The following is a 54592-nucleotide window of genomic DNA, read 5'->3' as shown; positions in this document are numbered from 1 at the left end:
CGCGATCGCGGCGAGCTGATCCTTGCTCAGGCCCGGACTGCCGCGGAACATCATGTGTTCCACCGCATGCGCGGTGCCGGGAAAGCCCGCGGGCACCTCGTCGGAACCGGCGAGGTAGTTCATCTCCGTGGTGATCACCGGCGCCAGCGTGTCGCGCACGATCACCACGCGCAGGCCGTTGTCCAGCGTGGCGCGGGTGACGTCGGCGTCGTTCGTCGCGGCCATCGCGCTGCCGGCAGTGAGGGCCAGGCCGATGGCGGCGGCCAGTTGCAGAGCTTGTTTCTTCATCTCTATTCCTTGGTGTTGTCGGATGAGACGGACGCCCCCCAGCGTCCGGGTTTTGCGGCGAAAACGTGTGCGCTCAATCGGCCTGTGCGGCGGCGCGGGCCGCGGCGCGGATGGGCGCCCGGGCACGGCGGCGGGCCAGCAGTTCCCCGATGCCGGTGCACAGGCACGCGCAGGGAAAGACGAAATCGAACGGAATATTTGAAAAGGGCCTGGCCACGACGAAGGCGCCGGCCAGCGCGACGGCGAGGCCGATGCCGCCGAGCGTGAACCACGGGCGGTAGTGCCTGCGCGCCAGTGCCGTCTGCTCGCGCAGGATGGCCTCGGCGGTAGCGAAGGACAGTCCGTAGTCGCGCTGCAAACCCTTGATGCCGACGAAGCTCATGGACGGGCCTGCGTCGCGGACGTTGTCATGTGCTTTCCATGGCGAACCATCGGACGATCTGTTCCATACGTTGTCTCCACTGCGGCGTTGATCCGGTTCAGTTGGCCAGGAATGGATGCGGCCGTGCCTGCAGGCCACGCCAGCCGCGCCGCCCCAGCCACAGCAGAACCACGGCGGCCGTAGCCCAGGCGATGGCGAGCACGGCGACGCTGCCTTCCCCCAGCAACTGCGCATGCCTGCCCAGCGTAGCGAACAGGGGCGCGAAAGTACTTGCGGATACCAGCAGGCCCATGCCGGTCAGCAGCAGGCCCACGCCCCAGCCTGGGAGTGCCTTGCCGCCGAACGTGTCCAGCGTGACCGCAACCACCACGGCGGCGCAGCCGAGCTGGCCCAGCGTGACGAGCAGCAACAGCGAGGGGCTGGCGCGCATGGCGAGCGCGGTTCCCAGCACCAGCGCCAGCAGCAGGGCCTGCAATGCCAGCGGCCGTCCAAGCGCGGCGCGCAGCAGGTCGCGGCGCAGCGCGCCAGCGTGGCCCAGGCCGGGCAGCAGTGCCAGCAACGGCAGCTCGGCATTGGTGCGCCGCCAGCGTGTCCACGGCAGCAGGCTGCCCATCGCCATCAGGGCGATGCCGCCCATCAGGCCCAGCCAGCCGACCACGTTGATGCCCACGCCGAGCATCACCTTGTGCAGCACGTCGCCATGCGCTTCGCCGGCCTGCATGGCCGCCATCGCGGGAATGAACAGCAGCAGCGGCAGTCCGATGCGCGCGAAGCGCCGCGCCTGGCCGCGCAGCGTCTGCGGCGCGAGGTGTTCGCCCAGCGCCACGCGCAGCGCTCGCACCGGCGTGTTCGGGCCGATGCCGTCGAGTCGGATCGCGGGTGCCGTGCGGGACAGGCGCGCGCCGCTTGCCGCCGTCGCGCGATCATGCAGCGCGGCACCCAGCAGTCCGCCGTTCATGCCGCCCATGCCGCCGTTGCGGCGGTACTGCAACACCATCGCGCTGCCCAGTCCGGTTTCCGCCGGCGCCTCGGCACGCAGCAGTCGCCACCAGCAGAAGGCGCAGGCCGCTATCAACGCGACGAGTATCGCCAGGCCCAGCGGCACGAAGCCCGGCTGGCCGGGAAAGGGAACATGCATGGGATGCCGCACGCCTATGGCCAGCGCCGGCAGAAAGCCGAGCAGCAGGGTGAAATAGCGCGGCAACAGCGGCGAAGCCAACCCGGCACTCGCCGCCAGCGCCGCCACCAGCGCGACGGTGGCCGCATCGCCGCCCAGCGGCACGAAGATCGCCAGCGGCACGGCCACCGAAACCAACCCATACAACAGCAGGCTGCCGGTGATGGATCGCCCGATGCCGGACAGCCGCAGCCGCCGCGCGTCGATGGCCACCAACATCAGGCAGGCCATCACGCACATCCAGAAGTAACCCACGCCGAAGGCGTACAGCATCATCCCGTAACGCCAGCCATGCGTGCCGCCCACATAAGCGGCCACGCCTACGCCCGCCACGCACAGCAGCGAGCCGAGCCCGCCGCCCAGCCAACGCAGCGAACGGTGCACGGTGTGCCAGGGCAACCACAGGGAGAAGGGCAGGCTCATCGTGATGACTCAGAGGGCGTTGGGCAGGAAGGGATGCGGGCGATGCTGGAAGGCATGCCAGCCGCGCCGGCCGATGGCCAGCAGGGTCACGAGCAGCGCGGCCCACAGCGCGAAGAAGGTCGGCGAGGCGACGAGGTACGGCGCAAAGGCGTTGTTGCCGAAGGCCAGCAGCGCCGCGCCGGCGGTCGTGAGCATGAGCACGGTGGCGGCGATGGTGAGCACGCTCTGCCAGAGGCGTCGCAGCATCGTGCCGCCCAGCGCGGCCACCGACAGCGCGACGGTGGCGAGCAGACCGGCGCCCTGGGCGAGCAGCAGCAAGCCCAGGTTGATGGCGGGCAGATGCGCCCACCAGGCCGAGCCCAGCGCGCCGGCGAGCAGCGCCGCCTGCACCAGCAGCGTCGGCAGCAGGCCGGCGGCAAGCAGGGCGCGCCTGGCGCCGGCGGCATCGACGAAACCGGGCAGCAGCGCCAGTACGGCCAGCTCGGCGTTGTCGCGGCTCCAGCGAGTGCGCAAGGCCTCCGCCTGCACCGGGCCAAGCACGATGCCGAACAGGGCGAGGGCGAAGGCGATGGCCGGCAAGCTGGTCAGCATGGACAGCACGGTCGCATAGGCGGCATCGCGCAGCGTGTCGTGGGATGTGTAGCGAAGCAGCGCGATGAGCGCCAGCATGAACAGCAGGCTGAGCGAAAGCCGGCCGGCCTGACGCAAGCGGCTGCGCGTCGTCTGCAGCATGCCCCAACCGCCCAGGGCGACACGCAGGCTGCCGACGAGCCGGCCCGGCCCGGTGCCGCGCAGGTCGATGCCGGGCTGCAACCAGCCGGCGCGACGGCGCAGCAGTTCGGCCTCCATCCTGGCGCCGCTCCTGCCCATGGCGGCGAACGTGCGCCAGCGCAGCACCGTCGACGTGCGCCAACGCGAGGCCTCGCCGGTGCTGCGCACGGCGTAGCGCCAGCACCACGCGACCGCCAGCCACAGCACGACCGCCGCCGGCGCGGCCCAGTGCACGAAGCCGCCCGGATCACTGCCCGGCATCGGCAGCCAGCCGCCGGCATGGTTGTCGAGCGTGGGCGTGAGGCAGGCCCAGAATCCCAGCCAGTAGGGCAGCGTCGCATAGCCCATGCCGATACCCGCGCCCAGCGCCAGCTCGGTCAAGGCCACCACGCCGTTGCCGCCCAGCAGCGCCAGCACGGCGGTCGGCAGGGCGACGGTGAGCATGGCGTACAGCACGGTGCTGGTTGCCGCCGCGCGTGCGAGCGTGGGCAGGCGCAGGCGGTGCGCGTCGTTCGCCAGCAGCAGGCTGCGCGGCAGCACAAAACCCCAGAGCACGCAGTCGATGATGGCAAGCGCGTGCGTCAACCCGAGGTGCCCCACATCGGGGCGATGGCTCAGAGCGTGGCCGATCACAGCGATGCCGACGATCACCAGCGTCGCCCATGCGATGAGGCCGCGCGTGCGCTTCGACCACGCCATCCAGGGCAGTAACAGCAATTGCCAGAGGTTCATTCGCATGTCCCGGTCGAATCGTGCCGTGCGGGCCGATGGGCAACGCATGGGGGCGTGAGCGGAGGGGCGTGGCATGGACATGGTTCAAGCCGCCGGGAGGAACGGATGCGGGCGATGCCGGAAGGCGCGCCATCCGCGCCAGGCCAGGTTCACGAGTGGAACCAGCAGTGCCGCCCAGACCACGACCATCGCCAGCAGGATGCTGCGTACGACGGTGGGCGAGTTGATGGCCGTGGCGGCCATGCCGCCGCTGGTGCTGACGACAAGGATGGCGCCAAGCAGGAAGCCCTTGCGGCCCCAGCCACCCATGGGCAGACCGCCCAGCGTGGCCAGGGCGAAGGCCAGCAGCATGCCCATGCCAAGCAGTTGATCGAGCGTCACCATGGCCCAGCCCAGGCCGCCAAGCCGCAACCATGCGGCCACCCCCAGGCTGGCGGCCAGCAACAGGCATTGCGTGCCGAAGCCTGGCAACAGGCAGGCCCGCAACAGGTTGCGCTTGACTTCGACACGGTTGCCCAGGCCCGGCAGCAAGGCCAGCAGCGGCAGCTCGGCGCGCTCGCTGGCCCAGCGACGTTGCAAGGCCATGGTCTGGATCTGGGCAAACAACGGGCCGGCGATGCCGACGTAGATCAACGCCATGCTGATGCCGTCGTCGGGCTTGCGGTTGCCGTGCGCGCTCAGCCACACGAATACGGCGACGAGAACGAGGGTGAACAGCAAGCCGGCGACATGGCGTGTCCGGCTGGCAGGGGTTTGCGGCATGGCCCAGCCGCCGAGCGCCACGCGCAGGCTGGCGACGGCATGACCGGGGCCGCTGCCGTGCAGGCTGGCCTCGGCCCGCAGCCAGCGCCAACGCCTGCGCAAGGCCTGGGTTTCCGCGTGTTGGCCGGCGGCATGGCCGTACCAGGCCTTGCTGCGCAAGGCCAACAGGATCGGCTTGCGGACGCCATCCAGTCCGTCGTCGCGTCGCGCGGCGCTGCGCCAGAATCCGGCGACGGCCAGCCACAGCAGCGCCGTGCATGGGCTTGCCCAGGCCAGGAAACCGTCAATGGACTGGGCCGGCATGGGCAGCCAGCTTGCCAGGACGCTTCCGGACATCGAGGGGATGAGGCAGACCAGAACCCCCGCGATGGCGGGCAGCGAGGCGTAAGCCAGGCCCAGGCCCGCACCCAGCGCGATTTCGACGAACGCGAACATGACGTGGTTGCCAGGTGCGCCCAGCGCCAGCGCGGGAAGCGCGACGGTGATGCCCGCATACAGCGCCAGGCTGGCGCAGACGTCGCGTTCCAGCGCGGGCATGCGCAGACGGTTGGCCGTGCGCAACAGCAGCAGCGACGACGACATGGCCATGGCCCAGAACAGGGTGTCCATCATGGCGACGAGATGGACGGCATGCGCGACCGCCAGCGTTCCGGCATTCCCGCCCATGTCAGCGAATGCGGCGCCGAGCACGGTCAGCCCCGCGAACACTGCGCAGAGGATGGCGATGGGCCGGCGGCTGTCCTTCGACAGCGCCATCCATGGCAATGCCAGCAGCAGCCGGGCGAGTCTCACTCCGCGATCTCCACGAACAGATCCTCCAGCCCCAGCGCATCCACGCGCGCGCCGGGCAGGTCGGCGGCTGCAGGCCACTGGCCTTGCGCGTCGCGTTCGACCACCAGGCTCAGGCTGCCGTCCTCGTGGCGGCGACGACTGAGCGTCTGCGTGGGCGCGGCGGCGCTCTTGGCCGCGGGCAGCCACAGGCGGGCGTAGCGTTCCTTGGTGTCGTCCACGCTGGAGCGCAGCAGCAGGCGGCCTTCGTGCAGGAAGGCGATCTCGGAGGCCACGCGTTCGAGGTCGGAGACGATATGCGTGGAGAACAGCACCGTGGTGCCGCTCTCGCCGGCGCGCAGCGCCACTTCGCGCAGCAGTTCGCGGCGGGCGACGGGATCGAGCGCGGCGGCCGGTTCGTCCAGCACCAGCAGCTCCGGCTGCGTGGCCAGCGCGCGGATCAGATCCACGCGCTGGCGCTCGCCGGGCGAGAGCTTGGCCAGCAGCTTGTTCGGCTGGATCTGCCAGCGCTCCAGCGTCTTCTTCGCGAAGCCGGCGTCCCAGCGCGGGTAGAAGCGGCCGACGAAATCCAGCATCTGCTGCGCCGTGAGCCAGGCCAGCGCCTCGGGTTGCTGCGGCACGTAGGCGAGGCGTTCCTTGACGCGGTCGGAGAGTTTCAGCGCCGGCTCGCCGAACACGGTCGCTGTGCCCGCGAGCGGTTCGAGCAGGCCCAGCATGGCGCGGATCAAGGTGGACTTGCCCGCGCCGTTGCGCCCGATCAGGCCCAGCACGCTGCCTGGTTCCAGCGTGAGGTCGACGCCGCACAGCACGTTGCTGCCTTCGTAGCTGTGGATCAGTCCGCGGGCGGCCAGCGGCGCGGCGGCAGGGTTTTCGCGAAGCATGGCGTTCATGGGTTTTCCCCCGTGTCGGTGGCATGAGTGGCTCCCTTCCCTGCGCGCAGGGAAGGGCGTGTTCTGTGCGGGGCCGGCGGCGCTCATCTCACTCTCCCAGCAGCCGGGTCAGGCGGCGCAGGATCGGGTCGGCGGGCAATTCCAGTTCGCGCGCGTGGCGCGCGAGTTCCAGCATCTGCGGTTCCAGAAGGGCGAGGCGCTGGTGCTCGCTCTGGCTGGCGCGCCGCGTGGCCGACACCGCCATGCCCTTGCCGCGCAGGCGCTCAAGCAGTCCTTCGGACTCGGCCAGGCCGTAGGCGCGCGATACCGTCATCGGGTTGATGGCGTGGAACCCGGCCACCTCGCGCACGGAGGGCAGCAGCTCACCCGCGTCGAGCTGGCCACCGGCGATCAGGCGGCGCAACTGCTCCACGATCTGCCGGTAGATCGGCTCGGGGGCGTTGGGTTGGATGGTGAGCAGGGAGGCATCCATGTGTATCAATACAACAATACACTTGGACAAGTGTCAAGCCTGACCTGCGGCAGGACGTGCCCAGCCGCACGCCCTGAGCTTGCGCTGACCGCCCGCCCCGGCCTTTATTGTGACCGCCGCCGCGCATTGGTTAAGCTCATCGGGTTAGGCCCGCGCCTGGAGCGGTGCCCACGGGGATTTTCTTGAGCGCCGATCCTTCCAACCCGCAACGCCGCCCTTCGCTGTTCGTCGCCATCCTGCTGGCCTTGCTGGTGGCCGCGCTCAACATCGGTCTGTGGTGGGCGGGCAACCGGCCGCATGGTCCGGAGGACTGGCACGGCTCCATCAGCGGTTTCGCCTTCGAGCCGTACCAGCGCTACCAGGATCCGTTGCACGACAAGTTTCCCAGCGACGAGCAGATCGAGAGCGATCTCAGGCTGGTGCACCGGTACAGTCCGAACATCCGCATCTACTCGATGTTGCAGGCGCCGCAGGTGCCGCGCCTGGCGGAGCGCGAGGGGCTGAAGGTGCTGGCCGGTGCGTGGATCGATACCCGGCTGGACAACAACGATGCCGAGATCGACGCGCTGATCGCGCAGGCGCGGCGTTACCCCGGCACCATCAACCGGGTGCTGGTGGGCAACGAGGTACTGTTCCGCAACAACCTCACGCCCGAGCAGTTGATGGCGTACCTGGATCGCGTGCGCGCCGCGCTGCACCAGCCGGTGTCCACCGCCGAACCGGACTACATCTGGGAGAAGTACCCCGAATTGGCGCAGCACGTGGATTTCATCACCGTGCAGCTGTTCTCGTACTGGAACGGCATTCCGCTGACCGGCAACGGCAAGGGGCTGGATCGGTTCCCGGCGCTCGCCGCGACGCTGGGCAGCTACGAAAAGCTGCGCAAGATGTTCCCCGACAAGCACATCGTGATCGGCGAGATCGGCTGGCCCTCCAACGGCGACCGCGTCAAATACGCTTATCCCTCGGTGTCCAACGAGGCGATCTTCCTGCGCCAGTGGTTCAACGTGGCCAAGCGCGACGGCATCGACTACTACGTGATGGAGGCGTTCGACCAGCCGTGGAAGGAAGGCCTGGGCGAGGGGCGCACCGGCGCCTACTGGGGCGTGTTCAACGCCGATCGCCAGTTGAAGTTCCCGTTCACCGGCCCGGTGACCGAGGACACCGCGTGGCCGTGGAAGGCGCTGGCGGCGAGCCTGCTGGCCTTGCTGCCGATGGTGTGGTTCGCGCGGCGCTACACGCGCTTCAAGCTCACCGGGCGGCTGTTCTTCTGCATGCTGATTCAGCTCGCCTGCGGGCTGATCGTGTGGTCGGCCACGCTGCCGTTCCAGTTCTACCTGAGCTGGGTGGACTGGACGATGCTGGTGCTGCTGTTCCCGGCGCAGATCGCCATCCTCGCCATCCTGCTGATCAACGGCTTCGAGTTCACCGAGGTGCTGTGGCGGCGCGCATGGGTGCGCCATGCCGGCATGCTGCGGCCGGACACGCCCGAGAAACAGCCCTTCGTGTCGATCCACCTGGCCTGCTACAACGAGCCGCCGGACATGGTGATCGTCACGCTGGACTCGCTGGCCGAGCTGGACTACGAGAACTACGAAGTCCTGGTGATCGACAACAACACCAAGGATCCGGCGGTGTGGGGCCCGGTGAAGGACTACTGCGAGAAGCTGGGCAGGCGCTTCCGCTTCTTCCACCTGGAGCCGTGGCCGGGCTTCAAGGCCGGCGCGCTGAACTTCGGCCTGAAGGAAACCTCGCCCGAGGCCGACGTGGTGGCGGTGATCGACGCCGACTACGTGGTGCGCCACGACTGGTTGTCCACGCTCACCGGCTATTTCCACGACCCCAAGGTGGCGGTGGTGCAGTGCCCGCAGGCGCACCGCGACTTCGAGCACAACCGCTTCCGCCGCATGACCGCGTGGGAGTTCGACGGCTTCTTCCGCATCGGCATGCACCACCGCAACGAGCGCAACGCCATCATCCAGCACGGCACCATGACCATGGTGCGGCGTACCGCGCTGGAAGGCACCGGCGGCTGGTCGGAGTGGACGATCTGCGAGGACGCCGAGCTCGGCCTGCGCCTGATGCACGCCGGCTACGAGCTGGTCTACGTGGACGAGCCGATGGGCAAGGGCCTCACGCCCGCGGACTTCAAGGCGTACAAGAGCCAGCGCTACCGCTGGGCGTTCGGCGCGATGCAGATCCTCAAGGGCCGCTGGGACTGGATGACGAAGAAGGGCCCGCTCTCCGGCGGCCAGCGCTTCCACTTCCTCACCGGCTGGTTCAGCTGGTTCGCCGACGCGCTGCATTTGATCTTCACCCTGATGGCGCTGTTCTGGACGGCGGGCATGGTGGCGTTCCCGCAGTATTTCAGCCTGCCGATGCAGCTGTTCCTGATCCCGGTGATCGGCTTCTTCTTCGCCAAGGCGATCTTCGGCATCGTGCTGTACCGCGCCCGCGTGCCCTGCAGCTGGTACGACACGCTGATGGCCTCGCTGGCCAGCATGAGCCTCTCGCACGCCATTGCGCGCGGCATCCTGCACGGACTCACGCGCGAGAAAACCTCGTTCGTGGTCACCGCCAAGAGCCGCCGCATGGGCGGCAGCAGCTTCGCCGCGTTCGCGCCGGTGCGCGAGGAACTGCTGATGGCGGTGGCGCTGACGCTGTGCGTGTTCGGCATGGCGCATGGCTACGGCACGCGCTACATCGAAGGCACCTTGTGGATGTTCATCCTCGCGGCGCAGTCGATTCCCTACGTCTCGGCGGTGATCGGCGCGTGGATCGCGCACAAGGCGGGGGACAAGGCGGGTTGATATCGCCGCAGGCGATATCAACAAATCAGGCACGGATGCTTTTGGCCTTTGCCCCGAATCCGCCCCACCGCGCGCCCGTTCCGTTCATTTCCGCGCCGGCTGACACGCCCTATCATCCAAGCCTCCTTCCTCTGGATTCCCCGCGTTGCTGACCCGAATCCGCTCGATCATGCGCGTCGTCTGGCCCTGGCTGCGCATTCCGTTCTGGGTCTGCCTCGGCCTGTTCGTCGGTTTCGTGCTGCCGTACACGCTGGTGCTGAACAAGCGCGTGCAGGAGCGCTTCGACGACCTGGTGTTCGCCGTTCCCACGCGCGTGTTCGCGCGGCCACTGCCGCTGGCGGCGGGCGAGCCGATGACGCCAGCGGCGCTGCAGCTCGAGCTCACCTTCGCCGGCTACGTCAACGATGGCATCGGGCAGGTGCCCGGCAGCTGGGCGATGAAGGGCTCGCGCTACACGATTTCCTCGCGCGGCTACGCCGGCCCGGAAGGCGGTGAACTGCCCAAGCGCATCGAGGTGGTGCTGGGCAGGGGCACCGTCGCGTCGGTGCGCGACCTCATCAACGGCAAGAGCATCCAGCTCACCCACCTCGATCCCGCGCGCATCGCCACGGTGTACGGCGCCGACCAGGTGGATCGGCGCATCGTGCACCTGAGCGACGTGCCGCCGCTGCTGGTGGGCGGCCTGCAGGCGGTGGAAGACCGCGACTTCAAGCACAACATTGGCATCGACTTCACCGCCATCGCGCGCGCGGCGTTCGCCAACCTGCGCGCCGGCCGCACTGTGCAGGGCGCGTCCACGCTCACCCAGCAGCTGGTGCGCAACCTGTTCCTGAGCCGCCAGCAGACCTTCAAGCGCAAGATCAACGAAGCGCTGATGTCGATGCTGCTCGAGATGCACTACAGCAAGGATCGCATCCTCGAGGCCTACGTCAACGAGGTCTTCCTCGGCCAGCAGGGCGGGCAGGCGGTGCACGGCTTCGCGGCGGCGGCGGAGTTCTACTTCGGCCGTCCGCTGCGCGACCTGCGTCCGCAGGAGATCGCGATGCTGGTGGGGCTGGTGAAGGGGCCGAGCTATTACGACCCGCGCCGTTACCCGGATCGCGCGCTGGCGCGGCGCAACCTGGTGCTGCAGGAGTTCGCCGACACCGGCCTGCTGCCGGCGGCCCAGGCCAAGGCCGCGCAGGCCACGCCGCTGGGCGTGATCCAGGACGGCCAGCTGCCGCACAACCGCTTCCCCGCCTTCATGCAGCTGGTGCGCCAGCAGATCACCAGCGACTTCGACGAGGACACGCTGCGCGCCGGCAACCTGTCGGTCTTCACCACGCTGGATCCCGCCGCCCAGCTCTACACCGAGCAGGCCGTGGACACCACGATGAAGGAGCTGGGCAAGCGCGCCGACCCGGTGCAGGCGGCCGGCGTGGTCACCGATGCCCACGACGGCAGCGTGCTGGCCGTCGTGGGCAGCAAGATCGCCGGCGACCAGGGCTTCAACCGCGCGCTGGACTCGCAGCGGCCGATCGGCTCCACCATCAAGCCCTTCGTCTACCTGGTTGCGCTCACCGATCCCGCCCGCTGGAACCTCGCCACCGCGCTGGACGACAGCCCGATCAGCATGCGCATGCAGAACGGCACGCTGTGGCAGCCGCACAACGACGACAACCAGAGCCACGGCATGGTGCCGATGGTGGACGCGCTGGCCAATTCGTGGAACCTCGCCAGCATCCGCCTCGGCCTTGCGGTGGGCCTGCCGCGCATCCGCGCGTTCCTGGAATCGTTCGGCCTGAAGAACGTCAGCACCGGCCCCTCGCTGCTGATCGGCGCGCAGGATCTCTCGCCGCTGCAGGTGGCGCAGATGTACGAGTACATCGCCTCCGACGGCCACGCGCTGCCGCTGCTCGCCGTGCGCGGCGTGGTGGACGGCAACGGCAACACCATCAAGCGCTACGAGGTGAAGACGGGGCCGGGCGAGTACCAGCCGGCGGTGCGCCTGGTCACCTGGGCGATGCAGCAGGTGGCGCTGTACGGCACCGCGCATTCGCTGGGCGATTCCAGCCTCGCCTCGCTGCATGCCGCCGGCAAGACCGGCACCAGCAACGACCTGCGCGACAGCTGGTTCGCCGGCTTCACCGGCGACCGCCTCGGCGTGTTCTGGCTGGGCCGCGACGACAACAAGCCCGCCCACCTGTTCGGCGCCACCGGCGCGTTGCGCGCGTGGCGCAACCTGTTCGCCAAGCTGCCCACGCAGCCGCTGCCCGCCGCGCCGGGCGACGGCCTGCAGATGGCGTGGATCAACCCCGCCGACGGCAAGCCCACCGAGCCGCAATGCACGGGCGCGAAGCAGGTGCCGGTGGTGGCCGGTTCGCTGCCCGCCGACGTCGAAGGCTGCGGCTTCTGGCAGACCCTGTTCGGCGGCGGCCCGGCATCGTCGTCGTCCGGCGCCGCGCCGGCCGTCCCTGCCGTCGTGCCTGCGGCGGTGCAACCTTCTCCCAGCGGAAACTGACATGCGTACCGTTCTTCGTCCCCTGCGCACCTGGGCCTGGCCGTTGGCGGCGACCCTGCTGGCGGCCTGCGCCACGCAGGCGCCGGTCGAGGCTCCCAGGCGACCCGCGCTGGCGCCAGCCACGATGGTCGCGGCGATCCGCGCTGCCGGCGAGCGCGAGCAGTCGGTGATCGCGGTGCAGCCGCTGGCCGATCCCGGCATCGCCGCGTGGCAGCAGGCCGCCGAGGCCAGCGTGCAGGCGGGCCGTTACGGCGCGGCCGCGGCCACGCTCGACCAGGCGCTCAAGCGCAGCCCGGACTCGCCCGACCTGCTGCAGGATCGCGCCGAAGTGGCGGTGTACCAGCACGACTACGCGCTGGCGCAGAAGCTCGCCCAGCAGTCGTGGTCGCTGGGCCCCAAGCTCGGCCCGTTGTGCGCCCGCAACTGGGAAACCATCGCGCAATTGCGCCTGGAAGCCGGCGACGCCGCCGGCGTGGATACCGCCCGCAAATGGCTGGCGAAGTGCCACATCCAGGGCGTCAACCGGTTCTGAAGAACCCCGCCGGCGGCGCCATTTCCATTTTCCGCCCCTCAAACGTCTAAGGACGTGACAAGCCGGTCGTGCGCCAGGATGGCGCGCGTTGCCGGGGTGTCCGATCCCGTGGCGAAAACAGGATCGTCGCTTTCTGGAGCGGTACGCATGCTTTTCCTGTAAGGCATGCGGGTTTGCGCGGGAGGGCGCTAAGTGCGTGCAGGATTGGCACTTTCCCGGTAACCTGGTGGCACCCCCATGCTGCCCGGTTGCCGGGAAACCTCGCATCCGCCGCCGCGAAACCGGTTTGCCCGACGCATGCGCCGGGCGATACTGCAACGATGATGGATACCGACGACACGACGCCCGCCGGCACTGCCGCGCTGCTGGGCGACGACGGCCCGTTCGCGCGCGAGCTGCCGAACTTCGCGCCGCGTGCCGCGCAGCAGGCGATGGCCGTGGCGGTGGCCGGGGCCATCGCCGGGCGCGAGACGCTGATCGCCGAGGCCGGCACCGGCACCGGCAAGACCTACGCCTACCTCGTGCCCGCGCTGCGCTCGGGCGAGCGCGTGATCGTCTCCACCGGCACCAAGGCCTTGCAGGATCAGCTCTACTTCCGCGACCTGCCCAGGGTGCGCGCGGTGCTGGATGCGCGCGGCAAGACCGCGCTGCTGAAGGGGCGCGCGAACTACCTCTGCCTGTACCGGCTCGACCAGACCGTGCGCGAAGGCGCGGACTTCGACAAGGCGCAGGCCGCGCAACTGGCGACGATACGCGCCTGGTCGGCGCGCACGCGCCGCGGCGACCGCATGGAGCTGGCCGAGGTGCCGGAGGAATCGCCGCTGTGGCCGCGCGTCACCTCCACGCCGGAGAACTGCCTGGGCGTGGAATGCCCGTTCTACGACGACTGCCACGTCGTGAAGGCACGGCGCGAGGCGCAGGAAGCCGACCTCGTGGTGGTGAACCACCATCTGCTGTTCGCCGACCTCGCGCTCAAGCAGGAGGGCTTTGGCGAAATCCTGCCCGGCGCGGCGGCCTTCATCCTCGACGAGGCGCACCAGGTGCCCGAGCTGGCCGGGCAGTTCTTCTCGCAGAGCGTGAGCGCGCGCCAGCTCACCGACCTCGCGCAGGACAGCCTGCGCGAATGCAGCGGCGTCACCGGTGCCATCGGCCTGCTGCTGGAGCCGATCGAAGCCTTGCAGGATGCCTTGCGCAAGCTTCGCCTGGCCATGGATGCGCTGCCGCCGCGCGGCACCTTCGCTGCGCTGGAAACCTCGGCCGAAGTGCGTGGCGGCCTGCGCGAAGCCGCCGAACTGCTGGCCACGCTCACCGATCTGCTCGCCTCGCAGGCCGAGCGCTCGCGCGGCTTCGCCAATGCGTACGAGCGCGCGGCGATGCTGACCGAACGGCTGGAGCGCATCCTCGAACAGGCGTCCGAACGCGACGTGCGCTGGTACGAACTGTTCCCGCGCGGCTTCGCGCTGCATGCCACGCCCCTGGATCTCGCCGCGCCGCTGCGCGCGATGCGCGAGCGCAGCGAGGCCGCGTGGATATTCACCTCGGCCACATTATCGGTGGCCGGCCGCTTCGACCATTTCGCGCGCCAGCTCGGCCTCGACGAGCCGCAGGCCCTGTTGCTGGAAAGCCCGTTCGACTACGCGAAACAGGCGCTGTGCTACCTGCCCGACGGCCTGCCCGATCCCGCCGCGCGCGACTACACCGAGCGCGTACTCGACGCCGTGCTGCCGGTGCTGCACGCCTCGAACGGCCGCGCCTTTTTGCTGTTCACCTCGCACCGCGCGTTGCGCCGCGCCGCCGAGCTGCTGGCCGAGCGCGTGCCGTGGCCGCTATTCGTGCAGGGCACGGCGCCGCGGCATCAATTGCTGGAGGAGTTCCGCCATTCCGGCCACGGCGTGCTGCTGGGCGCGGCCAGTTTCTGGGAGGGCGTGGACGTGGCCGGCGACGCGCTCAGCGTGGTGGTGATCGACAAGCTGCCGTTCGCCGCGCCCGACGATCCGGTGCTGGTGGCGCGGCTGGAGGCATTGGAGCAGCAGGGCATCAACCCGTTCATGGGCTGGCAGGTGCCGGCGGCGGCGATCGCGCTGAAGCAGGGCGCGGGCCGGCTGATCCGCAGCGTCACCGACCGCGGCGTGCTGGTGCTGTGCGATCCGCGTGTTACCACCAAGGGCTACGGCAAGCTGTTCCTCGCCAGCCTGCCGCCGATGCCGCGCACCCGCGAGCTGGGCGAGGTGCAGGCGTTCTTCGCCTGAAAGCCCCTCTCCCGCTTGCGGGAGAGGGGCTGGGGAGAGGGCGCTTTCGTTTGGGTCAGCACATTGGCTGGCGCGAACCCTCTCCCCCGGCCTCTCTCCCACAAGTGGGAGAGGGGAGCAAAGTAAACCCGAGGAGTCCCCCGCATGAGCCACGAACCCGACCTGCGCACCGATCCCGCACTGCTGCCCGTGCTGGAGGAGCTGCGCCGGCGCGAACCGATCTTCCATCGCCCGGAATTCGGCACCACGCGCGCCGACCATCTCGCGATGACGGCGGAGGATTTCTGGGAAGTGGGCGCTTCCGGCAGCCGCTACAGCCGCGACTACGTGCTCGACGTGCTCGACGAACGCCAGCGCGATCCGCAGCCCGATCCGTGGGAAACCGGCGAGTTCCACTGCCGCCAGCTCGCCGAGGCGGTCTACCTGCTCACCTACACCCTGCGCCAGGGCGAACGCGTGACGCGCCGCGCCACGATCTGGCGGCGCGATGCGGAGGGCTGGAAGATCGTGTTCCACCAGGGCACGGTGGTGGCCGGCGCCTGAAGGCCTCGCATGGCCATGCCGCTGCCCGCGCATGGCCTTCCGCTGCCCTCGGCAGGGCATCGCGCGCTGTTCCGATGCACGCTCCGAATCGAAGGAGCAGGGACATGGGCAAGTGGATGCAGACGGCCACGGCCAAGGTGCTGGGCATTGGCGTGCTGGCGTTGCTGATGACGATACCGCTGATGCAGGTGAGCGGCCTGGTGGCCGAGCGCCAGGCCTTGCGCACCGAGGCGATCCACCAGATCGCGCAGGGCTGGGGTGGCGACCAGGTGCTGGGCGGCCCGGTGCTGGTGGTGCCCACGCGCCGGCTGGTGACGCCCGACGGGCAGCAGCAGGCGCAGTGGCGCGCGGGCAGCGAAACGCTGCTGGCCGACACGCTGCACCTCGACGCGGCGCTGGCCACGTCCACGCGCCAGTACGGCATCTACGCCGCGCCGGTGTTCGTGGCCACGGCGAAGCTGCAGGCCACGTTCCGCGCCGAGGACATCGCGCAGTCCCGCGCGGCCAGCGATGCCATATGGCAGGGCGGCAAGGCCGAGCTGCGCCTGCCGCTGGCCGACCTGCGCGGCCTGCAGCAGGTGGACGAGCTGACCATCAACGGCAAGCCTGCGCGCTTCGAGTCTTCCGCCGAACGCTTCGGCCCATGGCCCGTGGTAGTGGTGCCGATCGACCTCGACGCGCTGGGCAACCAGCCCATAGCCGTGGCGATCACCCTGAAGCTGGCCGGCACCGAGGCCTTGCAGCTGCTGCCGCTGGCGCGCAGCACCGACGCGAGCATGCGCGCGCCCTGGCCCGATCCCAGCTTCACCGGTGCGGCCCTGCCGCAGGAGCGCCGCATCGACGCCGGCGGCTTCAGCGCGCACTGGCACCTGCTCGACCTCAACCGCAGCTATGGCCAGCACTGGAACGAGCGCGACGACGACGTGGCGAAAGCCTTGCCATCCTCCACCTTCGGCGTGCAGCTGTACCAGCCGGTGGACGTCTACCAGCGCAACGTGCGCGCGGGCAAATACGGCCTGCTGTTCGTCGCGATGACCTTCGTGGTGTTCTTCCTGTTCGAGGTGCTGCAGCGGCTGCGCGTGCATCCGGTGCAGTACCTGCTGGTCGGCATGGCGCTGGCCACGTTCTACGTGGTGCTGCTGGCTCTGTCCGAGCAGATCGGCTTCGGCGCGGCTTATGCGATCGCTGCCGCGGCGGTGGTGCTGATCGTGGGCGGCTACGCCACGGCGGTGCTGCGCGCACGGCGCGCCGGCTGGCTGCTGGGCGGCGTGGTGGCGCTCACCTACGCGATGCTCTACGGCCTGATCGCCGCCGAGCAATACGCCCTGCTGGTCGGCGCGCTGGTGCTGCTCGCCACCGTGGCGCTGCTGATGTACCTCACCCGCCGCATCGACTGGTATGCGTACACGCCAGCCTTGGGCGAAGCCTCTGCGGCTATCATGGAAAAGCCATGAACCTGCTCGCCATCGAAACCGCCACCGAAGCCTGCTCCGTCGCCCTGATCCACGGCGACGAAGTGATCGCCCGCAGCGAACTCGCGCCGCGCCGCCACGCCGAGCGCGTGCTGCCGATGGCCGACGAACTGCTGGCCGAGGCGGGCCTCGCTCGCCATGCGCTGGACGCCATCGCGGTGGGCCGCGGCCCTGGTGCGTTCACCGGCGTGCGCCTCGCCGTGTCGCTGGCGCAGGGCATGGCGCTGGCGCTGGATGTGCCCGTGGTCACCGTCTCCTCGCTCGCCGCGCTGGCGCTGGAGGCGCCGGACGACGGCGATGACGCCGCCATCCTCGCCGTGATCGACGCGCGCATGGGCGAGGTCTATGCCGCGTGCTATCGCCGCGACGGCGAAGGTGGCCTCGCCACGCTGGCCGACGAGCGTGTCTGCACCGCCGATGCGCTGCTGTTGCCGGAAGCGAAGGTGTGGCAGGTCGTCGGCAGCGGTTGGGCCACCTATGAATCCGTGTTGCGCGAGCGGTTGGGGCACGAGCCGTGCTTCGCCGACGGCGCCCGCTACCCGCAAGCCGTGCACGTCGCCGAACTCGCCGCCCGCGAGTTCAAGGCCGGCCGCGCGCAGGCGCCGGAGCTGGCCTTGCCGGTGTATCTGCGCGACAAGGTGGCGTTGACGCTGGTGGAGCAGGGGAAGGCTTGAGGGCTTAATGTCTGCTTCCAACCTGAAGCGGACGACGGCAGATGCATTCTTAGCGCGCGACAGCCGTGAGCGAGCATGATAAATGCGTGTAATTCGGACTCATTCACAAGCTACGGCATCGGAATAGCGATGAGGGCGGACGCCATGATGAAACAACTCTCCATGTTCGCCCTTGTCGTGGCCACCTGCCTTCTCGCAGCACCGGCTCGGGCGGGCATGGTCTGCTGGCTGGACAACGCTACACCGCAGACCGATTCGGCGAAATTGGTATTCGCCGACCCACCCTATTTCGTGGAAGTCACACACCGCGATGGCACCCGGACTCACATCAAAGCCTTGTCGTCCGGGCCCATGACCGTGGATCTTCGCGTCGGCGAAGACATTCTGGTCACCCAGGGACTCCATAGCAGCTGCCAAATCAAGGTCACGCGAGTCGATAAGCGACTGCAACTCACAGTCACCGAGGAGGTCGGTATGCCCGGAATGCCACTGGACAAGTCTGTCAAGCTGCTGGCAACAGGCGCGGACGGTCGCTTTCATGAAGTCCGTGCCGATTCCGCAGACGAGGGCCGGCTGCAGCATCGCTGAACCACACATCCATCGGGTACATCGTTCAGATGTTGCCGCCGCGATAGCAGGCAAGCAAGCTGCGAACGGCAGAGATCGACCCATAGCAGACATGTCAGGAAACCCTACCCCGCGGAGCGCGAGGGCCGAACATCAAAGCTGCCCGATCACCAACTGCACCGCCAGGCTGCTCACCGACACCGCCGCCCACACGCCCAGACCCAGCAGGATCGGCCGCGGCCCGCTGGCGATCATCTTGCGCAGATTGGCGGACAGGCCGATCGCGGTCAGCGCGACGATGATGAGGAACTCGGCGGCGGCGTGCAGCGCGGGCTGGATGGCGATGGGAACCAGGCCCGCGGTGCGCAGCGCCGAAGCCACCAGGAACCACAGGATGAACCACGGGAAGATGCGGCGCAGGCTGAAGTCGGTGGCGCCGTTCCTTTTCTCGCGTGCCGCGACCGCGAAGGCCAGGATCAGGCAGATCGGGATGATCAGCGTGGCGCGGATGAGCTTGACGATGGTGGCGTAGTCGCCCGCCGCGTGGCTGTAGCTGTAGCCGGCGGCCACCACCGAGGAGGTGTCGTTGATCGCGGTGCCGGCCCACAGGCCAAAGCCGAGGTCGCTCAAGTGCAGCAGGTGGCCGAGCAGCGGGAACAGCAGCACCGCCACCACGTTGAACAGGAAGATGGTGGAGATCGCGAACGCGGTGTCGTGTTCGTCGGGCTTGATGATCGGCGTCACCGCGGCGATGGCCGAGCCGCCGCAGATCGCGGTGCCCACGCCGATCAGGATCTTCAGCTTGTCGTGCACGCCCAGCCAGCGGCCCAGCGCCCACGCGCTGAGGAAGGCCACGGTCAGCGTCACCAGGGTCACCGACAGTGACTCCAGCCCGGTCTTCGCCACCTGGGTGAGGCTGAGGCCGAAGCCCAGCGCGATGATCGACCACTGCAGCACCTGCTTGCCGGCGAACGCGATGCCGGGCGTGAAGCGCGCATCCGGCGACACGGTGTTGCGCACCGCGATGCCGAGCAGGATGCCGATCACCGGGCCGCCGATCAGCGGCAGCAGCCGGCCCAGCCACCATGCGATCAGCGCGATGGCGATGGCGAGCAGCAGCCCGGGGGCGCGGCTGCGCAGGGTGGGGCGGGCGAGGGCGGGCGAGGCGTTCATGGGCGGCGGGCTCTGTGTGGCTGAGCGCATTGTCCGCGTCGCCTTCAATCAGCAAAACTTGGAATATCTGATCGTTGATATAAGCTTTTCTGATGAACAACGTCAGCCCGCGCCAGCTCGAGGTGTTCGTGCAGGTCGCCCTGCTGGGCAGCGTGCGTGCCGCCGCCGGGTGCCTCTACCTGACCCAGCCCGCCGCCAGCATGGCGCTGGCTGAGCTGGAACGTCAGCTCGACGCGCCGCTGTTCGCGCGCGAACGCGGCCGGCTGCGGCTCAACACGCGCGGCCGCGAGCTGCTGCCGCTGGCGCAGGAGCTGCTGGAGCGCCACGCCGAGTTCGGCCGGCGCGGCCGCGAGGAGGGCGACGCGCTTTCCGGCGAGCTGCGCATCGGCGCCAGCAACACGGTGGGCAACTATCGCGTGGGCGAGCTGCTGGGCGAGTTCGTGCGCACGCATCCGCAGGTGGCGATCCGCCTGCGTGTGGCGAACACCGACGCCATCGCCGCAGCGATGCTGGAGCACAGCCTCGACCTTGGCTGCGTGGAGGGGCCGGTGACGCATCCGCAACTGGAAGTGCGGCCGTGGCACGACGACCTGCTGGTGGTGTGCGCGCCACCCGACCACCCGCTGGCGCGCAAGCGCGGCCTGAAGCCCGCCGACTTCGCCGGCGCGCGCTGGGTGATGCGCGAGCCGGGCTCGGCCACGCGCGCCACCAGCGAGCGCGTGCTTTCGCAGTTGCCGCCCGGCGAGACGGTGCTGGAACTCGACCAGATCGAGGCGATCAAGCAGGCGGTGATCGCCGGCCTGGGCATTGCCTGCCTGCCGCAGGTGGCGGTGGTCGACGCGCTCGCCACCGGCCGCCTGAAGGCGCTGAAGACACCGTTCCTCGACCTGCGGCGCAAGTTGTCGATGCTGGTTCACCGGCAGAAATACCGCGGTGCGCTGCTGGACGCCTTCCTCGCGCAGGCGGGACTGGGACGCTGAGCTTGGCCGCGCCCGTGGGGCGAGCAAAGCAGAGCGCAGGATTCAGTCCGCGAGCTGCGCCAGCAGCTCGGCCACGTGCTCGTGGGTGGTTGCGCGCAGCAGGCGCGTCGCATGGTTGCGCAGCGTGCCGTGATCCAGCGTGGCGAGGCGGTCGCGCACCAGCAGCAACTGGCTGGGGTGCATGCTGAACTCGGTGAGGCCGAGCGCGAGCAGCATGGCGGTGAAGTTCACGTCGCCGCCGATCTCGCCACACAGGCTCACCGGTTTCTTGGCGCGGCGCCCTGCGCCGATCACGTGCGAGAGCAGGCGCAGCAGGGCCGGCTGCAGCGGGGTGTAGATGTTGTCCAGCGCGTCGTTGCCGCGGTCGGCGGCGAGCACGTACTGGGCGAGGTCGTTGGTGCCGATGGCGAGGAAGTCGGCGTGTTCCAGCAGGGCGCGCACGTTGATCGCGGCGGCGGGCACCTCGATCATCGCGCCCAGTGGCAGTTTCTCGGGCAGGTCGATGCTCTCGCGCTTCAGGTCCTGCCGCGCCAGCTTGAACAGCGTGCGCACCGCGATCAGCTCGTCGGGCTGGGTCACCATCGGCACCAGCACGCGCACCGGGCCGTAGCAGGCGGCGCGCAGGATGGCGCGGATCTGCGTGGTGAACACCGCGGGGTAGCGCAGCGACAGGCGCACGCCGCGCACGCCCAGCGCGGGGTTGTCCTCGCCGCGCAGCACCAGGCCGGCGGCATCCGCCTTGTCGGCGCCCAAATCCAGCGTGCGGATGGTGACCGGCAGTCCGCCCATGCCCAGCACCAGGTCGCGATAGGCGATGAACTGTTCGTCTTCCGAAGGCAGGCCCTTGTGGCGCAGGAACAGGAACTCGGTACGGTACAGGCCCACGCCGTCGGCGCCGCGCGCGCGCGCCAGCGCCACGTCGGCGGGGGTTTCCGCATTCGCCAGCAGGCGGACGGGCACGTCGTCGCGGGTGCGCGTGGCCGCGTTGGCCAGCGTGGCGAGGCGGCGGCCTTCGGCGGCGGCCTCGCGCTGCCAGGCGCGGTAGCGGGCGAGATCCTGCGCGGTGGGGTGCACGATGGCCTCGCCGCCCTCGGCGTCGAGCAGGATCAGGTCGTCGTCGTGCAGCAGCGACAGCGCATCGCGCGCGCCCACCAGCATCGGCAGGCCCAGGCTGCGCGCGAGGATGGCGCTGTGCGAGTACGCGCTGCCGGAGCTGGTGACCGCGCCGAGCAGGCCGTTGCCGGCGAGCTGGGCCATGTCGGCCGGCGCGATGGTGTCGGCGACCAGGATCTCGCCCACGCGCGCGGCGAGCTTGCGCTCCTCCGGCGTGGTGTGGCGCTGCAGTACGGAGACCACGCGGGCGATCACCTGGTCGATGTCCTCCTTGCGGCTGCGCAGGTAGGGGTCGTCCATCGCCTCGAACACCGCGACCAGCCGGTCGCGCTGCTTCTTCAGCGCGGCGCCGGCGCGGTAGTGGCCGATCTTCACCAGGTCGTCGAGGCCGCGCAGCAGTTCGGCGTCGTCCAGCAGCAGGCTGTGCGCGTCGATGAACTCGTTGACCTCGCGCGCCAGCGCGCCGTGCAGCTTGCCGCGCAGCTCGCGCAGTTCCTGCCGCGCGATGTCCAGCGCGCGATGCAGGTGTTCCAGCTCGGCTTCGACTTCGTCCTCGGCCAGCGGCCGGGTGTCCACCGCGTAGCGGCTGGGCTGCACCAGGCGCGCGCGCCCAAGCGCCATGCCGCGCGAGGCGAGGGTGCCGGGCAGGACGTGCCTCATCGCGATTACGCTCCTTCGTCGAACTTGCGGTCGAACAGCTCCACCACGGCATCCAGTGCGGCCTGCTCGTCCGGACCTTCGGCGCGGATGGTCAGCGGCGTGCCGATGCCGGCGGCCAGCATCATCACGCCCATGATGCTCTGCGCGTTGACCTCGCGGCCCTTGCTCAGCAGCAGCACGGTGGACTTGTAGCCCTGCACCAGTTGCACCAGCTTGGCCGAGGCGCGCGCGTGCAGGCCGAGCTTGTTGGAGACGGTGATTTCTTTTTCAAGCATGGTTCAAGCACACAGGATTCATGAGCAGGCCCGGTCGATGAAGATTCCGCCGCGGCCGCCGCTGGCCGCGATCTCGGCCAGTTCGTCCAGCGGTTTTTCGGCGTAGTTGAGCACGCGCAGCAGCATCGGCAGGTTGAGGCCGGAGACGCAGCGCAGGCGCACGCCCAGCGTGCTGAGCGAGAGCCCGATGTTGCAGGGCGTGGCGCCGTAGAGGTCGGCCAGCACCAGCACGCCTTCGCCCTGGTCGAGCGCGCGCGCGTGGCGGGCGGTGAGCGTGCGCATCACGTCGGGGTCGGCCTGCGGCGGCACTTCCACCGCTTCCACCTTGAGCGGCAGCTTGGGCATCACGTGGTGGGCGGCGGAGATCAGCGCCTGGCCGACCGCCTCGTGGGTCATCAGCAGCACGCCCACGCTCATGGTCGTGCTCCTGCCTTGTTCTTGCGTAGTGCCGGCATGACGGTCAGTCCAGCTCGCGGTGGAAGGTGAGCACGCCCTCGCGCGTTTCGCGGTAGTGCGCGGCGAGCTGCTCGACCAGGTACACCGAGCGGTGGCGCCCGCCGGTGCAGCCGATGGCGATGGTGACGTAGCTGCGGTCGTCCTGCTCGAAGCGCGGCAGCCAGGCGTCCAGCCAGCGCGTGGTGTCGGCGAGGTATTCGGTCACCAGCGGCTCGGCCTCGAGGAATTCGCGTACCGGCGCGTCCTTGCCGGAGAGCGGGCGCAGCTTCGGTTGCCAGTGCGGATTGGGCAGGCAGCGCGCGTCGAACACGAAATCCGAGTCCAGCGGCAGCCCGCGCTTGAATGCGAAGGACTGGAACATCAGGGTCATGCCCTCGGTGGCCTGCGCGTAGCCGGTGGCGACCAGCCGCCGCAGCTGGTGCACGTTGAGCTCGCTGGAATCGATCACCTTCTCGGCGATCGCCATCAGCGGGCGCAGCAGGCGGCGTTCCTCGGCGATCGCGCTGGCCAGCGACTTGCCGCGCGTGGCCAGCGGATGCCGGCGGCGGGTTTCCGAGTAGCGCTTGAGCAGCACCGCGTCGCTGCAGTCGAGGAAGATCAGGTGCAACTGCACGCCGGCGGCGGCCAGCGCGGACAAGGCTTCCGGCAGGTGTTCGAGGTCGGCGCCGCGGTTGCGCACGTCCACGCCCACCGCGATGCGCCGGTGGCGGCCGGCGCCGCGCCCCGCCGCTTCCACCAGCTGCGGCAGCAGCGAGGGCGGCAGGTTGTCGACGCAGTAGAAATCCAGATCCTCCAGCGCGCGCAGCGCCACCGTCTTGCCACCGCCGGACATGCCGGTGAGCACGACCAGGTGGGTTTCGTGCGGGTTGGCGAACAGGCTGCTTGGCGTTGACTGGTCGTTCATGGGGTCACCAGGGCGGCAGCCGGCGCAACTGGTGCGCCTGGCGGTCGATGAAGGTCTGCGCGGGGTCGATGCCCTTGCTCTTCAGCGCGTGGCTGCGCACGGCGGCCTCGACCAGCACCGCGATGTTGCGGCCGGGCGCCACCGGGATGGTGATCATCGGCACCTGCACGTCGAATACCTCGCGGTGGCCGATGTCGCCGGTGAGGCGGGTGAGCGCGTCGATGTCCTCGCCGTCGCGCAGCGGCTTGAGGTGGATCACCAGGCGCAGGTACTTGGACGGCTTCACCGACATGTGGCCGAACATCTCGCGCACGTTGAGCACGCCGAGGCCGCGCACTTCCAGCAGATCCTGCAGCAGCTCGGGGCAACTGCCGTCGATCACGTCCGGCGCGATCAGGGTGAACTCGGTGGCGTCGTCGGCCACCAGGCGGTGGCCGCGGCTGATCAGCTCCAGCGCCAGCTCGCTCTTGCCGGAGCCGGCCTCGCCGGTGATCAGCACGCCGATGGAAAACACCTCCAGGAACACGCCGTGCAGGGTGAGCTTGGCCGCCAGCTGGCGCGCGAGGTGGTACTGCAGGAAGGTCAGCAGCTCGTGGCCGCGCTTGGAGCTGACCCACAGCGGGGTGTCGGTCTCCTCGGCCACTTCGCGCAGATCCGGGGGGATCGCCTGATCCTTGGTGACGATCAGCGCCACCGGCCGGGTGGCGGCGATCTTGTGGATCGCCTCCCAGCGCTGGCGCGAGTCCATGGCGTCGAGGAAGTTCAGCTCCTCCGAGCCGATGATCTGGATCTTGTTCGGATAGATGACGTTGAGGTAGCCGATCAGCGAAGGCCGGCGCGCATGCGCGGCGCCCGGTTCGAGCATGCGCGACTCGCCGCGCATGCCGGCGACCCAACGCAGCGCCATGCGCTCGTTGACGCCGTCGAAGAGTTGCCGTGCGGTGAGCCGATCCAAGCTTCGATCCTTTGCATCGCGCGCCGCGCGTGGGTATGCGGCGGGGCAGGCCATTGTGCCAGCTTGGGCGGAGACTTTGCGTGGGGAAGAGGCAGGCCGCCCGCGCCGGGGCGGCCTGCGGAGGGGCGTCAGCCGTACTGGGGCTCCACGCGCGTGGCGCGGTGGTGCTTGTCCACGATCTTCTCGCGGTGGCGCCGCAACTGGTTGACCAGCTTGTCGAACAGCGCGTCGATGGAGGCGTACATGTCGGCTTCGGCGGCCTCGGCGTGCAGGGTGGCGCCGGTGACGCCCAACGTGGCGTCCGCGCGATGTCGCAGCTTGTCCACCGAGAGGATCACGGCGAGGCTGACCAGCTTGTCATCGAGGCGGTGGAGGCGGTCGAGCCTGGACTCGACGTGCTGGCGCAGCGCGGGGGTGACATCGATCTGCTGGCCGCTGAGTTGGAATTGCATGGTACGCCTCCTCTGGGTGGTGCAGGCCGCGTTTCGCGGCGGGATGGGCGCGCGTCGGGCTATCCTGGCGCGCCTTCAGACATCCTTCGCTACAAACATGGGAGCGTTTTTCCGGCAGGCAAGTTCCCCGTTCAGTTCTTGCGCTGGCGTTCGCTGGAACTGGGAATGCGCAGGCCTTCGCGGTACTTGGCCACGGTGCGACGGGCGACCTGGATGCCTTTGCTTTTCAGCTCGGCGGCCAGCGCCTGGTCGGACAGCGGCTTGCGCGGATCCTCCGCGTCGATGAGCTTGCGCAGCATCGCCTGGATGGCGGTGGCCGAGGCGCTGCCGCCGTCCTCGGTGGAGACGCCGCTGGAGAAGAAATACTTCAGCTCGAAGGTGCCGCGCGGCGTGTGCAGGTACTTGCGCGTGGTGACGCGCGAGATCGTGGATTCGTGCATGCCAACCTCCTCGGCCACTTCGCGCAGCACCAGCGGATGCATCGCCTCGGGACCGTAGTCGAGGAAGGCGCTCTGCCGCCGTACGATGGCGCCGGCCACCTTGAGCAGGGTTTCGGCACGCGACTCCAGACTCTTGAGCAGCCAGCGCGCTTCCTGCAGCTGGCCCTTCATCCAGCTGGCGTCGTCGCCGCGGGCGCGGGCGATCAGGTTGCAGTAGTGCTGGTTGAGGCCCAGCCGCGGCTGCGCGTCCGCGTTGAGGCGCACCTGCCAGCGGTTGCCTTCGCGTACCGCATAGACGTCGGGCGCCACGTATTCCACCGGCGTGGCGTCCAGCGCCGCGCCGGGGCGCGGGTCGAGGCTGCGGATCAGCGCGGCGGCGGCGGCCACGTCTTCTTCGTCGGCGCGCAGCTTGCGCGCGAGTTTCGCGATGTCGTTGCGCGCCAGCAGCTCCAGCTCGCTTTCCACGATGGCGAGCGCCAGTTCGCGTTGCGGCGTGCTGTCGTCGAACTGCTGCAGCTGGCTGCGCAGGCAGTCGCGCAGGTCGAGGCTGGCCACGCCCAGCGGATCGAAGCCCTGCAGGCGGTGGCGCACCGCTTCGATCTCGGCGAGGCTGGCGTCGAGGTCGGCCGGCAGCGCGGCGTGCACGGCTTCGATGCCGTCGGCGAGGTAGCCGTCGGCGTTCAGCGCATCGATCATCACCGTGGCGATGGCGGTCTGGCGCGGGTTGAAGCCGGCGAGGTTGAGCTGCCACAGCAGGTGCTGTTGCAGGCTTTCGGGCGCGGCGTTCTGCGGCTCGAATTCCTCGTCGCCGCGCGCGTTGCCGCTGCCGCTGGCGCTGGAGAAGTCGATGGGCGTTTCGACGCTGCCGCCGCCGTCATCGCTCCAGTCGGCGCTGTCGTCGCTGTCCACGCTGGGGTCGGCGGCGGTTTCGGCCGGGCTGGCGGGCGCCTGCACATACTCGGTTTCGGGCGCGGCCTCGTCTTCGGCGGGGGCATCCTCGCTCTCGTCCGCGAATTCCAGCAGCGGATTGCTTTCGGCGATCTGCCGCAACTCCGTCTCCAGCTCCAGCTGCGACAGTTGCAGCAGGCGGATCGCCAGCTGCAGTTGCGGCGTCAGGGTGAGCTGCTGGTGGAGACGGAATTGCAGTGCCGGTTTCATGCTGACCCGAACGATGAACTGATGCTCATCCTACCCCGCGCACGGCGGGTGCGGCCATAGTCATGCGCGACGCCGTGAACGCCGTGTCAAAGCTTGAATTCGCGCCCCAGGTAGACCTCGCGCACCTTCTCGTCGGCGAGGATGTGCGCGGGCGTGCCGCGCGAGAGCACCGCACCGTCGCTGAGGATGTAGGCGCGGTCGCAGATGCCCAGCGTCTCGCGCACGTTGTGGTCGGTGATCAGCACGCCGATGCCGCGTTCCTTGAGGTGGCGCACGATGCGCTGGATCTCGCCCACCGAGATCGGATCGACGCCGGCGAAGGGTTCGTCCAGCAGCATGTAGCGCGGATTGGCGGCCAGCGCGCGGGCGATCTCCACGCGTCGTCGTTCGCCGCCGGAGAGGCTGATGCCTTTCTGCGTGGCGATGTGGGCGATCTTCAGTTCGTCGAGCAGGCTTTCCAGCTCGGCTTCGCGCTGCTGCACGGACAGGCCGTCGCGCAGCTCCAGCACCGCCATGATGTTGTCGGCCACCGAGAGCCGGCGGAACACCGAGGCTTCCTGCGGCAGGTAGCCGATGCCCAGGCGCGCGCGCAGGTGCATCGGCAGGCCGGTGATGTCCTGCTGGTCGAGCTTGATCGTGCCGGCGTCGGCCTCGATCAGGCCCACCACCATGTAGAAGCAGGTGGTCTTGCCGGCGCCGTTGGGGCCGAGCAGGCCCACCACTTCGCCCTCGCGGATGGAGAAGGCGAAGTCGCGCACGACCTGGCGCGCCTTGAAGCTTTTCTGCAGACCCTCGGCGGACAGCATGCTTACTTGCCGCCTGCGGACGCGCTGTGTGCGGGGGTGGCGGCCGGCTGATCCTTTTTGGGCTTGGGCTGGAAGGTCATGTGCACGAAACCGTCGCCGCCGCTGCTGCCGGTCATCTCGCTGGTCTGGGTGTTGTAGGTGAGCCTGTTGCCGTGCGCCTCGCCGCGCCCCATCTGCTTGACCACCGCGTTGCCGGTGAGCACGGCGATGCCGTTGACGTTGTCGTAGTCGAGCTGCGCCGCGTCGCCGGTCATCAGGTTGTCGGCGTCATCCAACTCCTGGATATGTGCGGGCGTGCCGGTGACCTGCATGTGGTCGACGTTCTGGTCGGCGTCGAAATGCACCGTGGCCAGGTCGCCGGTGATCTTCATGGTGCCCTGGGTGATGACCACGTGCCCCCGCAGCTTGACCGTGCTGTTGGGCGCATAGGTGCCATCGAACGAGTCCGCATGCTCGACGTTCATCGGCTGCTGGCGGTCGGATTTCTTCGCCGCCGCCAGCGTGGGCAGCGCCGCCAGCGCAGCCGCAGCAAGCAATCCGGCGACGAACCTGCTACTTGCGCTTGCGCGGCGGGAATGTGGCATGGACATCGTCGAGCAACTCCAGGTGATTGTCGTTGAGGCTGGCACGCATGCCGATCCCGCTCATCTTACTGTCGCCCTGCGTCATCTGCGCCGGCGTGTCGGTCGCCATGCGGTTTTCCCTGGGCCAGACGGTGGCGTCCGACGTCACCAGGTCGGTCGCCGCGGTGTCGGCATAGGGTGGGCGGTGCATGGCCACCGGGCCTTGCAGCTTGATCAGGGTGCCGCTCTTGTCCACCCAGCCGTACAGCGACTGCCCATGCCAGTCCGGCACGCCGGGCTTCTTGGACGCGAGGTCGAACACCGGCGAGTTGATGTACAGCGATTCGTCGCCCTCGCGGCGCTCCAGTTGCGGCGCGTGCATGCGGAAGGCGAGCTGGCCCTGCGGGTTGTACGACCACATCCTGAAATCGAACAGCGTGTAGCCCGAGCGCGGCGGGCCCACGAAATCGTTCTGCTTCGGCGCCGGTCCCATCCACCACAGCAGCAACTGGGCGAGGCCGGCCGCCAGCGCGACCAGCACGATGGCGCTGGCCAGCTTGCGGTCGCGGAACCACAGCCGCAAAGTGGCGATCACTTCCAGCGCTCCCGCTCGGCGTCGCCCTTGCCTTGCGCGTGCAGGATCAGGTCGCAGGCCTCGCGCGCCGCGCCCATGCCGCCGGGCAGTCGGGTCTGCCAGTGTGCGGCCTCGGCCACCCACGGATGCGCGTTGGCCACCGCCACGGCGAGGCCGGCGATGCGCATGGGCGGCAGGTCGGGCAGGTCGTCGCCGACGAAGGAGGCCTGTTCGGGCGCGAGGTTCAGGGCTTCCAGCAGGGTTTCGAGGCAGGCGCGCTTGTCGCCCTGGCCCTGGTAGACGTGGGCGATGCCCAGCTCCTCGGCGCGCAGCGCCACCGGGTGGCTGATGCGCGCGGTGATGATCGCCACCTGCACGCCGTTCGCCTGCAGCCGCTTCAGGCCCAGGCCGTCGTGCACGTGGAACACCTTGGTCTCGCGGCCGTCCTCGCCGTACCAGAGGCGGCCGTCGGTGAGCGTGCCGTCCACGTCGAACGCGGCGACGCGGATTTTTGCGGCGCGGGCGATTACGTCGGGAGGGAGGTTGGCGAGGTAGTCGGTGGTCACGGTGTGCACGGTTGGGCGTAGAGCGAAAGAGCCGGTTTGCCGATTTGTCTGATGTGGCAAGCCATATCAGACCACTCTCGCCCGGAGCAGGTCATGAATGTTGAGCGCGCCGACCACGTGCTGCGCGTCGTCCACCACCAGCAGCGCGTGGATCTGGTGCTTCTCCATCAGCTGCGCCGCCTCGGCCGCCAGCTTGTCGGGGCCGATGGTCTTGGGGCCGCGGGTCATCAGCGCGGCCACGGTGGCGCCGCGCAGGTTCACGTCCTCGTCGTCCAGCGCGCGGCGCAGGTCGCCGTCGGTGAACACGCCGAGCAGGCGTTGTTCCTCGTCCACCACGGCGGTCATGCCGAGGTGCTTGCGGGTCATTTCCACCAGCGCGGCGGTGAGGCTGGCCTCGGGCGGCACGCGCGGCACGTCGTCGCCGGAGTGCATCACGTCGCTGATCCGCAGCAGCAGGCGGCGGCCCAGGCTGCCGGCGGGGTGCGAGCGGGCGAAGTCGTCGGAGGTGAAGCCGCGCGCCTCCAGCAGCGCGATCGCCAGCGCGTCGCCCAGCACCAGCGCGGCAGTGGTGCTGGTGGTGGGCGCCAGGCCCAGCGGGCAGGCCTCGTTGCTGATGCTGCCGTCGATGTGCACGCTGGCCTGGCTGGCCAGCGAGGAAGCCGGCTTGCCGGTGATCGCGATCAGCGGGATGCCCTGGCGCTTGATCATCGGCAGGATGAACAGCAGCTCGTCGGTTTCGCCGGAGTAGGACAGCGCGAGCACCACGTCGTCGGGCTGGATCATGCCGAGGTCGCCGTGGCTGGCCTCGCCGGGGTGCACGAAGAACGCCGGAGTGCCGGTGGAGGCCAGCGTGGCGGCGATCTTGCGCGCCACGTGGCCGGACTTGCCCATGCCGGTGACCACCACGCGGCCGCGGCAGGCCAGGATCAGCCGGCAGGCTTCCACGAACGCGCCGTCGATGCGGGGCTCCAGCTCGGTGATCGCCGCCGCCTCGGTGGCGATCACCGCACGGGCGCTGCACACGATGGCGTCGGGCTGCGGTTCGATGGCGGCGTGCGGGGTGGGGCGTGGGTTCATGTCGGCTCGATGCGGGGCTTGGGCTGCCGGGGCAGGGGCCGCTGTCGTTTCTGCGACAGGGGATTTCCATTACCATGGCATATTCGCATTTTAACGTCACAAGCCAGCGCGATGCCGCGTTGCGCCCCTCTTTTCGTGGAAGCCCGATGGATCCAGCCCGCATCCAGACCCTGATCGAAACCGGCCTGCCCGGCGCGCAGGCCGAGGTCAGCGGCGACGATGGCGTGCACTTCGAGGCCACCGTGGTCGCCAGCCAGTTCGCCGGCAAGCTGCCGCTGGCGCGGCACCGGCTGGTCTACGCCACGCTGGGCGATCTGATGGGCGGCGCGATCCACGCGCTGGCATTGAAGACGCTGACCCCCGAGGAAGCCGCGGCGCGCCGCGGATGATCCCCGCTCTTATTGAAAGTCCGGCAAGGATGCCGGTTCTTCATTTGCGCTCATGGAGGAGCGCACAAGTTTAGGACTGCTCCATGGCCAAGATCCTCATCAACGGCGGCGTGCCGCTCCAGGGCGAGGTGGGCATTTCCGGCGCGAAGAACGCCGTGCTGCCCATCCTCGCCGCCTGCCTGCTGGCCGATGCGCCGGTGAGCATCGGCAACGTGCCGCACCTGCACGACGTCACCACCTTCATCGAGCTGCTCGGCCAGATGGGCGTGCAACTGGTGCTGGACGACCGCATGAAGATCCACGTCGATCCGCGCACCACCAGCACCTGCATCGCGCCCTACGACCTGGTGCGCACCATGCGCGCCTCGATCCTGGTGCTGGGCCCGCTGGTGGCGCGCTTCGGCCAGGCCGAGGTGTCGCTGCCCGGCGGCTGCGCGATCGGCTCGCGCCCGGTCGACCAGCACATCCGCGGCCTGCAGGCGCTGGGCGCCGAGATCAGCGTGGAGAACGGCTACATCAAGGCGCGCGCCAAGCGGCTCAAGGGCGCGCGCATCGTGATGGACATGGTCACCGTCACCGGCACCGAGAACATCCTGATGGCCGCCACGCTGGCCGAAGGCACCACGGTGATCGAGAACGCCGCACAGGAGCCCGAGGTGGTCGACCTCGCGCACTGCCTGATGTCGATGGGCGCGAAGATCGAGGGCGTGGGCACCTCCACCCTGGTGATCCATGGGGTGGAGCGCCTGCACGGCACCGACTACCAGGTGCTGCCCGACCGCATCGAGACCGGCACCTTCCTGGTCGGCGCGGCGATGACCGGCGGCAAGGTGCGCGCCCGCGGCGCCCGCGCCAACACCATGGACGCGGTGCTGGCCAAGCTGGAGGACGCCGGCGCGCACATCTCCAATGGCGAGGACTGGATCGAACTCGATATGGGCGGGCGCCGACCGAAGGCGGTCAACATCACCACCGCGCCGTACCCCGCGTTCCCCACCGACATGCAGGCCCAGTTCACCGCGCTCAACTGCGTGGCCGAGGGCACCGGCATCATCACCGAGACGGTGTTCGAGAACCGCTTCATGCACGCCCACGAGCTGCAGCGCCTCGGCGCCGACATCCAGCTCGAAGGCAACACCGCCGTCATCAAGGGTGTTGACCAGATGAGCGGCGCGCCGATCATGGCCACCGACCTGCGCGCCTCCGCCTGCCTGGTGCTGGCCGGCCTGGTGGCGCAGGGCGACACCGTGGTCGACCGCGTGTACCACATCGACCGCGGCTACGAGAACATCGAGGAAAAGCTCGGCGTGCTCGGCGCGCGGATCCGGCGGCTGCCGAACTGAGGCTACGCTGCGCAGCGTAGGACGAAGCGTGGCGTACCACTGGCGCCTGAAGGACATTCCGGAATTGCGCGGTTTGCCCGAATCGCGTCGGCGCCGGGCGTGGAGCGAGGCGGTATCGCGCAGCGCCACGCCCCGAGCCATGCTGCTGTCGATCATGGCGGTCTTCGTCGCGGCGCTGGCAAGCGGAGGCATGAGCCTGTGGTTGTTGCCGGCGTTGTCGCCGCTTTGGTCGGCCGTGCCTGCCGTTGGATTGGCGAGCCTCGCTTGCGACGCCCTGGTCAGGGCTCCTGCCGCGCGCCGCTGGCTGCGCGAGCACGCAGCCGAACTGGATCGCTGCGCGCCGGGCTGACGTTTACGGCTGCGAATAGCTCACCAGCTCCAGCGTGAGGTCGCCGCCGTCCTTCTGCGCGATCTTGACCGGCACGGGGTATTTCGCCGGCACGTACCACGCGTTGAAGGCGCGATCCTTGTCGGTGCGATCCACGCGCACGGCATCGAACGAGCCGGCGGGGACGCTGATCTTCTCGCTGGCGGCCACCTTGAAGGTTTGCATTTCCACGGCCTGCCTGCCGCCGACGGGGAATTTGGCGCTCTTCGCGCCGTCGCGCAGCGCGACGCCCAGTGCCAGCGGCAAGGTGTTGCGCTCCACCATGCCGGGCTGCATGGGGTAGCTGTGGCGCTTGCCGTTGTCGTTCACCTGCACGGTGGTGCCCTGCACGACGAGTTCGCGCTTCTTCGGCCTGAACGCGGAAGCGAAGGCGTAGGTGTACGACACCGCCTGCGGCGTGTGGCCGACCCAGAGGAAACGCGAGTCTTCCGACGTGCTGGCGCCCAATGCGGCGGCCAGGCCGGCATTGCCGACGACCTTGTCGGTGTATTCGAACAGCCCGCCGCCGACCGGCTTCAGCATGAGCGTGGCGTCGCCCATCGGCTGGCCGCCCTGCAGCACGTGGTAGGTGGCGGTGAAGGACTGCGGCACGTCCGCGGCGAAGGCCGTGGTGGCGGGCAGGGCGAGGGCCATGGCAAGGCCGGCGCGGAGGAAGGAGGTCGTCTTCATGCCGCCGACTATAGGGCGCATGCCTGAATGCCGCGCGACCCCGGGTTTCTACGACAGTTGTTCCAGCGAAAGGGGGGCCGCGACCGGCTGGCCGTCGAACACCGCCCGGCCGTGCCAGCGCAGGCGGCCCTTGGCGATGGCGCCGACCACGGCGGGCAGCAGCCGGTGCTCTTCCGCCAGCAGGCGCTCCGCCAGCGTTTCCTCGTTGTCGGCGGCGCCGACCGGGATGCGCGCCTGCGCCACCACCGGGCCGCCGTCCAGCTCGGCGGTGACGTAGTGGACGCTGGCACCATGTTCGGCGTCGCCGGCTTCGAGGCAGCGGCGATGGGTGTGCAGGCCGGGGTACTTCGGCAGCAACGAGGGATGGATGTTGATGGCGCGGCCTTCCCATTCGGCCACCACGGCGCCATCGATCACGCGCATGAAGCCGGCCAGCACCAGCAGTTCCGCGCCGCTGGCGGCGATCCGCGCGAACAGCTCGCGGTCGAAGCTGGCCCGATCCGGGTAGCTCTTCGGGTTCAGGGCCAGCGTGGGAATGCCCGTCGCCTCGGCCAGCCGCAGCGCGCCGGCGGAAGCCTTGTCGCTGGCCACCAGCACGAACTTCACCGGCAGCGTGCCGGCGTCGCGCGCGGCGATCAGCGCGGCGAGGTTGCTGCCGCGGCCGGAGGCGAGCACGGCGATGCGCAAGGGAGAGTTCATGGGCGAGGCAGTTGGCTCGTCATTCCGGCGAAAGCCGGAATCCAGTGAAATAGGTTGTGCAAAGCACGCGAAACAGGCGTTGTGTGCTTTGCACGAGTTCGTTGACTGGATTCCGGCTTTCGCCGGAATGACATTGTCGCAAGTGGTAGGTGGTGGTCGATCTGGCTGGCATCAGCCGATCTGCACGCGCTCGTCGCCCGTGGCCTTCACCACTTCGCCGATCACGCGGCTGGCGAGGCCGTGCTTCGCCAGCAGGGCCGAAGCCGCAGCCACCGCGTCGGGGGGCAGGATCACGGTGAAGCCCACGCCGCAGTTGAAGGTGCGCCACATTTCCTCGCGCGCCACCTTGCCTTCGCGCTGCAGCCAGTCGAACACCGGAGGCAGCTCGATGCTGGCGGCGTCCAGCGCGAGGCCGAGGCCGTCGGGCACCACGCGGATGATGTTTTCCTTGAGGCCGCCGCCGGTGATGTGGGCCATGCCGTGGATGGCCTGTGCCTGCGTGTGCAGCAGTTCCAGCATGGGCTTCACGTAGATCACGGTAGGCGCCATCAGCGCGTCGACCAGCTTCGCGCCGCCCAGGTCGAGGTCGAGCGGGCGGCCCGCGCGCTCCACGATCCTGCGGATCAGCGAGTAGCCGTTGGAGTGCGGGCCGCTGGAGGCCACGCCCAGCACCACGTTGCCGGCCACGATGGCGTCGCCGGAGAGCAGCTCGGCCTTCTCCACCGCGCCCACGGTGAAGCCGGCGAGGTCGTATTCGCCCGGCGGGTACATGTCGGGCATCTCGGCGGTTTCCCCGCCGATCAGCGCGCAGCCGGCCAGTTCGCAGCCCCTGGCGATGCCGCCGACTACGGCCGCGGCGGTATCCACGTCCAGCTTGCCGGTGGCGAAGTAGTCGAGGAAGAACAGCGGCTCGGCGCCCTGCACCAGCACGTCGTTGACGCACATGCCCACCAGGTCGATGCCGATGGTGTCGTGGCGGCCCAGTTCCTGCGCCAGCTTCAGCTTGGTGCCCACGCCGTCGGTGCCGGAGACCAGCACCGGCTCCCGGTACTTGCCGCCCAGGTTGAACAGGCCGCCGAAGCCGCCCAGCCCGCCCATCACCTCGGGGCGGCTGGTGCGCTTGACCAGCGGCTTGATGCGTTCGACCAGGGCATTGCCGGCGTCGATGTCGACGCCGGCGGCGCGGTAGGTGAGGGCGTCGGACATGGCGGCAACCGGCGTGGGAAACGGGCGATTCTACCGCATGCCGGCCATCCGCATGCTGTTCCGTGGCCTGCGCCATGGACGCCGCGGGGGCGATTGGGCAGACTTCCATCGTATTCCCGCCAAGTGTCCCGCCGATGCGCCTGTCCATCCTGCGTCTGCTGCGCCCGTTCTCCTTCGTCCTGCTGCTGGGGCTGGCCGTGTCGCACCCGCTGCATGCGCAGGCCGCCTCGCCGTATTCGGTGACGGTGCCGGTCACCGACACCAGCGATGCCCAGCGCGGCGACGCCTTCGCCAGCGCGCTCAGCCAGGTGCTGGCGCGGGTGGCCGGCGGGCAGGATCTGCGCGGCATGACGGGTTACGACGATGCGCTGAAGAATGCCGCCGCGCTGGTGCTGCATTTCCAGTACGCGCGCGCCGCCGGCGGCCTGAGCCTGGCGGTGGATTTCGAGCCGGGTGCGGTGCGCCACCTGGTGAACCAGCTCGGCGTGGCGGGCAGCGTGGGCGGCAAGCCGCCGGTGCTGCTGATGGTGCGCGGCAGCGACGGGCAACTGCTGGACAAGGATGCGCTGGCCAGCCTCGCCGGTGCCGCCGCCGCGCGCGGCTACGACGTGGCCTACGTCGATCCCGCGAACGCGCCCGACCCCGCCAAGGTGGATGCGGCCGATCCCGACACGTTGGCGGCGATCAACCAGCAATACCACACCGGCCTGGTGCTGCTGGGCACCCTGCACGGTGGCAGCGCCGACTGGACGCTGGTGTCCGGCGGCAAGGCGCAGCGCTGGAGCGACAAGGCGGCCACCGAGGATGCGCTGATGGCCAACGCAGGCAACGGCGTGGTCGACCGCATCGGGCAGCAGCTCAACGTGATCGGCTCCACCGTCAACGACGAGAAGCTGTGGGTGAGCGGCCTCGCCAGCGCGATGGACTACGCCAGCCTGCTCAACCTGCTGCGCAGCGACCCCTCGGTACGCAGCGTGGCCACGCTGGGCGCGGACGACGACGGCATGCTGTTCGAGGTGAAGTCGGCGATGCCGGCCGATGCGCTGGCCGCCAACCTCGCGGCCAGCGGGCGGGTGATCCGCGGCGCGGCGCATCCGGACACGGACGCCAGCCTGAATTGGCTGCACTGAGGCCTATGCGAGTCCCTCGCAAAACCCAGCGCAGCCATGTGCGGTCATCCGCGAATCCCTCGCAACCCCCCGCGCATCCGTGTGCGGACTCTTCAAGAGAGCTGGCTTTCCACAGGCAGTCGATATGCTGACCCACGAGAACCATCGCCGCTGGCAGATGCTGGCGATCGTCGCGGTCATCGCCTTCCTGCTGTGGCGGCTGGCGCCGATGCTGATGCCCTTCGTGGTGGCGGCGATGCTGGCCTACCTCGGCGACCCGCTGGCCGACCGGCTGGAACGCCTGCGCATGAGCCGCACGCTGGCGGTGAGCATCGTGTTCCTGGTGCTGACCCTGCTGCTGGGCGGCGCCCTGCTGCTGCTGATCCCGCTGATCTCGCACCAGGTCGAGAACCTGATCCAGAACGTGCCGCGCTACGTGGACTGGGCCGAACACACCGCGTGGCCGTGGCTGCAGGCGAAGCTGCACCTCGACCCGCGCACCTTCGACAGCGACCGGCTGATCGCCACGATCAAGGAGCATATCGGCTCGGTGGGCGGCATCGCCGGCCAGGTGCTGGGCAAGGTGTCGCGCTCCGGCCTGGGCTTCGTGCTGTGGCTCACCAACCTGGTGCTGATCCCGGTGGTGGCGTTCTACCTGCTGCGCGACTGGGATCGGCTGGTGGCGGCCATCGATCGCCTGCTGCCGCGCTCGATCCAGCCCACCGTCGCCCACCTCGCGCGTGAGTCGGACGTCGTGCTCGGCGCCTTCGTGCGCGGCCAGTTGCTGGTGATGCTGGCGCTGGGCGTGTACTACGGCGCGGCCCTGTCGCTGGTGGCGGGGCTGTCGGTGGGCGTGCTGATCGGCATGGTGGCGGGCCTGCTCAGCTTCGTGCCGTACCTGGGTTTCATCACCGGCTTCGGCGCCGCGTTGATCGCCGCGCTGGTGCAGTACGGCGACTGGAAGCATGTGCTGATCGTCTGCGGCGTGTTCGTGGTGGGCCAACTGCTGGAAGGCTACGTGCTGGTGCCCAAGCTGGTGGGCGAGAAGATCGGCCTGCACCCGGTGGCGGTGATCTTCGCGGTGCTGGCCGGCGGCGAGCTGTTCGGCTTCCTCGGCGTGCTGCTGGCGCTGCCGGCCGCCTCGGTGGTGATGGTGCTGCTGCGCTACCTGATGGAGCGCTACCGCCACAGCGAGCTGTACACCGAGGAGGGCGAGGCCGATCCCGCCATTCCCGAGGAGGTCGTCGAGGTGGATGTCGCGGTGACCACCCACGCCGGCACGGCGGAAACCGTAACGGTGGTCGAAGCGTCGCCCGTCGAGCCGCCCGCCCAGCCATGATCCCGCAGCTGCCGCTCGCCCTGCGCTGGCCGCGCCGCCAGCGTTTCGAACATTTCCACGCCGGCGCCAACGCCGCCGCGCTGGCCGCGGTCGAGGCGCTGGCGCGCGAACCCGGCGCGCCGTGGCTGTACCTGCACGGCCCCGCGGGCAGCGGCAAGAGCCACCTGCTGATGGCCGCCTGCCAAGCCGCCGGCGAAGCCGGCCGCGGCGTGCAATACCTGCCGCTGGCGCGGGTTGCCGACCGCGCCGCCGCGATCCGCGGCGTGGCTGGCGGTGCCCTGCTGGCGCTGGACGGCCTGGACGCCATCGCCGGTGAGCGCGAGTCCGAACATGCGTTGTTCGACCTCTACAACCGCGCAAAAGCGGAGGGCGCGGCGCTGCTGTTCGCTGCCGAGGCTGCGCCCGCGCAACTGGGCCTCGGCCTGCCCGACCTGCGCTCGCGCCTCGGCGCCTGCACCCAGTTCGCGCTGAGGCCGCTGGACGACGACGAGCGCCGCGAGGTGCTCAAGGCGCAGGCCGGCCTGCGCGGCATCGAGCTGGACGAAGGCGTGCTGGACTGGCTGTTCGCCCGCCACACGCGCGATCTCGGCGCGTTGCTCGACCTGCTGGATCGGCTCGACCAGGCTTCGCTGGCGGCGCAGCGGCGGGTGACCATCCCGTTCCTGCGCGGGCTGTTGAAATAGCCGGGCAGGCCAATCGAAGAGACGGTGGATTTTCCATGCCCGACATCCAGTTCAGCAGCGACGAAAAAGAAGTCATCGTGCGCAGGATCAAGCTCTACTTCGCCGAAGAGCTGAAGCAGGAAATCGGCCGCTTCGACGCCGAATTCCTGCTGGACTTCTTCGCCGGGGAAATCGGCGCGTATTTCTACAACCGCGGCCTGTACGACGCCCAGGCCATCCTTTCCAACAAGATGGACGAACTGGGCGAGGCGATCTACCAGTTGGAGCGGCCGACCGAATTCCGCCGGTGACGCGAACCGCCGATCAGGCCTTGAGCAGCTCCGGCGTAGCCTGCGCGCCGATGGCATCGGTCATCGCCTTCGCCACGTTGAGGTTGCCGGCGATGATGTTGCCGCTTTCGGGGATGCCGTCGCGGCCGACGAAGTCGCCGTAGCGTCCGCCCGCCTCGTGCACCAGCAGAACGCCGGCGGCCATGTCCCAGGGCTTGAGGCCGATCTCGAAGTAGCCGTCGTAGCGGCCGGCGGCGGTGTAGGCGAGATCCAGCGCGGCAGAGCCGGAGCGGCGGATGTCCTCGGCCTGGCCGAGCAGGGCGCGGGTCATCGCAAGCTGCGCATCCAGGTGGGCGCGCTGGCGGTAGGGGAAGCCGGTGGCGATCATCGCGCCGCCCAGGTTCTCGCGCTTGCCGACGCGGATGCGGGTGGGGCCGGTGCCCTTGTCGAGATACGCGCCGTCGCCCTTGCTGGCGGTGAACAGCTCGCCGCGCAGCGGGTCGAACACCACGCCGTAGACCGGCACACCCTTGTCCAGCAGGGCGATGGACACGCTGAAATGCGGGATGCCGCGCAGGTAGTTGTGGGTGCCGTCCAGCGGGTCGATCACCCAGGTGAGCGGGTTCTTCTTGCCGATGGCGCCGCTTTCCTCGGCCAGGATGGCGTGGTCGGGGTAGGCGCGGCGCAGCTCCTTGACGATCTCGGCCTCGGCCAGCTTGTCGACCTCGGAGGCGAAGTCCATGCGCTGCTTCTCGACGACGGCGAGGCCGTCGATGCGGTTCATGTAGCGCAGGATCACGTTGCCGGCGGCGCGCGCGGCGCGTACCGCGATGGTGATGGCGGGTCGGGTCATGGCTTCGGCTTGGTAGAGAGCGGGGTTGCGACCGGCGATTCTAGCAGAGCTGCGCTGGCTGGGCAGGTCGCTCGTCATTCCGGCGCAGGCCGGAATCCAGTGACGCACTCGTGCGAAGCACGCAAAGTCGGCGATGCGTACAGCGTACCCTCTACCAGACTGGATTCCGGCCTTCGCCCACTGCTGTCCGGAATAATCTGGGGACGGTGTCGAAGGATGAAGGCCCGCGCCGCTTGCACGAAGCATTGCGAGAAGGCGACTTCATTTCCGATAACGACCACCTATCCAGACTGTCATCCCGGCGAAGGCCGGGATCCAGTAGCGACCATGTTCGCTCAGGCCGCACGGCCACTGGATGACTCGCTTCGCTCGCCCCTTCGGGGCCGCCCTGCGGGCGTTCTGCGCGCTTCGCGCTTGTCCGGCCTGCGCCGGAATGACGAGAAAGACCGCGGCCACGAATGTTCAAAATTATTCCGGACAGTAGTGGGCCTGCGCCGGAATGACGGTGAGGGTTCGACTATCCTTGGCAATCCCGCTTTGCACGTCCGTATCCATGAACCCTCCCGATCTCGCTTCCCTGTTCCGCTTCGTGCTGGTGCGTACCTCGCATCCCGGCAACATCGGCGGCGCGGCGCGGGCGATCCGCACCATGGGCTTCACTCGGCTGGAACTGGTGGCGCCGCAGCGTTTCCCCGACCGCGAGGCGGACGCCTTGGCGGCGAACGCGGTGCAGGTGCTGGCCGAGGCGGGCGTGCACGACACGCTGGTCGGCGGGCTGGCTGGGGCGAGCTTCGCGCTGGGCCTGTCGGCACGGCGACGCGGGGTGAACCTGCCCGAGTTGTCGCCGCGCGAGGGCGCCGCGCAGGCGCTGGCCGCCGCCGCGCGCGGCGAGCAGGTGGCGCTGCTGTTCGGCAACGAACGCACCGGGCTGGAGAACGAGGAACTGGCGACCTGCCACGCGATGGTGCGCATCCCCAGCGTGGACGATTTCAGTTCGCTGAACCTGGCGCAGGCGGTACAGGTGATGGCCTACGAGCTGCGGCTGGCGATGCTGGGCGATGCCTTGCCTGCGCCGCCGCCGGAGAACGACGAGCCGCCCGCCGACGCTTCGCAGATGGAACGCTTCTACGCCCATCTCGCCGAGACGCTGGACGACATCGACTTCCACAAGGGCCGCGAGCCGACCACGATCATGCTCAGGCTGCGCAAGCTGTTCCAGCGCGCCCAGCCCGACCAGCGCGAGTTGCGCGTGCTGCATGGCATCCTGGCCGATGCGCAGCGGATGGCGATGCTGGCGCGATCCACGGAGGGGGGCGCACGTCAATCAGGCTGCGCCTGATTGACGGAGCCCGATCCGGCCCTGGCCGGATCGGGCGAGTCAGGAAAGGGCAGGACGCCCTTTCCTGACATCAATCCAAGCGCTTGCTCTGGCTTTACGCGCCGCCGTTACCCTTCGGCCTCGTCCGTGCTCTCGCGCTCCGGTTCGCGGGTGACCAGCAGCTTGTCGATGCGCGCGCCGTCCAGATCCATCACCTCGAAGCGGATGCCCTGCCAGGCGAATGCCTCGCCGACCTGCGGGATGTGGCCCAGCGCGGCCATCACCATGCCGGCGGCGGTGCGGAATTCGTGCTCGGCTTCGCCGGGCAGGTGGTCGAGGTGCAGCAGTTCGCGCAGGTCGTCGGTGGGCAGGCTGCCGTCGACCAGCCAGCTGCCGTCGCCGCGCTGGACGATGGGGGCGTTTTCCGTGGTGTCGCCGTGCGCGAGCTGGCTGGCGCCGACCACGGCGGCGAGCAGGTCGTTGACGGTGACCAGGCCCTCGATGTCGCCGTATTCGTCCACCACCAGCGCCAACGGCGTCTCGGCGTCGCGGAACTCCTCCAGCAGGTCGAGCGCGCGCGCGGTGGCGGGCACGTAGAGCGGCTTGGCGAGATGGTCGAACAACTGCGGCCGGCCCTCGGCGAAGGCCTGCAGCAGGCGCTTGACCTCGACCACGCCCACCACCTCGCTCTCGTCGCCGCGGTACACCGGGTAGCGCGAGTACGGCGTCTGCCGCAGCACTTCCACGTTGTCCTCGCGCGGCGCGGCCATGTCCAGCCAGGCGATGCGCACGCGCGGCGTCATCACGCTGTCCACGCTGCGGTCGCCCAGGCGCAGCACGCGGTTGACCATGTTGTGCTCGTCCGCGTCCAGCACGCCCTGCTCGGCGCTCTCGGCCACCAGCAGGCGGATTTCCTCTTCCGTGGCGGCGGCGTGGCTGTGGCCGCGCACGCCCAGCACGCGCAGCAGCAGGCTGCTGGCGGTGTTGAGCAGCCATACGAACGGCGCGGTGGCGCGCGACAGCAGCAGCATGGGGATGGCCACGATGGCCGACACCTTCTCCGGCGCCGACAGCGCCAGGCGCTTGGGCACCAGTTCGCCCACCACGATCTGGATGAAGGAGATCAGCACGAAGCCCAGCACCACGCCGATGATGCGCGCATAGGGCTCCAGCCATGCGGTGTGGCCGTCATGCAGCAACTCGGCGATATGCGCGCCCAGCGCGTCGCCGGCCACCGCGCCGGTGACCAGCATCATCAGGGTGATGCCGACCTGGATGGTGGAGAGGAAATATTCCGGATTCTCGGCATGCCGCAGCGCCACCGTGGCGCGTCGGCTGGCGCGCGCCATCTGCTTGAGGCGGCTCTTGCGCGAGGCGACCAGGGCCATCTCGGACAGCGCGAAGAAGCCGTTGCACAGGGCGAGCACGAGGACGAGCGCGATTTCGGTCAGCATCGCGTGGGGCAGGGGGTGGAACGCATGGGAGGAGAGTTTAGCGGCTAAACCGGTGCCGTCACGGGCTGCCATGCTGCGATGCGGGGTAACTGTCCTGTAACATCGCCGCCATTCGACCCAAGGCGCGACCCGCATGTTTTCACTGCAGACGATCTTCGGCAAAGGCGACAAGTTCTACGGCCTGCTGGAGCAGAGCGCCGAGGCGGCGCACGAGAGCGCCAAGGCGCTGCACGCGCTGGTCACCCAGGCCGACCATGCGCCGGTGATGGCCGCGTTCGCCGCCACCCGTGCGCGCGAGAAGTCGCTGGCCGCGCAGATCAGCGAGGAACTGGTGAACACCTTCGTCACCGCGCTGGATCGCGAAGACATCGAGGCGATGAATTCGGCGCTGTACAAGATCCCCAAGTCGGTGGAGAAGTTCGCCGAGCGCTACGACATCGTGTCCGTGCGGCTGCAGGGCGTGGATTTCGGCCAGCGCGCCATGGTGCTGGAGCGCTCCGCCTCGGTGGTGGTGGAGATGATCGGCCAGTTGCGCCGCGGCCTGCGCATCGACGCGGTGAAGAAGCTGCAGGATCGCCTGCAGGCGCTGGAGTCGGAAGGCGACCGCATGCTGCTGGCGCCGTACCGCACGCTCTACGTCGAGGGCAACGACGCGATGAAGGCGATGCTGGCGAAGGATCTGTTCGAGCTGATCGAGAAGGCGATCGACAAGTGCCGCGACGTCGGCAACATCGTCTATTCGATCGTGCTGAAGCACTCCTGAGGCCGCCTGCATGAGCCTCGGACTCGTGGTGGTGGTGGTGCTGATCGCACTCGCCTTCACCTACATCAACGGCTTCCACGACACCGCCAATTCCATCGCCACGGTGGTGGCCACCAAGGTGCTGACGCCAGGCCAGGCGGTGCTGCTGGCGGCGGTGACCAACCTGATCGGCGCGTTGTGGGGCACTGCGGTGGCGGCCACCATCGCTGCCGGCATCGTCAATACCGGTGTGGTCGAGGCCGGGCCGCAATTGCTGATCTGCGCCCTGCTGGCGGCGATCGTGTGGAACCTCATCACCTGGTGGATGGGCCTGCCGTCCAGCTCCAGCCATGCCCTGGTGGGCGCGCTGGTAGGTGCGGCGATGGCCGAGGCGGGCGGGCACTTCGACGCGGTGGTCTGGTCGCAGGGCGGCGCGCACTGGTGGCTGGGCAAGGGCGTGATCCCCAAAGTGGTGGTGCCGATGGTGGCTTCGCCCATCGCCGGCCTGGTGATCGGCTTCCTGCTGATGGGCGGGCTGTACGCGATGCTGGCGTGGTTCTCGCGGCGCAGCGGCTGGCTGCGGCTGCTGGGCCGCACGCCCTTCGTCAACAGCTTCTTCGGCAAGGCGCAGATCGCCTCGGCCAGCGCGATGGGCCTGGCGCATGGCATGAACGACGCGCAGAAGAGCATGGGCATCATCGCGCTGGCGCTGGCCAGCGCCACTGCGGCGGGCCAGTTCGATCACCTGCCGGTGTGGCTGCATTTCCTGCGTATCAACGGCTCGGCGCACGGCGGCTTCGTGGTGCCGGCGTGGGTGGCGGTGGTGTGCGCGCTGACCATGGCCGGCGGCACCGCCGGCGGCGGCTGGCGCATCATCAAGACGCTGGGCCACAGGATGGTGAAGCTGCACCCGATCAACGGTTTCGCCGCCGAGGGCAGCTCGGCGATCGTGATCCTGGCCGCCTCGGCATTCGGCCTGCCGGTGTCCACCACCCACGTGGTGTCGTCCGCGATCATGGGTGTGGGCTCGGCCAAGCGCTCCAATGCCATCCGCTGGTCGGTGGTGGAGCGCATGGTGTGGGCGTGGATCCTCACCCTGCCGATCACCGCGCTGATCGCGTGGGCCTTTGTCGGGATCGCGCGCCTGCTGGCCTAAAACGCGTCGTTGCCGCTGGCGACCAGTTGTTCGAGCTGGTCGCCAAGGTTGCCCAGTTCGACGATCACGCGCTGCAGCTCGTCTTCGTCGAGCAATTCGTAGGGCCGGTTCTCGCAGAGATGCAGGTAAGGCGCGCCGTCCAGGTCGGTCACGGCGAGGAAGCCGCAGCGCTGCTCCCAGTTGAAGCGCAGGCAGCGCTGCGCATCCGTACCGGCCAGCGGGCCGATGGGCGTGGAGATGCGCAGGTAGCGGTGGCCCGATTCCGTTTCCAGCTCGGCCAGGTAGATGCCCTGGTGGCGGCCGCGCGGCAGGCTCAGGTCGAAGCTGATCAGGTAGGGGTCGTTCTGGCGCAGCCCGTGCAGGCTGCCCACATGAGAACGCACGGATTCGAAGTGGTGCATGATCGCTTCCCGAGACTGGCCGACGGCCCTGCTACTCTGACACGTCCGCCGCTCGGCTTGGTCAAGGCCCCGTTATCGCCATGCAAGACAGCCACGCCCGCGTGTATGCCGCCATCGCCGCGATCCCGCCCGGCCGCGTGGCGAGCTACGGAGCCATCGCCGCCCGCGCGGGTTTGCCGGGGCGGGCGCGGCTGGTCGGCCGGCTGCTGGGCGAGGTGCCCGACGGCATGGAATTGCCCTGGTTCCGCGTGCTGCGCTCCTCGGGCGAGATCGCCCTGCCCAAGGGCAGCCGCGGCTTCCGCGAACAGGCGCGGCGGCTGCGTGCCGAGGGCGTGGAGGTGAAGAACGGCCGCGTGGCGCTGTCCGCGTTCGGGCTGGACGCGAACCTCGACCGCGCGCTGTGGGGCATGCCCTAGCCGGCCCTGTCGAAGCGCCGGATGAAGTCCCGCACCTGCGGATACACCACCTCGCGCCAGCGCCGGCCGCTGAAGATGCCGTAGTGGCCGGCACCCTCGATGACCCGGTGCGCGCGGCGCTTCGCCGGGATGCTGCTGCACAGGTCGTGCGCGGCCTGGGTCTGGCCCAGGCCGGAGATGTCGTCCAGCTCGCCTTCCACGGTGAACAGGGCGCTGGTCTTGATCGCGGCGGGCGTCACGCGCTCGCCGTTCACGTCCCACAGCCCGCGCGGCAGCAGGAACTGCTGGAACACGGTGGCGATGGTGTCGAGGTAGAACCGCGCCGGCATGTCGAGCACGGCGTTGTATTCGTCGTAGAACCTGCGGTGCGACTCGGCGTCGTCGAGGTCGCCGCGCAGCAGGTTCTCGTAGAAGTCCCAGTGCGACTGCAGGTGGCGACCGGGGTTCATCGCGATGAAGCCGGCGTGCTGCAGGAAGCCCGGATACACCTCGCGGCCGTGGCCGGGGTAGTTCGGCGGCACGGTGTGGATCACGTTGCCCTTGAACCACGACAGCGGCTGGGTGGTGGCGAGGTTGTTGACGCTGGTGGGGCTGCGCCGCGGGTCGATCGGGCCGCCCATCATGGTGAGGCTGCGCGGCACGGGTTCGCCGCGCGCGGCCATCAGCGATACCGCGGCCAGCACCGGCACGGTGGGCTGGCAGACCGAGATCACGTGCAGCTTGTCGGCGCCGATGTGGCGGATGAAGCGCTCGATCAGCGCCACGTAGTCGTCCAGCCCGAACGGGCCGGCTTCCGCCGGCACCATGCGTGCGTCCACCCAGTCGGTGACGTACACCTTGTGCTCGCGCAGCAGGGTGCGCACGGTGTCGCGCAGCAGGGTGGCGTGGTGGCCGGACAGCGGCGCCACCACCAGCACCACCGGGTCGTTCTTCATCGTCTCGACGGTGCCTTGGTCGTCGCTGAAGCGCTTGAAGCGCTTCAGCTGGCAGAACGGCGTGTCCAGCGCCACGCGCTCGATCACCGCGATCTCGTGGCCGTGCGCCTCGACCTGGTGGATGCCGAAGGCGGGCTTCTCGTATTCCTTGCCGAGGCGGTGGATCAGCTCGTAGCCGGCGGCCAGCCGCTGCGTGCCGGGCCACGAGGCGAACGGGTTGTTCGCGTCGTTGAGCATCTGCGCGCTGGCGTCGGCGAAATGGCTGAGCGGGCCGAGGAAGGCGCGTTGCCACTCGTGGATCTGGTAGAGCATGCGGCGATCCGCCTGGCTAAAAGTTCGCCATTTTAGCGCGGACGGGCGGTTTCTGCTGCGCCGCCGCATGGCGGGCGCCGGGCCGCTCAGGAGGCGGGCAGGCGCTGCACCTCGGTGTCCGCCGCGATGTCGTGCAGCGCGCGGCGGCGCGGATCGAACAGCGCCACGGCGAACCACGCGGCCCATGCGCCGAGCACGGCCCACAGCGTCGCGCGCAGGCCGAGCGCCGGTTCCAGCGCGAGCAGCAGCATCGGCGCGGCGGCCACCAGCACGCGGATCGCGGCCTGCTGCAGGCTGATCGTGCCGCCGTCGTCGCGGCACACGCGGATGCGCCACGGCCGCATGCCGACGGTCTGCCCGCCGCGCCGCCACGAGGCGACGAAATAGGCGGCCACCACCACGCCCTGCAGCAACTGGTACCACGGCGGAACCACGACATGCGTGCCGGTGGCGATCAGCCGGCCACCCGTGGCGAGCTGGCACAGCAGGCCCACCACCATCACGATCGCCACCACGATCAGCAGGTCGTACACCAGCGCGACCAGACGGCGCCACAAGGGGCAGGGTGCGTTGCTCATGCTTGCGCTCGCCGCGCGCGACATCCAGCATCGTGCGCATGAAGAAGGAAGAAGTTGCAGCCAGTATCGCCGAAGCGGATGCCGCGAGCATCGAGGCCTTCATCGAGCGCGTGTGGTCGGAAGACGGACTCGCCGACCGCACGCTGGAAGCCTATCGCCGCGACCTCGAAGCGCTGGCGCGCTGGCTGGCCGGTCGCGGGCGTTCGCTGCGCGACGCGCGGCGCGAGGACATTTCCACCTATCACGGCGCGCAGCCGGCGGCGGTGCGCTCGATGGCGCGGCGGCAGTCGGCGTTCCGCCGCTACTACGCGTTCCGCGCCCGCGAAACATCGGGCTTCGAGGATCCCACCCTGCTGATCGAGCGCCCGAGCATGCCGCGCAGCCTGCCCAAGGCGCTGGCCGAGCGCGAGATCGAGGCGCTGCTCAATGCGCCGGATACCGGCGGCACGCTGGGCCTGCGCGACCGCGCGATGCTGGAGCTGATGTACGCCTCGGGCCTGCGCGTGTCCGAGCTGGTGGAGCTGCCGCTGGCCGCACTGAACCCGCGCCAGGGCGTGCTGCGCGTCACCGGCAAGGGCGGTAAGGATCGGCTGGTGCCGGTGGGCGAGGTGGCCTTGGGCTGGATCGAAAGCTACCTCGCCGGCGCGCGCCCCGTGCTGGCGAAAGGGCGCCAGCCCGCAGCGTTGTTCCTCAGCAAGCGCGGCGAGGGTATGACGCGGCAGATGTTCTGGACGCTGGTGAAGCGCCATGCGCTCAAGGCCGGCATCCAGGCCAAGCGCATCTCGCCGCACGTGCTGCGCCATTCCTTCGCCACCCACCTGCTCAACCACGGCGCCGACCTGCGCGCGCTGCAGATGCTGCTGGGCCACAGTGCGCTCAGCACCACACAGATCTACACCCTGGTGGCGAAGGAGGGGCTGAAGCGCCTGCACGCGCAGCACCACCCGCGCGGATGAGCGGGCGCCGCTGTGCGAGAATTGCGGCCTGCGTGCCGCTTCCCCCGCGGCCATCGAGGTGCAAGATGCTGAAGAAGCTGGTGCTGGCGATCTGTGTCGGCAGTTTCGCCCTGTCCGCCTGTGCGGCCGACACGAACGCCGCGGCTGCCGCCGCTGCCGCTCCCGCCGCGGACGCCCCCGTGCTGGGCAGCGGCGTCGATGCCGACGCGTTGAAGCTGGTACGGCAAGCGCTGGCGAAGCTGGCGTCCGGCGTGCGGGTGGATGTGGTGAACCGGGCGCCGCTGCCGGGTTTCTACCAGGTGATCGCCTCGGGCCAGCTGGTCTACGTGAGCGTCGACGGCAAGTATCTGCTGAACGGCGATGTGGTCGATCTGGGCACGAAGAAGAACCTCAACGATGCTGCATGGGCGACGTTCCGCAAGGCCGAACTGGCCAAGGTGCCGGCTGCCGCGCGCATCGAATACTCGCCGGCCAAGCCGAAGTACCGCATCACCGTGTTCACCGACGTCACCTGCCCGTACTGCCGGGTGCTGCACGAGCACATGGCCGAACTGAACAAGGCGGGCGTGGCCGTGGATTACCTGGCGTGGCCGCGTGCGGGCGTCGCCGACGCCGCCGGCCGGCCCACCGAGGTGTACAAGGCCATGGTCTCGGCGTGGTGCTCCGCCGACCCCAAGGCCGCGCTGGACGGCGCGTTTGCGGGGCGTGCGCCCAAGCCGGCCAATTGCGTCAACCCGGTGCGGCAGGAGTTCGACCTGGGCGTGAAGCTCGGCGTCAGCGGCACCCCGGCCATCTTCACCGCCAGCGGCCGCATGATCGGCGGCTATCTCGCGCCGGCGCAGTTGCTGCAGGTATTGCAGGCGGACTAGCCGGCGGGATCAGCCCGCCACCGCCAGCCGCATTCCCACGTCGAGCAGCGGCTGCGCCACCAGGATCCGCGCCAGCAGCAGCACGACGATGGCCACGGTCGGCGAAAAATCGATCATGCCCACCGTCAGCTTGCCGCGCAGCGGCCGCAGCAGCGGATCGACGATCACGCCGAGCAGGCGTTGCAGCGGGTGGTAAGGGTCGGGGGCGAACATGCTCATCAGCGACCAGCCGAACACCAGCACCAGGTAGAACAGCAGGGCGTAATCCAGCAGCTCGGCCAGCGACAGCAGCACGAGGCCAGCGACATGCGGCAGGAAGCCGGCCAATGCGAACAGCACCAGCCGTTTCAGCAGCATCGCCAGCCATGCCACCAGCAGGGCGGCGAGGTTGATGCGCCGCCAGTTGGGCAGCACGCGGCGGAGCGGCGCCAGCACCGGATTGGTGGTGCGGTAGACGAACTGGCTGAGCGGGTTGTGGAAATCCGCGCGGCAGGCTTCGGCGGCGAGGCGCAGCAGGAACAGCGTGGCGACGGCGTCGAAGGCCAGCTCGACCAGCAGCGCGACGGCGTTGAGCAGGTAGCTCATGGAGTGTTCTCCCGATCCAGTGCTTCGGCCAGTTCCGCGCCGCGGCGGGTGGCGGCGGCGACGGCGCGGGCGGCGATGCGCGGCAGGCCGTCGGCGGCGAAGCTTTCCAGCGCGGCCTGGGTGGTGCCGTTGGGCGAGGTGACGCGGCGGCGCAGCTCGGCCGGAGCTTCCCCGCTCTCGACCAGCATGCGGCCGGCGCCCAGGCAGGTCTGCGCGGCCAGCGCGCGGGCGGTGTCGCGCGGCAGGCCCTGCGCCACGGCGGCGTCCTCCAGCGCTTCGACCAGGGCGAAGAAGTAGGCTGGGCCGGAGCCGGACAGCGCGGTGACGGTGTCCATCAGCGACTCGTCGGCGATCCAGCGGGTGAGGCCGGCGGCGTCCATGATGTGCTGCGCCTGCGCCTTCTGCGCGGGGCTGACCCGGCCGTTGGCGCACAACCCGGTGGCGCCGGCGCCGATCAGCGCGGGGGTGTTCGGCATGCAGCGCACGATCGGCAGGTTGCCCAGCCAGCGTTCGAGCTGATCCAGCCGCACGCCGGCGGCGATCGAGATGAGCAGCGGGCGCCGGCCCTGCATGGCCATGCGCAGCTCGGCCTGCAGCTTGGGCATGGCCTGCGGCTTCACCGCGAGCACGATCGCGTCGGCGTCGGCCACCGCCAGCCGGTTCTCGGCGAAGGTGGCGATGCCGAAGTCGTGGCCCAGCCGGTCGCGGGTCTCGGCCAGTGGTTCGGCCACGCGGATGTCGGCGGGCGCCAGGCCGGTGGCCAGCAGGCCGCCGATCAGGCTGCGCGCCATGTTGCCGCCGCCGACGAAGGCGATGCGTGTCATGGGAATCCTCCGGTTGCAGGAATGGCCGCATACCTTAGAGCCTGTTTGCGATCTCCGCATGGCCCGCGCCGGGAACTGTTTGCGCGCAGGCCCAGGAAGAAGGAGGGCACGCGGGGAGAGTCCATGGATGGACTCGGCTTTGAGGAGCGGGGAGCGGATGTCCGTCCACGACCGAGTGATGACGCCGGGATGCGGGCAAACAGACCCGGCCCTATGGGTTGCCTTGCCGTGGCCGCCATGCGGCAGCGCGCGGCTTGGCCTGCCCGCCAGGCAGGCGCTGCGCCACCCACTACCACCTGACGACCACGGCAAGGCAACGCGAGCCATGCGGAGATCGTAAACAGGCTCTTGAGCCTGTTCGTGGTTTCCGGGTACCGGAGTCGCGAGCGGGCTCACGGAAGCGGGCGTCCGCCCTTGTCGCGCGGTTTCGGTGACGCGGTACGCAAACCGTTGCAAAAGCTGGCCGTTCGCCCTGCGCCGCGAGTAGTATCAACACGCTGCAGGGGGAATCGGATGGCTGGGCGGGGCCGCGCATTGCGCCGTGCGCCGCGTTCGTGCCGCGCGCTTCCGTTGCAGCCAGCGCCACACATCCTGACGACCGGTTGAGGGGAACCACGCATGGACATCGCCGAACTGCTTGCCTTCTCGGTGAAGAACAAGGCCTCGGACTTGCACCTGTCCGCCGGCCTGCCACCGATGATCCGCGTTGACGGCGACGTGCGCCGCATCAACATTCCCGCGCTGGAGCACAAGCAGGTGCACTCGCTGGTGTACGACATCATGTCGGACAAGCAGCGGCGCGACTACGAGGAATTCCTCGAAACCGACTTCTCGTTCGAGATCCCCGGCCTGGCGCGCTTCCGCGTCAACGCGTTCACCCAGAACCGCGGCGCCGGCGCGGTGTTCCGCACCATTCCGTCCGAGGTGCTCACGCTGGAGGATCTCGCCTGCCCGAAGGTGTTCAGGGAGCTGATCGAGCAGCCGCAGGGCCTGATCCTGGTGACCGGCCCCACCGGCTCGGGCAAGTCCACCACGCTGGCGGCGATGGTCGACCACATCAACAAGAACGAATACGGGCACATGCTCACGATCGAGGATCCGATCGAGTTCGTGCACACCTCGCAGAAGTGCCTGGTCAACCAGCGCGAAGTGCACCGCGACACGCACGGCTTCAACGAGGCGCTGCGCTCGGCGCTGCGCGAGGATCCGGACTACATCCTGGTCGGCGAGTTGCGCGACCTGGAAACCATCCGCCTGGCGCTCACCGCCGCGGAAACCGGCCACCTGGTGTTCGCCACCGTGCACACCAGCTCGGCGGCCAAGACCATCGACCGCATCATCGACGTGTTCCCCGCCGGCGAGAAGCCGATGGTGCGCTCGATGCTGTCCGAGTCGCTGCGCGCGGTGATCTCGCAGTCGCTGCTGAAGAAGACCGGCGGCGGCCGCATCGCGGCGCACGAGATCATGGTGGCGGTGCCGGCCATCCGCAACCTGATCCGCGAGGACAAGGTGGCGCAGATGTACTCGGCGATCCAGACCGGCCAGCAGTTCGGCATGCAGACGCTGGATCAGTGCCTGCAGGATCTGGTCAAGCGCGGCCTGGTGTCGCGCCAGGAGGCGATCGGCTACGCCAAGAACAAGGAGCTGTTCCGGTGAAGCCGGGGTTCGGGAGGCGGGATTCGGGATTCGGAAAAACCACCCGTTCCGCGAATCCCTACGGCGACCCACTGGCCGCCGCCCGCTCCCGCCGAATCTCCCATCCCGACGCACGAATTCCGGAGCCAAAGCCATGAGCGACTTCGACTTCACTTCCTTCCTCAAGCTGATGGTGCACAAGCAGGCCTCCGACCTGTTCATCACCGCCGGCGTGGCGCCGTCGATGAAGGTGCAGGGTCGCATTCTGCCGATCACGCAGAGCCCGCTGTCCATGCAGCAGTCGCGCGACATGGTGCTCAACGTGATGACGCCCTCGCAGCGCGAGGAGTTCGAGAAGACCCACGAGTGCCAGTTCGCGATCTCCGCGCAGGGCGTGGGCCGCTTCCGCGTGTCGTGCTTCTACCAGCGCAACTGCGTGGGCATGGTGCTGCGCCGGATCGAGTCGAAGATCCCCACCATCGAGGAGCTGAACCTGCCGCCGGTGATCAAGCAATTGGCGATGACCAAGCGCGGCATCATCATCTTCGTGGGCGGCACCGGCACCGGCAAGTCCACCTCGCTGGCGTCGATGATCGGCTACCGCAACGCCAACTCGTCCGGCCACATCATCACCATCGAGGATCCGATCGAGTACGTGCACAAGCACGAGGGCTGCATCATCACCCAGCGCGAGCTGGGCATCGACACCGACAGCTGGGACAACGCGCTGAAGAACACCCTGCGCCAGGCGCCCGACGTGATCATGATCGGCGAGGTGCGCACGCGCGAGACGATGGAGCACGCGATCAACTTCTCCGAGACCGGCCACCTGTGCCTGTGCACGCTGCACGCCAACAACGCCAACCAGGCGATGGATCGCATCCTGCACTTCTTCCCGGAGGATCGCCGCCAGCAGCTGTTCATGGATCTGTCGCTGAACCTCAAGGGCGTGGTGGCGCAGCAGCTGATCCCCACGCCGGACGGCAAGGCGCGCCGCGTGGCGGTGGAGATCCTGCTGGGCACGCCGCTGGTGCAGGACTACATCCGCCAGGGCGAGATCCACAAGCTCAAGGACGTGATGAAGGAATCCAACCTGCTCGGCATGAAGACCTTCGACCAGAGCCTGGTCGAGCTGTACCACGCCGGCGAGATCAGCTACGAGGACGCGCTGCGCCACGCCGACAGCTCGAACGAGGTGCGCCTGCGCATCAAGCTGTCCCAGGGCGGCGATGCGCACACGCTGTCGCAGGGCCTGGACGGCGTGGAAGTGGAGCAGCCGCGCGGCGGCGACAACTTCGGCGGCGTGCTGCTGCAGCGCTGACGGGTTCCCGCAGCATGCGGCAAAACGAAGAAGGCGCCCGATGGGCGCCTTCTTCGTTCCGATAGTGAGGCCAGGCTATCGCTTCAGCGTGGTGTGGCTGGTGACGACCACGCCGCCGGCATCCACGTGCATCTCGGCATCGATGCCGTCCACGCGCTGCGCCTGCGCCTCCATCGCGGCGAACTGCGCCTTGCTGTGCGCGGCGTCGGCGGCGGCCAGGGCGGCTTCGTCGGCCGTCGTGCCGTCGCCGTTGAGCGAGGGCTCGTCGCTCTTGCCCATCTCTGCAGCCGCGGCGGCGAAGCTGTCGGCCTTGGCCTCCATGTACTTCAGCCAGTCCAGGTACATCGCGCCGGAGAGGTGCATGCGCGCCATCTGGCCGGGTTCGCCGGTGGCGTCGTGCAGGGTGGCGGCGAGCTTGGCGTTTTCGCCGTTGCCGATGCCCAGCGCGAGCGCCTTGTCGCCCATGGCCACCCAGGCCGGCTGGCCGAGCATGCCGGTCATGTCCTGCGGCAGCGCCGCCGGCGCGGCATTGACGACGGGCTTCAGCGCGGCCAGTGCGGGCGCCATCATCTGGCCGGTGGCGAGCAGGCCCGCGGGATCGCTGGTGCCCAGCACGATGCGGCCGGTGAAGTTCGGCAGGCTGCTGGTCTTGTCGTTGCCCAGCGTGTCCAGCGCGATGCGCACGCCGAGCAGGTTGCCGAACGGCGGGATCGCCGTCTTCGGCAGCGCCGCGCCCAGCTTGGCGAAGCTGTCGTTGAGGTCGACCAGCATCGGGCAGGTGAACGGCTTGGCCGCCACCGCGTCGGCCTGCGCCGACCAGAAGCTGCGCAGCGCCGCCACCGGCACGGCGAGGCTGAGGTCGAGCGGAGCGGTGTCGTCGTTGCTGCCCAGTCCGGGCAGTTCCACGCGGAGGCCGCTGAAGGCCTTGGCGATGTCGTCGGCCAGCGCGAGGTCGAAGCGGGCGTCCTGGTGCGTGGCGTCCAGCCGCGTGTAGCCGAAGCTCATGGAGGGCACGCGCGCGGCGATGCGGCTGGCCTCGGACGCGCAGCTGGGCGAGGACTTCAACAGGTTCGCCACCGGCTCGCCGGTCTTGGCGGATTCGGCGTCGGCGCGGGCCTTCTCGATCGAGGCGATCAGCGGGTCGCTGCCGGAAACCACCAGCGGCAGCACGCGGGTGAGGTCGAGCTGTCCCACCAGCCACTTCGCGTAACCCTTGTCCCCGGCCAGCTTGGCGAGGCGGCCGTCGTCCTGCAGGCTCTTCGCCGGGCGATCCAGTCCCAGGGTTTCGCGCAACAGCGGCGTGGCGGCGTCGGCGGGCAGCAGCGCCGCCACCATCTGCTTGCCGACCACGGCCAGGATCACCTCGGTGCCGGAAGCGGGCAGCACCTGCCTGCGGTAACTCAGCGTACCGATGCTGGCGGTGTCGAGCTTCTTGCCGTAGGCGGCCTCCAGGCGGCCCACGAAACCTTCGAAGGCCTTGGGGTCGTTCAGCTCGACGCGCAGCACCGGCGCCATGCCTTCGCCGTAGAACGCGAAGCGGCCCTTGAGGTCGAGCCCGTTGGCCTGCGCAAAGCCTTCGACCGTCTTGCCCTTGAACTCCGCGGCGAATGCGCGCACCAGCCGTGCGGCATCGGGATCGTGCGCCTGCTCGCGCGTGGCGAAGGCTTCCATCTGGGACAGCTGCGACGGCAATTGCTGATCGGCCTGGGCGAGCAGCGCCTGGCGCGTATCGTCGTCCAGCACGGCCAGGTTGGCGGCCACGTAGGGCGTATCCGCGGGCACGAAGGCCAGCGGCGCGTTCTTGTCCTTGTGCGCGCAGGCCGCCAGCACGGTGCAGGCCAGACCCAGCGCGATGAAGCGCGTCCTCGATTGCATGGTATTCCCCGATTTGGTGGATGCGCGGCGAATTATGCCTGTTTCGCCCTTGTTCCAGCGCGGAACGGGCCAGCTGCCGCAGC

At 69.2% G+C, this 54592-nt stretch carries 55 protein-coding genes (1 of these 55 cut by a window edge); 24 read left to right on the top strand and 31 right to left on the bottom strand.

The annotated features are described in order from the left end of the window. The 7 genes from ACZ5Z2_RS13560 to ACZ5Z2_RS13530 form a co-directional block, all read right to left on the bottom strand. Window positions 1-288, bottom strand: the 5' portion of a protein-coding gene (locus ACZ5Z2_RS13560) for a M16 family metallopeptidase (protein ID WP_464759121.1). 2379 nt of this gene lie to the left of the window's left edge; the window shows 288 of its 2667 coding nt (coding positions 1-288); its start codon is at window positions 286-288; its stop codon lies off the left edge, out of view. A 73-nt stretch (window positions 289-361) separates the two neighbouring features. Continuing rightward, window positions 362-670, bottom strand: a complete 309-nt coding sequence (locus tag ACZ5Z2_RS13555; RefSeq protein WP_464759120.1) for a hypothetical protein — start codon at window positions 668-670, stop codon at window positions 362-364. Window positions 671-767: 97 nt separating this feature from the next. Next, a complete protein-coding gene (locus ACZ5Z2_RS13550) occupies window positions 768-2270 on the bottom strand; it encodes a hypothetical protein (RefSeq protein ID WP_464759119.1) in 1503 nt (500 codons plus the stop codon). A gap of 9 nt (window positions 2271-2279) precedes the next feature. Then, window positions 2280-3779 (bottom strand): hypothetical protein, encoded by a 1500-nt coding sequence (locus tag ACZ5Z2_RS13545; protein ID WP_464759118.1) that lies wholly within the window; start codon window positions 3777-3779, stop codon window positions 2280-2282. Window positions 3780-3857: 78 nt separating this feature from the next. Then, window positions 3858-5327 (bottom strand): hypothetical protein, encoded by a 1470-nt coding sequence (locus ACZ5Z2_RS13540; protein WP_464759117.1) that lies wholly within the window; start codon window positions 5325-5327, stop codon window positions 3858-3860. Continuing rightward, window positions 5324-6214, bottom strand: a complete 891-nt coding sequence (locus ACZ5Z2_RS13535; protein ID WP_464759116.1) for an ABC transporter ATP-binding protein — start codon at window positions 6212-6214, stop codon at window positions 5324-5326. The genes ACZ5Z2_RS13540 and ACZ5Z2_RS13535 overlap by 4 nt, the downstream gene beginning before the upstream one ends. Before the next feature lie 88 nt (window positions 6215-6302). Then, window positions 6303-6686, bottom strand: coding sequence for a GntR family transcriptional regulator (locus ACZ5Z2_RS13530; protein WP_464759115.1), 384 nt, complete (start codon window positions 6684-6686; stop codon window positions 6303-6305). Window positions 6687-6868: 182 nt separating this feature from the next. Between ACZ5Z2_RS13530 and ACZ5Z2_RS13525 the strand changes: the two genes are divergently transcribed. The 8 genes from ACZ5Z2_RS13525 (at window position 6869) to ACZ5Z2_RS13490 (ending at window position 18054) form a co-directional block, all read left to right on the top strand. Then, window positions 6869-9496, top strand: a complete 2628-nt coding sequence (locus tag ACZ5Z2_RS13525) for a glycosyltransferase family 2 protein (RefSeq protein WP_464759114.1) — start codon at window positions 6869-6871, stop codon at window positions 9494-9496. Between the two features lie 169 nt (window positions 9497-9665). After that, entirely contained in the window at window positions 9666-11996 is a 2331-nt protein-coding gene (gene mrcB, locus ACZ5Z2_RS13520; protein WP_464761710.1) for a penicillin-binding protein 1B, read from the top strand. Window position 11997: 1 nt separating this feature from the next. Further along, window positions 11998-12528 carry a tetratricopeptide repeat protein gene (locus ACZ5Z2_RS13515; protein WP_464759113.1) on the top strand — a complete coding sequence of 177 codons (531 nt, stop codon included), beginning with the start codon at window positions 11998-12000 and terminating at the stop codon, window positions 12526-12528. Window positions 12529-12848: 320 nt separating this feature from the next. After that, window positions 12849-14777 carry an ATP-dependent DNA helicase gene (locus tag ACZ5Z2_RS13510; protein ID WP_464759112.1) on the top strand — a complete coding sequence of 643 codons (1929 nt, stop codon included), beginning with the start codon at window positions 12849-12851 and terminating at the stop codon, window positions 14775-14777. Window positions 14778-14921: 144 nt separating this feature from the next. Beyond that, entirely contained in the window at window positions 14922-15320 is a 399-nt protein-coding gene (locus tag ACZ5Z2_RS13505) for a nuclear transport factor 2 family protein (RefSeq protein WP_464759111.1), read from the top strand. Window positions 15321-15424: 104 nt separating this feature from the next. Continuing rightward, a complete protein-coding gene (gene creD, locus ACZ5Z2_RS13500; protein ID WP_464759110.1) occupies window positions 15425-16774 on the top strand; it encodes a cell envelope integrity protein CreD in 1350 nt (449 codons plus the stop codon). Then, the gene (gene tsaB, locus ACZ5Z2_RS13495) at window positions 16771-17466 is read left to right on the top strand and encodes a tRNA (adenosine(37)-N6)-threonylcarbamoyltransferase complex dimerization subunit type 1 TsaB (RefSeq protein WP_464759109.1); all 696 of its coding nucleotides are present in this window, start codon (window positions 16771-16773) and stop codon (window positions 17464-17466) included. The genes creD and tsaB overlap by 4 nt, the downstream gene beginning before the upstream one ends. Window positions 17467-17610: 144 nt before the next feature. Then, the gene (locus tag ACZ5Z2_RS13490) at window positions 17611-18054 is read left to right on the top strand and encodes a hypothetical protein (RefSeq protein ID WP_464759108.1); all 444 of its coding nucleotides are present in this window, start codon (window positions 17611-17613) and stop codon (window positions 18052-18054) included. Between the two features lie 132 nt (window positions 18055-18186). Here the strand turns inward: ACZ5Z2_RS13490 and ACZ5Z2_RS13485 are convergent, their stop codons facing one another. Beyond that, window positions 18187-19206, bottom strand: coding sequence for a YeiH family protein (locus ACZ5Z2_RS13485; protein ID WP_464759107.1), 1020 nt, complete (start codon window positions 19204-19206; stop codon window positions 18187-18189). A gap of 92 nt (window positions 19207-19298) precedes the next feature. Here ACZ5Z2_RS13485 and ACZ5Z2_RS13480 point away from each other — a divergent pair, with 92 nt between their 5' ends. Further along, window positions 19299-20186 (top strand): LysR family transcriptional regulator, encoded by an 888-nt coding sequence (locus ACZ5Z2_RS13480; protein WP_464759106.1) that lies wholly within the window; start codon window positions 19299-19301, stop codon window positions 20184-20186. A gap of 42 nt (window positions 20187-20228) precedes the next feature. Here the strand turns inward: ACZ5Z2_RS13480 and ptsP are convergent, their stop codons facing one another. The 12 genes from ptsP to ACZ5Z2_RS13420 all read right to left on the bottom strand — a co-directional run bounded on the left by ptsP (window position 20229) and on the right by ACZ5Z2_RS13420 (window position 30185). Then, window positions 20229-21959, bottom strand: a complete 1731-nt coding sequence (ptsP, locus tag ACZ5Z2_RS13475) for a phosphoenolpyruvate--protein phosphotransferase (RefSeq protein ID WP_464759105.1) — start codon at window positions 21957-21959, stop codon at window positions 20229-20231. Window positions 21960-21964: 5 nt separating this feature from the next. After that, a complete protein-coding gene (locus ACZ5Z2_RS13470; protein ID WP_464759104.1) occupies window positions 21965-22234 on the bottom strand; it encodes an HPr family phosphocarrier protein in 270 nt (89 codons plus the stop codon). A gap of 18 nt (window positions 22235-22252) precedes the next feature. Next, on the bottom strand, window positions 22253-22651 hold the full coding sequence (locus ACZ5Z2_RS13465; protein ID WP_464759103.1) for a PTS sugar transporter subunit IIA: 399 nt from the start codon (window positions 22649-22651) through the stop codon (window positions 22253-22255). A gap of 43 nt (window positions 22652-22694) precedes the next feature. After that, window positions 22695-23594 carry an RNase adapter RapZ gene (gene rapZ, locus ACZ5Z2_RS13460; RefSeq protein ID WP_464759102.1) on the bottom strand — a complete coding sequence of 300 codons (900 nt, stop codon included), beginning with the start codon at window positions 23592-23594 and terminating at the stop codon, window positions 22695-22697. Between the two features lie 4 nt (window positions 23595-23598). Further along, a complete protein-coding gene (hprK, locus tag ACZ5Z2_RS13455; RefSeq protein WP_464759101.1) occupies window positions 23599-24549 on the bottom strand; it encodes an HPr(Ser) kinase/phosphatase in 951 nt (316 codons plus the stop codon). A gap of 128 nt (window positions 24550-24677) precedes the next feature. Next, a complete protein-coding gene (gene hpf, locus ACZ5Z2_RS13450) occupies window positions 24678-25001 on the bottom strand; it encodes a ribosome hibernation-promoting factor, HPF/YfiA family (protein ID WP_464759100.1) in 324 nt (107 codons plus the stop codon). 131 nt (window positions 25002-25132) lie between these two features. Then, complete coding sequence (locus tag ACZ5Z2_RS13445; RefSeq protein ID WP_464759099.1) at window positions 25133-26599, bottom strand: RNA polymerase factor sigma-54; 1467 nt, start codon at window positions 26597-26599, stop codon at window positions 25133-25135. An 86-nt stretch (window positions 26600-26685) separates the two neighbouring features. Further along, window positions 26686-27405 carry an LPS export ABC transporter ATP-binding protein gene (gene lptB / locus ACZ5Z2_RS13440; protein ID WP_464759098.1) on the bottom strand — a complete coding sequence of 240 codons (720 nt, stop codon included), beginning with the start codon at window positions 27403-27405 and terminating at the stop codon, window positions 26686-26688. Between the two features lie 2 nt (window positions 27406-27407). Further along, on the bottom strand, window positions 27408-27941 hold the full coding sequence (lptA, locus tag ACZ5Z2_RS13435; RefSeq protein ID WP_464759097.1) for a lipopolysaccharide transport periplasmic protein LptA: 534 nt from the start codon (window positions 27939-27941) through the stop codon (window positions 27408-27410). A 16-nt stretch (window positions 27942-27957) separates the two neighbouring features. Further along, window positions 27958-28563 (bottom strand): LPS export ABC transporter periplasmic protein LptC, encoded by a 606-nt coding sequence (lptC, locus tag ACZ5Z2_RS13430; RefSeq protein WP_464759096.1) that lies wholly within the window; start codon window positions 28561-28563, stop codon window positions 27958-27960. Then, entirely contained in the window at window positions 28560-29108 is a 549-nt protein-coding gene (locus ACZ5Z2_RS13425) for a KdsC family phosphatase (RefSeq protein ID WP_464759095.1), read from the bottom strand. The genes lptC and ACZ5Z2_RS13425 overlap by 4 nt, the downstream gene beginning before the upstream one ends. Before the next feature lie 66 nt (window positions 29109-29174). Further along, the gene (locus tag ACZ5Z2_RS13420) at window positions 29175-30185 is read right to left on the bottom strand and encodes a KpsF/GutQ family sugar-phosphate isomerase (protein ID WP_464759094.1); all 1011 of its coding nucleotides are present in this window, start codon (window positions 30183-30185) and stop codon (window positions 29175-29177) included. Between the two features lie 146 nt (window positions 30186-30331). Here ACZ5Z2_RS13420 and ACZ5Z2_RS13415 point away from each other — a divergent pair, with 146 nt between their 5' ends. From ACZ5Z2_RS13415 to ACZ5Z2_RS13405, 3 genes are all read left to right on the top strand, one after another. Further along, the gene (locus ACZ5Z2_RS13415) at window positions 30332-30574 is read left to right on the top strand and encodes a BolA family protein (protein WP_464759093.1); all 243 of its coding nucleotides are present in this window, start codon (window positions 30332-30334) and stop codon (window positions 30572-30574) included. 83 nt (window positions 30575-30657) lie between these two features. Continuing rightward, window positions 30658-31917: a UDP-N-acetylglucosamine 1-carboxyvinyltransferase gene (gene murA, locus ACZ5Z2_RS13410; RefSeq protein WP_464759092.1), complete on the top strand. Its 1260-nt coding sequence runs from the start codon at window positions 30658-30660 to the stop codon at window positions 31915-31917. 28 nt (window positions 31918-31945) lie between these two features. After that, window positions 31946-32266 carry a hypothetical protein gene (locus tag ACZ5Z2_RS13405; protein WP_464759091.1) on the top strand — a complete coding sequence of 107 codons (321 nt, stop codon included), beginning with the start codon at window positions 31946-31948 and terminating at the stop codon, window positions 32264-32266. A 3-nt stretch (window positions 32267-32269) separates the two neighbouring features. On the opposite strand, the gene ACZ5Z2_RS13400 is transcribed toward ACZ5Z2_RS13405, so the two are convergent. The 3 genes from ACZ5Z2_RS13400 to purM all read right to left on the bottom strand — a co-directional run bounded on the left by ACZ5Z2_RS13400 (window position 32270) and on the right by purM (window position 34879). Then, the gene (locus ACZ5Z2_RS13400; protein WP_464759090.1) at window positions 32270-32995 is read right to left on the bottom strand and encodes a DUF3108 domain-containing protein; all 726 of its coding nucleotides are present in this window, start codon (window positions 32993-32995) and stop codon (window positions 32270-32272) included. Window positions 32996-33022: 27 nt separating this feature from the next. Further along, window positions 33023-33673 (bottom strand): phosphoribosylglycinamide formyltransferase, encoded by a 651-nt coding sequence (gene purN / locus ACZ5Z2_RS13395; protein ID WP_464759089.1) that lies wholly within the window; start codon window positions 33671-33673, stop codon window positions 33023-33025. A gap of 171 nt (window positions 33674-33844) precedes the next feature. Then, window positions 33845-34879, bottom strand: coding sequence for a phosphoribosylformylglycinamidine cyclo-ligase (purM, locus tag ACZ5Z2_RS13390; protein ID WP_464759088.1), 1035 nt, complete (start codon window positions 34877-34879; stop codon window positions 33845-33847). Between the two features lie 134 nt (window positions 34880-35013). On the opposite strand from purM, the gene ACZ5Z2_RS13385 reads away from it, so the two are divergent. The 4 genes from ACZ5Z2_RS13385 (at window position 35014) to ACZ5Z2_RS13370 (ending at window position 38300) form a co-directional block, all read left to right on the top strand. Beyond that, the gene (locus ACZ5Z2_RS13385; RefSeq protein WP_464759087.1) at window positions 35014-36009 is read left to right on the top strand and encodes a DUF2066 domain-containing protein; all 996 of its coding nucleotides are present in this window, start codon (window positions 35014-35016) and stop codon (window positions 36007-36009) included. A 124-nt stretch (window positions 36010-36133) separates the two neighbouring features. Continuing rightward, window positions 36134-37327, top strand: a complete 1194-nt coding sequence (locus ACZ5Z2_RS13380; RefSeq protein ID WP_464759086.1) for an AI-2E family transporter — start codon at window positions 36134-36136, stop codon at window positions 37325-37327. Next, window positions 37324-38010 (top strand): DnaA regulatory inactivator Hda, encoded by a 687-nt coding sequence (gene hda / locus ACZ5Z2_RS13375; RefSeq protein ID WP_464759085.1) that lies wholly within the window; start codon window positions 37324-37326, stop codon window positions 38008-38010. The genes ACZ5Z2_RS13380 and hda overlap by 4 nt, the downstream gene beginning before the upstream one ends. A gap of 35 nt (window positions 38011-38045) precedes the next feature. Further along, entirely contained in the window at window positions 38046-38300 is a 255-nt protein-coding gene (locus tag ACZ5Z2_RS13370) for a DUF2164 domain-containing protein (protein ID WP_464759084.1), read from the top strand. A 13-nt stretch (window positions 38301-38313) separates the two neighbouring features. Here the strand turns inward: ACZ5Z2_RS13370 and ACZ5Z2_RS13365 are convergent, their stop codons facing one another. Continuing rightward, on the bottom strand, window positions 38314-39132 hold the full coding sequence (locus tag ACZ5Z2_RS13365; RefSeq protein ID WP_464759083.1) for an inositol monophosphatase family protein: 819 nt from the start codon (window positions 39130-39132) through the stop codon (window positions 38314-38316). Between the two features lie 553 nt (window positions 39133-39685). Here ACZ5Z2_RS13365 and ACZ5Z2_RS13360 point away from each other — a divergent pair. Then, the gene (locus ACZ5Z2_RS13360; protein ID WP_464759082.1) at window positions 39686-40471 is read left to right on the top strand and encodes an RNA methyltransferase; all 786 of its coding nucleotides are present in this window, start codon (window positions 39686-39688) and stop codon (window positions 40469-40471) included. Between the two features lie 107 nt (window positions 40472-40578). Here the strand turns inward: ACZ5Z2_RS13360 and ACZ5Z2_RS13355 are convergent, their stop codons facing one another. Continuing rightward, on the bottom strand, window positions 40579-41904 hold the full coding sequence (locus ACZ5Z2_RS13355) for a hemolysin family protein (protein WP_464759081.1): 1326 nt from the start codon (window positions 41902-41904) through the stop codon (window positions 40579-40581). A gap of 133 nt (window positions 41905-42037) precedes the next feature. Here ACZ5Z2_RS13355 and ACZ5Z2_RS13350 point away from each other — a divergent pair, with 133 nt between their 5' ends. Together ACZ5Z2_RS13350 and ACZ5Z2_RS13345 are read left to right on the top strand one after the other, a co-directional pair. Further along, a complete protein-coding gene (locus ACZ5Z2_RS13350; RefSeq protein ID WP_464759080.1) occupies window positions 42038-42667 on the top strand; it encodes a DUF47 domain-containing protein in 630 nt (209 codons plus the stop codon). A 10-nt stretch (window positions 42668-42677) separates the two neighbouring features. Next, window positions 42678-43802: an anion permease gene (locus ACZ5Z2_RS13345; protein WP_464759079.1), complete on the top strand. Its 1125-nt coding sequence runs from the start codon at window positions 42678-42680 to the stop codon at window positions 43800-43802. On the opposite strand, the gene ACZ5Z2_RS13340 is transcribed toward ACZ5Z2_RS13345, so the two are convergent. Continuing rightward, on the bottom strand, window positions 43799-44203 hold the full coding sequence (locus tag ACZ5Z2_RS13340; protein ID WP_464759078.1) for a hypothetical protein: 405 nt from the start codon (window positions 44201-44203) through the stop codon (window positions 43799-43801). The genes ACZ5Z2_RS13345 and ACZ5Z2_RS13340 overlap by 4 nt on opposite strands. 80 nt (window positions 44204-44283) lie before the next feature. Between ACZ5Z2_RS13340 and ACZ5Z2_RS13335 the strand changes: the two genes are divergently transcribed. Then, window positions 44284-44619, top strand: coding sequence for an MGMT family protein (locus ACZ5Z2_RS13335; RefSeq protein ID WP_464759077.1), 336 nt, complete (start codon window positions 44284-44286; stop codon window positions 44617-44619). On the opposite strand, the gene ACZ5Z2_RS13330 is transcribed toward ACZ5Z2_RS13335, so the two are convergent. After that, window positions 44616-45866 carry a polyhydroxyalkanoate depolymerase gene (locus tag ACZ5Z2_RS13330; RefSeq protein WP_464759076.1) on the bottom strand — a complete coding sequence of 417 codons (1251 nt, stop codon included), beginning with the start codon at window positions 45864-45866 and terminating at the stop codon, window positions 44616-44618. The two genes, ACZ5Z2_RS13335 and ACZ5Z2_RS13330, sit on opposite strands and share 4 nt — an antisense overlap. Window positions 45867-45952: 86 nt before the next feature. Next, window positions 45953-46444 carry an RDD family protein gene (locus ACZ5Z2_RS13325; RefSeq protein WP_464759075.1) on the bottom strand — a complete coding sequence of 164 codons (492 nt, stop codon included), beginning with the start codon at window positions 46442-46444 and terminating at the stop codon, window positions 45953-45955. A gap of 38 nt (window positions 46445-46482) precedes the next feature. Here ACZ5Z2_RS13325 and xerD point away from each other — a divergent pair, with 38 nt between their 5' ends. After that, the gene (gene xerD / locus ACZ5Z2_RS13320; protein WP_464759074.1) at window positions 46483-47400 is read left to right on the top strand and encodes a site-specific tyrosine recombinase XerD; all 918 of its coding nucleotides are present in this window, start codon (window positions 46483-46485) and stop codon (window positions 47398-47400) included. A gap of 65 nt (window positions 47401-47465) precedes the next feature. Then, window positions 47466-48269 (top strand): DsbC family protein, encoded by an 804-nt coding sequence (locus tag ACZ5Z2_RS13315; RefSeq protein ID WP_464759073.1) that lies wholly within the window; start codon window positions 47466-47468, stop codon window positions 48267-48269. Between the two features lie 9 nt (window positions 48270-48278). Here ACZ5Z2_RS13315 and ACZ5Z2_RS13310 read toward each other — a convergent pair whose 3' ends face one another. Together ACZ5Z2_RS13310 and proC are read right to left on the bottom strand one after the other, a co-directional pair. Next, a complete protein-coding gene (locus ACZ5Z2_RS13310) occupies window positions 48279-48854 on the bottom strand; it encodes a YggT family protein (protein ID WP_464759072.1) in 576 nt (191 codons plus the stop codon). Beyond that, window positions 48851-49678, bottom strand: a complete 828-nt coding sequence (gene proC, locus ACZ5Z2_RS13305) for a pyrroline-5-carboxylate reductase (protein ID WP_464759071.1) — start codon at window positions 49676-49678, stop codon at window positions 48851-48853. Before proC ends, ACZ5Z2_RS13310 begins: the two co-directional genes overlap by 4 nt. A 618-nt stretch (window positions 49679-50296) precedes the next feature. Here proC and ACZ5Z2_RS13300 point away from each other — a divergent pair. Further along, complete coding sequence (locus tag ACZ5Z2_RS13300) at window positions 50297-51334, top strand: type IV pilus twitching motility protein PilT (protein WP_464759070.1); 1038 nt, start codon at window positions 50297-50299, stop codon at window positions 51332-51334. A gap of 133 nt (window positions 51335-51467) precedes the next feature. Continuing rightward, a complete protein-coding gene (locus tag ACZ5Z2_RS13295; RefSeq protein ID WP_464759069.1) occupies window positions 51468-52634 on the top strand; it encodes a PilT/PilU family type 4a pilus ATPase in 1167 nt (388 codons plus the stop codon). Between the two features lie 75 nt (window positions 52635-52709). Here the strand turns inward: ACZ5Z2_RS13295 and ACZ5Z2_RS13290 are convergent, their stop codons facing one another. After that, window positions 52710-54509: a hypothetical protein gene (locus ACZ5Z2_RS13290; RefSeq protein WP_464759068.1), complete on the bottom strand. Its 1800-nt coding sequence runs from the start codon at window positions 54507-54509 to the stop codon at window positions 52710-52712. Window positions 54510-54592: the final 83 nt, after the last annotated feature.

This window comes from Rhodanobacter sp. G1 (assembly GCF_055397855.1).
The sequence above is the reverse complement of the archived record's forward strand: the minus strand, read 5'-3'. Positions and strand labels throughout refer to the sequence as shown.

What these genes read in the sequence shown, in the direction of transcription:
- ACZ5Z2_RS13555 (WP_464759120.1), bottom strand. Translation starts at nt 670, where the DNA reads ATGAGCTTCGTCGGCATCAAGGGTTTGCAGCGCGACTACGGACTGTCC.
- ACZ5Z2_RS13550 (WP_464759119.1), bottom strand. Translation starts at nt 2,270, where the DNA reads ATGAGCCTGCCCTTCTCCCTGTGGTTGCCCTGGCACACCGTGCACCGT.
- ACZ5Z2_RS13545 (WP_464759118.1), bottom strand. Translation starts at nt 3,779, where the DNA reads ATGCGAATGAACCTCTGGCAATTGCTGTTACTGCCCTGGATGGCGTGG.
- ACZ5Z2_RS13535 (WP_464759116.1), bottom strand. Translation starts at nt 6,214, where the DNA reads ATGAACGCCATGCTTCGCGAAAACCCTGCCGCCGCGCCGCTGGCCGCC.
- ACZ5Z2_RS13530 (WP_464759115.1), bottom strand. Translation starts at nt 6,686, where the DNA reads ATGGATGCCTCCCTGCTCACCATCCAACCCAACGCCCCCGAGCCGATC.
- mrcB (WP_464761710.1), top strand. Translation starts at nt 9,666, where the DNA reads ATGCGCGTCGTCTGGCCCTGGCTGCGCATTCCGTTCTGGGTCTGCCTC.
- ACZ5Z2_RS13515 (WP_464759113.1), top strand. Translation starts at nt 11,998, where the DNA reads ATGCGTACCGTTCTTCGTCCCCTGCGCACCTGGGCCTGGCCGTTGGCG.
- ACZ5Z2_RS13510 (WP_464759112.1), top strand. Translation starts at nt 12,849, where the DNA reads ATGATGGATACCGACGACACGACGCCCGCCGGCACTGCCGCGCTGCTG.
- ACZ5Z2_RS13505 (WP_464759111.1), top strand. Translation starts at nt 14,922, where the DNA reads ATGAGCCACGAACCCGACCTGCGCACCGATCCCGCACTGCTGCCCGTG.
- creD (WP_464759110.1), top strand. Translation starts at nt 15,425, where the DNA reads ATGGGCAAGTGGATGCAGACGGCCACGGCCAAGGTGCTGGGCATTGGC.
- tsaB (WP_464759109.1), top strand. Translation starts at nt 16,771, where the DNA reads ATGAACCTGCTCGCCATCGAAACCGCCACCGAAGCCTGCTCCGTCGCC.
- ACZ5Z2_RS13490 (WP_464759108.1), top strand. Translation starts at nt 17,611, where the DNA reads ATGATGAAACAACTCTCCATGTTCGCCCTTGTCGTGGCCACCTGCCTT.
- ACZ5Z2_RS13485 (WP_464759107.1), bottom strand. Translation starts at nt 19,206, where the DNA reads ATGAACGCCTCGCCCGCCCTCGCCCGCCCCACCCTGCGCAGCCGCGCC.
- ACZ5Z2_RS13480 (WP_464759106.1), top strand. Translation starts at nt 19,299, where the DNA reads ATGAACAACGTCAGCCCGCGCCAGCTCGAGGTGTTCGTGCAGGTCGCC.
- ptsP (WP_464759105.1), bottom strand. Translation starts at nt 21,959, where the DNA reads ATGAGGCACGTCCTGCCCGGCACCCTCGCCTCGCGCGGCATGGCGCTT.
- ACZ5Z2_RS13470 (WP_464759104.1), bottom strand. Translation starts at nt 22,234, where the DNA reads ATGCTTGAAAAAGAAATCACCGTCTCCAACAAGCTCGGCCTGCACGCG.
- ACZ5Z2_RS13465 (WP_464759103.1), bottom strand. Translation starts at nt 22,651, where the DNA reads ATGAGCGTGGGCGTGCTGCTGATGACCCACGAGGCGGTCGGCCAGGCG.
- rapZ (WP_464759102.1), bottom strand. Translation starts at nt 23,594, where the DNA reads ATGAACGACCAGTCAACGCCAAGCAGCCTGTTCGCCAACCCGCACGAA.
- hpf (WP_464759100.1), bottom strand. Translation starts at nt 25,001, where the DNA reads ATGCAATTCCAACTCAGCGGCCAGCAGATCGATGTCACCCCCGCGCTG.
- ACZ5Z2_RS13445 (WP_464759099.1), bottom strand. Translation starts at nt 26,599, where the DNA reads ATGAAACCGGCACTGCAATTCCGTCTCCACCAGCAGCTCACCCTGACG.
- lptB (WP_464759098.1), bottom strand. Translation starts at nt 27,405, where the DNA reads ATGCTGTCCGCCGAGGGTCTGCAGAAAAGCTTCAAGGCGCGCCAGGTC.
- ACZ5Z2_RS13420 (WP_464759094.1), bottom strand. Translation starts at nt 30,185, where the DNA reads ATGAACCCACGCCCCACCCCGCACGCCGCCATCGAACCGCAGCCCGAC.
- ACZ5Z2_RS13415 (WP_464759093.1), top strand. Translation starts at nt 30,332, where the DNA reads ATGGATCCAGCCCGCATCCAGACCCTGATCGAAACCGGCCTGCCCGGC.
- murA (WP_464759092.1), top strand. Translation starts at nt 30,658, where the DNA reads ATGGCCAAGATCCTCATCAACGGCGGCGTGCCGCTCCAGGGCGAGGTG.
- ACZ5Z2_RS13400 (WP_464759090.1), bottom strand. Translation starts at nt 32,995, where the DNA reads ATGCGCCCTATAGTCGGCGGCATGAAGACGACCTCCTTCCTCCGCGCC.
- purN (WP_464759089.1), bottom strand. Translation starts at nt 33,673, where the DNA reads ATGAACTCTCCCTTGCGCATCGCCGTGCTCGCCTCCGGCCGCGGCAGC.
- purM (WP_464759088.1), bottom strand. Translation starts at nt 34,879, where the DNA reads ATGTCCGACGCCCTCACCTACCGCGCCGCCGGCGTCGACATCGACGCC.
- ACZ5Z2_RS13385 (WP_464759087.1), top strand. Translation starts at nt 35,014, where the DNA reads ATGCGCCTGTCCATCCTGCGTCTGCTGCGCCCGTTCTCCTTCGTCCTG.
- ACZ5Z2_RS13380 (WP_464759086.1), top strand. Translation starts at nt 36,134, where the DNA reads ATGCTGACCCACGAGAACCATCGCCGCTGGCAGATGCTGGCGATCGTC.
- hda (WP_464759085.1), top strand. Translation starts at nt 37,324, where the DNA reads ATGATCCCGCAGCTGCCGCTCGCCCTGCGCTGGCCGCGCCGCCAGCGT.
- ACZ5Z2_RS13370 (WP_464759084.1), top strand. Translation starts at nt 38,046, where the DNA reads ATGCCCGACATCCAGTTCAGCAGCGACGAAAAAGAAGTCATCGTGCGC.
- ACZ5Z2_RS13365 (WP_464759083.1), bottom strand. Translation starts at nt 39,132, where the DNA reads ATGACCCGACCCGCCATCACCATCGCGGTACGCGCCGCGCGCGCCGCC.
- ACZ5Z2_RS13360 (WP_464759082.1), top strand. Translation starts at nt 39,686, where the DNA reads ATGAACCCTCCCGATCTCGCTTCCCTGTTCCGCTTCGTGCTGGTGCGT.
- ACZ5Z2_RS13355 (WP_464759081.1), bottom strand. Translation starts at nt 41,904, where the DNA reads ATGCTGACCGAAATCGCGCTCGTCCTCGTGCTCGCCCTGTGCAACGGC.
- ACZ5Z2_RS13350 (WP_464759080.1), top strand. Translation starts at nt 42,038, where the DNA reads ATGTTTTCACTGCAGACGATCTTCGGCAAAGGCGACAAGTTCTACGGC.
- ACZ5Z2_RS13345 (WP_464759079.1), top strand. Translation starts at nt 42,678, where the DNA reads ATGAGCCTCGGACTCGTGGTGGTGGTGGTGCTGATCGCACTCGCCTTC.
- ACZ5Z2_RS13340 (WP_464759078.1), bottom strand. Translation starts at nt 44,203, where the DNA reads ATGCACCACTTCGAATCCGTGCGTTCTCATGTGGGCAGCCTGCACGGG.
- ACZ5Z2_RS13335 (WP_464759077.1), top strand. Translation starts at nt 44,284, where the DNA reads ATGCAAGACAGCCACGCCCGCGTGTATGCCGCCATCGCCGCGATCCCG.
- ACZ5Z2_RS13330 (WP_464759076.1), bottom strand. Translation starts at nt 45,866, where the DNA reads ATGCTCTACCAGATCCACGAGTGGCAACGCGCCTTCCTCGGCCCGCTC.
- ACZ5Z2_RS13325 (WP_464759075.1), bottom strand. Translation starts at nt 46,444, where the DNA reads ATGAGCAACGCACCCTGCCCCTTGTGGCGCCGTCTGGTCGCGCTGGTG.
- xerD (WP_464759074.1), top strand. Translation starts at nt 46,483, where the DNA reads ATGAAGAAGGAAGAAGTTGCAGCCAGTATCGCCGAAGCGGATGCCGCG.
- ACZ5Z2_RS13315 (WP_464759073.1), top strand. Translation starts at nt 47,466, where the DNA reads ATGCTGAAGAAGCTGGTGCTGGCGATCTGTGTCGGCAGTTTCGCCCTG.
- ACZ5Z2_RS13310 (WP_464759072.1), bottom strand. Translation starts at nt 48,854, where the DNA reads ATGAGCTACCTGCTCAACGCCGTCGCGCTGCTGGTCGAGCTGGCCTTC.
- proC (WP_464759071.1), bottom strand. Translation starts at nt 49,678, where the DNA reads ATGACACGCATCGCCTTCGTCGGCGGCGGCAACATGGCGCGCAGCCTG.
- ACZ5Z2_RS13300 (WP_464759070.1), top strand. Translation starts at nt 50,297, where the DNA reads ATGGACATCGCCGAACTGCTTGCCTTCTCGGTGAAGAACAAGGCCTCG.
- ACZ5Z2_RS13295 (WP_464759069.1), top strand. Translation starts at nt 51,468, where the DNA reads ATGAGCGACTTCGACTTCACTTCCTTCCTCAAGCTGATGGTGCACAAG.
- ACZ5Z2_RS13290 (WP_464759068.1), bottom strand. Translation starts at nt 54,509, where the DNA reads ATGCAATCGAGGACGCGCTTCATCGCGCTGGGTCTGGCCTGCACCGTG.